This window comes from Pantoea sp. PNT03 (genome assembly GCF_014852515.1).
GTDB lineage: Bacteria > Pseudomonadota > Gammaproteobacteria > Enterobacterales > Enterobacteriaceae > Pantoea > Pantoea leporis.
In genome coordinates, this window is record NZ_JACVBT010000006.1 from 230,687 (window position 1) to 287,485 (window position 56,799).

General features: G+C 55.9%; 53 protein-coding genes and 4 tRNA genes (2 of these 57 only partly in view). 41 read left to right on the forward strand and 16 right to left on the reverse strand.

The features are described 5' to 3' along the window. The 11 genes from rfbA to IB226_RS20780 all read left to right on the forward strand — a co-directional run. Window positions 1–210, forward strand: the 3' end of a protein-coding gene (gene rfbA, locus IB226_RS20730) for a glucose-1-phosphate thymidylyltransferase RfbA (protein WP_101763770.1). It extends 672 nt beyond the left edge of the window; the window shows 210 of its 882 coding nt (coding positions 673–882); its start codon lies beyond the left edge, outside the window; its stop codon occupies window positions 208–210. Then, a complete protein-coding gene (gene rffC, locus IB226_RS20735; protein ID WP_192236881.1) occupies window positions 188–886 on the forward strand; it encodes a dTDP-4-amino-4,6-dideoxy-D-galactose acyltransferase in 699 nt (232 codons plus the stop codon). Before rfbA ends, rffC begins: the two co-directional genes overlap by 23 nt. Then, window positions 883–2,013 (forward strand): dTDP-4-amino-4,6-dideoxygalactose transaminase, encoded by a 1,131-nt coding sequence (gene rffA, locus IB226_RS20740; protein ID WP_192236882.1) that lies wholly within the window; start codon window positions 883–885, stop codon window positions 2,011–2,013. The genes rffC and rffA overlap by 4 nt, the downstream gene beginning before the upstream one ends. Beyond that, window positions 2,013–3,266: a lipid III flippase WzxE gene (wzxE, locus tag IB226_RS20745; RefSeq protein ID WP_192236883.1), complete on the forward strand. Its 1,254-nt coding sequence runs from the start codon at window positions 2,013–2,015 to the stop codon at window positions 3,264–3,266. Before rffA ends, wzxE begins: the two co-directional genes overlap by 1 nt. Then, a complete protein-coding gene (locus tag IB226_RS20750) occupies window positions 3,263–4,333 on the forward strand; it encodes a TDP-N-acetylfucosamine:lipid II N-acetylfucosaminyltransferase (RefSeq protein WP_192236884.1) in 1,071 nt (356 codons plus the stop codon). Before wzxE ends, IB226_RS20750 begins: the two co-directional genes overlap by 4 nt. Further along, window positions 4,330–5,673, forward strand: a complete 1,344-nt coding sequence (wzyE, locus tag IB226_RS20755) for an ECA oligosaccharide polymerase (RefSeq protein ID WP_192236885.1) — start codon at window positions 4,330–4,332, stop codon at window positions 5,671–5,673. Before IB226_RS20750 ends, wzyE begins: the two co-directional genes overlap by 4 nt. Before the next feature lie 28 nt (window positions 5,674–5,701). After that, the gene (wecG, locus tag IB226_RS20760; RefSeq protein ID WP_192236886.1) at window positions 5,702–6,436 is read left to right on the forward strand and encodes a lipopolysaccharide N-acetylmannosaminouronosyltransferase; all 735 of its coding nucleotides are present in this window, start codon (window positions 5,702–5,704) and stop codon (window positions 6,434–6,436) included. 159 nt (window positions 6,437–6,595) lie between these two features. Continuing rightward, window positions 6,596–6,672, forward strand: a tRNA-Arg gene (locus tag IB226_RS20765). A gap of 90 nt (window positions 6,673–6,762) precedes the next feature. Further along, a tRNA-His gene (locus IB226_RS20770) sits at window positions 6,763–6,838 on the forward strand. A gap of 16 nt (window positions 6,839–6,854) precedes the next feature. Then, window positions 6,855–6,941 (forward strand) — tRNA-Leu (locus tag IB226_RS20775). A 37-nt stretch (window positions 6,942–6,978) separates the two neighbouring features. Next, a tRNA-Pro gene (locus IB226_RS20780) sits at window positions 6,979–7,055 on the forward strand. 565 nt (window positions 7,056–7,620) lie between these two features. Here the strand turns inward: IB226_RS20780 and IB226_RS20785 are convergent. The 6 genes from IB226_RS20785 to hemC all read right to left on the reverse strand — a co-directional run bounded on the left by IB226_RS20785 (window position 7,621) and on the right by hemC (window position 12,554). Next, the gene (locus tag IB226_RS20785; RefSeq protein WP_101763763.1) at window positions 7,621–7,998 is read right to left on the reverse strand and encodes a MarR family transcriptional regulator; all 378 of its coding nucleotides are present in this window, start codon (window positions 7,996–7,998) and stop codon (window positions 7,621–7,623) included. Then, window positions 7,995–8,363, reverse strand: coding sequence for a DUF6516 family protein (locus tag IB226_RS20790; protein ID WP_101763762.1), 369 nt, complete (start codon window positions 8,361–8,363; stop codon window positions 7,995–7,997). The genes IB226_RS20785 and IB226_RS20790 overlap by 4 nt, the downstream gene beginning before the upstream one ends. A 159-nt stretch (window positions 8,364–8,522) precedes the next feature. Next, the gene (hemY, locus tag IB226_RS20795; RefSeq protein WP_192236887.1) at window positions 8,523–9,719 is read right to left on the reverse strand and encodes a protoheme IX biogenesis protein HemY; all 1,197 of its coding nucleotides are present in this window, start codon (window positions 9,717–9,719) and stop codon (window positions 8,523–8,525) included. A gap of 2 nt (window positions 9,720–9,721) precedes the next feature. Beyond that, window positions 9,722–10,852, reverse strand: coding sequence for a uroporphyrinogen-III C-methyltransferase (hemX, locus tag IB226_RS20800; protein WP_101763760.1), 1,131 nt, complete (start codon window positions 10,850–10,852; stop codon window positions 9,722–9,724). Window positions 10,853–10,875: 23 nt separating this feature from the next. Then, the gene (hemD, locus tag IB226_RS20805; RefSeq protein WP_192236888.1) at window positions 10,876–11,616 is read right to left on the reverse strand and encodes a uroporphyrinogen-III synthase; all 741 of its coding nucleotides are present in this window, start codon (window positions 11,614–11,616) and stop codon (window positions 10,876–10,878) included. Beyond that, the gene (gene hemC / locus IB226_RS20810; protein WP_192236889.1) at window positions 11,613–12,554 is read right to left on the reverse strand and encodes a hydroxymethylbilane synthase; all 942 of its coding nucleotides are present in this window, start codon (window positions 12,552–12,554) and stop codon (window positions 11,613–11,615) included. Before hemC ends, hemD begins: the two co-directional genes overlap by 4 nt. Window positions 12,555–12,870: 316 nt before the next feature. Here hemC and IB226_RS20815 point away from each other — a divergent pair, with 316 nt between their 5' ends. The 9 genes from IB226_RS20815 (at window position 12,871) to IB226_RS20855 (ending at window position 23,647) form a co-directional block, all read left to right on the forward strand. Then, window positions 12,871–15,432, forward strand: a complete 2,562-nt coding sequence (locus IB226_RS20815; protein WP_101763758.1) for a class I adenylate cyclase — start codon at window positions 12,871–12,873, stop codon at window positions 15,430–15,432. Between the two features lie 134 nt (window positions 15,433–15,566). Continuing rightward, window positions 15,567–15,770 (forward strand): lipoprotein, encoded by a 204-nt coding sequence (locus IB226_RS20820; protein WP_101763757.1) that lies wholly within the window; start codon window positions 15,567–15,569, stop codon window positions 15,768–15,770. A 29-nt stretch (window positions 15,771–15,799) separates the two neighbouring features. Further along, a complete protein-coding gene (gene dapF / locus IB226_RS20825; RefSeq protein ID WP_110867946.1) occupies window positions 15,800–16,624 on the forward strand; it encodes a diaminopimelate epimerase in 825 nt (274 codons plus the stop codon). After that, window positions 16,621–17,325, forward strand: coding sequence for a DUF484 domain-containing protein (locus IB226_RS20830; RefSeq protein ID WP_101763756.1), 705 nt, complete (start codon window positions 16,621–16,623; stop codon window positions 17,323–17,325). Before dapF ends, IB226_RS20830 begins: the two co-directional genes overlap by 4 nt. Beyond that, window positions 17,322–18,230 carry a tyrosine recombinase XerC gene (xerC, locus tag IB226_RS20835; RefSeq protein WP_192236890.1) on the forward strand — a complete coding sequence of 303 codons (909 nt, stop codon included), beginning with the start codon at window positions 17,322–17,324 and terminating at the stop codon, window positions 18,228–18,230. The genes IB226_RS20830 and xerC overlap by 4 nt, the downstream gene beginning before the upstream one ends. After that, a complete protein-coding gene (yigB, locus tag IB226_RS20840; RefSeq protein WP_192236891.1) occupies window positions 18,230–18,946 on the forward strand; it encodes a 5-amino-6-(5-phospho-D-ribitylamino)uracil phosphatase YigB in 717 nt (238 codons plus the stop codon). The genes xerC and yigB overlap by 1 nt, the downstream gene beginning before the upstream one ends. A 76-nt stretch (window positions 18,947–19,022) precedes the next feature. Then, the gene (gene uvrD, locus IB226_RS20845; protein WP_101763753.1) at window positions 19,023–21,185 is read left to right on the forward strand and encodes a DNA helicase II; all 2,163 of its coding nucleotides are present in this window, start codon (window positions 19,023–19,025) and stop codon (window positions 21,183–21,185) included. Window positions 21,186–21,495: 310 nt separating this feature from the next. Next, window positions 21,496–22,449 (forward strand): magnesium/cobalt transporter CorA, encoded by a 954-nt coding sequence (gene corA / locus IB226_RS20850; protein ID WP_008105777.1) that lies wholly within the window; start codon window positions 21,496–21,498, stop codon window positions 22,447–22,449. Between the two features lie 145 nt (window positions 22,450–22,594). Then, window positions 22,595–23,647 carry an AbrB family transcriptional regulator gene (locus IB226_RS20855; RefSeq protein WP_101763752.1) on the forward strand — a complete coding sequence of 351 codons (1,053 nt, stop codon included), beginning with the start codon at window positions 22,595–22,597 and terminating at the stop codon, window positions 23,645–23,647. On the opposite strand, the gene rarD is transcribed toward IB226_RS20855, so the two are convergent. Then, complete coding sequence (gene rarD, locus IB226_RS20860; RefSeq protein WP_192236906.1) at window positions 23,618–24,517, reverse strand: EamA family transporter RarD; 900 nt, start codon at window positions 24,515–24,517, stop codon at window positions 23,618–23,620. The genes IB226_RS20855 and rarD overlap by 30 nt on opposite strands. Window positions 24,518–24,539: 22 nt before the next feature. Next, window positions 24,540–25,010 carry a thioesterase family protein gene (locus tag IB226_RS20865; protein WP_101763750.1) on the reverse strand — a complete coding sequence of 157 codons (471 nt, stop codon included), beginning with the start codon at window positions 25,008–25,010 and terminating at the stop codon, window positions 24,540–24,542. A gap of 165 nt (window positions 25,011–25,175) precedes the next feature. Between IB226_RS20865 and pldA the strand changes: the two genes are divergently transcribed. From pldA to rhtC, 3 genes are read left to right on the forward strand one after another with little or no spacing between them, the layout of a single operon-like run. Then, on the forward strand, window positions 25,176–26,054 hold the full coding sequence (gene pldA / locus IB226_RS20870; RefSeq protein ID WP_101763749.1) for a phospholipase A: 879 nt from the start codon (window positions 25,176–25,178) through the stop codon (window positions 26,052–26,054). A 23-nt stretch (window positions 26,055–26,077) separates the two neighbouring features. After that, window positions 26,078–27,904 (forward strand): ATP-dependent DNA helicase RecQ, encoded by a 1,827-nt coding sequence (recQ, locus tag IB226_RS20875; RefSeq protein ID WP_101763748.1) that lies wholly within the window; start codon window positions 26,078–26,080, stop codon window positions 27,902–27,904. Between the two features lie 12 nt (window positions 27,905–27,916). Then, complete coding sequence (gene rhtC / locus IB226_RS20880) at window positions 27,917–28,540, forward strand: threonine export protein RhtC (protein ID WP_110867926.1); 624 nt, start codon at window positions 27,917–27,919, stop codon at window positions 28,538–28,540. A gap of 137 nt (window positions 28,541–28,677) precedes the next feature. Here rhtC and rhtB read toward each other — a convergent pair whose 3' ends face one another. Then, window positions 28,678–29,301, reverse strand: a complete 624-nt coding sequence (gene rhtB / locus IB226_RS20885; protein WP_101763746.1) for a homoserine/homoserine lactone efflux protein — start codon at window positions 29,299–29,301, stop codon at window positions 28,678–28,680. A gap of 105 nt (window positions 29,302–29,406) precedes the next feature. On the opposite strand from rhtB, the gene pldB reads away from it, so the two are divergent. Both pldB and yigL read left to right on the forward strand, forming a co-directional pair. Continuing rightward, entirely contained in the window at window positions 29,407–30,399 is a 993-nt protein-coding gene (gene pldB, locus IB226_RS20890; protein ID WP_101763745.1) for a lysophospholipase L2, read from the forward strand. A gap of 37 nt (window positions 30,400–30,436) precedes the next feature. Next, complete coding sequence (gene yigL, locus IB226_RS20895; protein WP_192236892.1) at window positions 30,437–31,237, forward strand: sugar/pyridoxal phosphate phosphatase YigL; 801 nt, start codon at window positions 30,437–30,439, stop codon at window positions 31,235–31,237. Window positions 31,238–31,270: 33 nt separating this feature from the next. On the opposite strand, the gene glpT is transcribed toward yigL, so the two are convergent. After that, entirely contained in the window at window positions 31,271–32,611 is a 1,341-nt protein-coding gene (gene glpT, locus IB226_RS20900; protein WP_110867929.1) for a glycerol-3-phosphate transporter, read from the reverse strand. 336 nt (window positions 32,612–32,947) lie between these two features. Here glpT and IB226_RS20905 point away from each other — a divergent pair, with 336 nt between their 5' ends. Next, entirely contained in the window at window positions 32,948–33,811 is an 864-nt protein-coding gene (locus IB226_RS20905) for a carboxylate/amino acid/amine transporter (protein ID WP_101763742.1), read from the forward strand. A 133-nt stretch (window positions 33,812–33,944) separates the two neighbouring features. Here IB226_RS20905 and IB226_RS20910 read toward each other — a convergent pair whose 3' ends face one another. Continuing rightward, complete coding sequence (locus IB226_RS20910) at window positions 33,945–34,424, reverse strand: DUF1456 family protein (protein ID WP_101763741.1); 480 nt, start codon at window positions 34,422–34,424, stop codon at window positions 33,945–33,947. A gap of 93 nt (window positions 34,425–34,517) precedes the next feature. Beyond that, entirely contained in the window at window positions 34,518–35,450 is a 933-nt protein-coding gene (gene metR, locus IB226_RS20915; protein WP_192236893.1) for an HTH-type transcriptional regulator MetR, read from the reverse strand. 135 nt (window positions 35,451–35,585) lie between these two features. Here metR and metE point away from each other — a divergent pair, with 135 nt between their 5' ends. Then, window positions 35,586–37,856 (forward strand): 5-methyltetrahydropteroyltriglutamate--homocysteine S-methyltransferase, encoded by a 2,271-nt coding sequence (metE, locus tag IB226_RS20920; protein WP_192236894.1) that lies wholly within the window; start codon window positions 35,586–35,588, stop codon window positions 37,854–37,856. A gap of 41 nt (window positions 37,857–37,897) precedes the next feature. On the opposite strand, the gene IB226_RS20925 is transcribed toward metE, so the two are convergent. After that, window positions 37,898–38,734, reverse strand: a complete 837-nt coding sequence (locus IB226_RS20925) for a dienelactone hydrolase family protein (protein ID WP_101763738.1) — start codon at window positions 38,732–38,734, stop codon at window positions 37,898–37,900. A gap of 301 nt (window positions 38,735–39,035) precedes the next feature. Between IB226_RS20925 and udp the strand changes: the two genes are divergently transcribed. The 10 genes from udp to tatD all read left to right on the forward strand — a co-directional run bounded on the left by udp (window position 39,036) and on the right by tatD (window position 48,485). Next, window positions 39,036–39,797, forward strand: coding sequence for a uridine phosphorylase (gene udp, locus IB226_RS20930; protein ID WP_008105797.1), 762 nt, complete (start codon window positions 39,036–39,038; stop codon window positions 39,795–39,797). A gap of 99 nt (window positions 39,798–39,896) precedes the next feature. Next, entirely contained in the window at window positions 39,897–41,168 is a 1,272-nt protein-coding gene (locus tag IB226_RS20935) for a tetratricopeptide repeat protein (RefSeq protein ID WP_192236895.1), read from the forward strand. Between the two features lie 202 nt (window positions 41,169–41,370). Further along, window positions 41,371–42,882 carry a DNA recombination protein RmuC gene (gene rmuC, locus IB226_RS20940; protein WP_101763736.1) on the forward strand — a complete coding sequence of 504 codons (1,512 nt, stop codon included), beginning with the start codon at window positions 41,371–41,373 and terminating at the stop codon, window positions 42,880–42,882. Window positions 42,883–42,957: 75 nt separating this feature from the next. Beyond that, window positions 42,958–43,716, forward strand: a complete 759-nt coding sequence (gene ubiE, locus IB226_RS20945; RefSeq protein ID WP_008105805.1) for a bifunctional demethylmenaquinone methyltransferase/2-methoxy-6-polyprenyl-1,4-benzoquinol methylase UbiE — start codon at window positions 42,958–42,960, stop codon at window positions 43,714–43,716. 6 nt (window positions 43,717–43,722) lie between these two features. Further along, window positions 43,723–44,328 (forward strand): SCP2 domain-containing protein, encoded by a 606-nt coding sequence (locus IB226_RS20950; RefSeq protein WP_192236896.1) that lies wholly within the window; start codon window positions 43,723–43,725, stop codon window positions 44,326–44,328. Continuing rightward, complete coding sequence (ubiB, locus tag IB226_RS20955) at window positions 44,325–45,962, forward strand: ubiquinone biosynthesis regulatory protein kinase UbiB (protein WP_101763734.1); 1,638 nt, start codon at window positions 44,325–44,327, stop codon at window positions 45,960–45,962. The genes IB226_RS20950 and ubiB overlap by 4 nt, the downstream gene beginning before the upstream one ends. 110 nt (window positions 45,963–46,072) lie before the next feature. Next, the gene (gene tatA / locus IB226_RS20960) at window positions 46,073–46,327 is read left to right on the forward strand and encodes a Sec-independent protein translocase subunit TatA (protein ID WP_008105810.1); all 255 of its coding nucleotides are present in this window, start codon (window positions 46,073–46,075) and stop codon (window positions 46,325–46,327) included. Window positions 46,328–46,329: 2 nt separating this feature from the next. Beyond that, a complete protein-coding gene (gene tatB / locus IB226_RS20965; protein ID WP_192236897.1) occupies window positions 46,330–46,857 on the forward strand; it encodes a Sec-independent protein translocase protein TatB in 528 nt (175 codons plus the stop codon). Between the two features lie 2 nt (window positions 46,858–46,859). Continuing rightward, window positions 46,860–47,618 (forward strand): Sec-independent protein translocase subunit TatC, encoded by a 759-nt coding sequence (gene tatC / locus IB226_RS20970; protein WP_101763732.1) that lies wholly within the window; start codon window positions 46,860–46,862, stop codon window positions 47,616–47,618. Between the two features lie 84 nt (window positions 47,619–47,702). Then, window positions 47,703–48,485, forward strand: a complete 783-nt coding sequence (gene tatD / locus IB226_RS20975) for a 3'-5' ssDNA/RNA exonuclease TatD (protein WP_192236898.1) — start codon at window positions 47,703–47,705, stop codon at window positions 48,483–48,485. Here the strand turns inward: tatD and rfaH are convergent. Continuing rightward, entirely contained in the window at window positions 48,482–48,970 is a 489-nt protein-coding gene (rfaH, locus tag IB226_RS20980) for a transcription/translation regulatory transformer protein RfaH (RefSeq protein ID WP_101763730.1), read from the reverse strand. The genes tatD and rfaH overlap by 4 nt on opposite strands. Window positions 48,971–49,179: 209 nt before the next feature. Between rfaH and pepE the strand changes: the two genes are divergently transcribed. The 3 genes from pepE to fre all read left to right on the forward strand — a co-directional run bounded on the left by pepE (window position 49,180) and on the right by fre (window position 52,210). After that, a complete protein-coding gene (gene pepE, locus IB226_RS20985; protein WP_192236899.1) occupies window positions 49,180–49,911 on the forward strand; it encodes a dipeptidase PepE in 732 nt (243 codons plus the stop codon). 73 nt (window positions 49,912–49,984) lie between these two features. Continuing rightward, the gene (gene ubiD / locus IB226_RS20990) at window positions 49,985–51,469 is read left to right on the forward strand and encodes a 4-hydroxy-3-polyprenylbenzoate decarboxylase (protein WP_192236900.1); all 1,485 of its coding nucleotides are present in this window, start codon (window positions 49,985–49,987) and stop codon (window positions 51,467–51,469) included. 39 nt (window positions 51,470–51,508) lie between these two features. After that, window positions 51,509–52,210 (forward strand): NAD(P)H-flavin reductase, encoded by a 702-nt coding sequence (fre, locus tag IB226_RS20995; RefSeq protein WP_101763727.1) that lies wholly within the window; start codon window positions 51,509–51,511, stop codon window positions 52,208–52,210. Window positions 52,211–52,328: 118 nt separating this feature from the next. Here the strand turns inward: fre and fadA are convergent, their stop codons facing one another. Together fadA and fadB are read right to left on the reverse strand one after the other, a co-directional pair. Continuing rightward, window positions 52,329–53,492, reverse strand: a complete 1,164-nt coding sequence (gene fadA, locus IB226_RS21000) for an acetyl-CoA C-acyltransferase FadA (protein ID WP_137386834.1) — start codon at window positions 53,490–53,492, stop codon at window positions 52,329–52,331. Between the two features lie 10 nt (window positions 53,493–53,502). Beyond that, window positions 53,503–55,686, reverse strand: coding sequence for a fatty acid oxidation complex subunit alpha FadB (fadB, locus tag IB226_RS21005; protein ID WP_192236901.1), 2,184 nt, complete (start codon window positions 55,684–55,686; stop codon window positions 53,503–53,505). Window positions 55,687–55,872: 186 nt separating this feature from the next. Between fadB and pepQ the strand changes: the two genes are divergently transcribed. Beyond that, window positions 55,873–56,799, forward strand: partial view of a Xaa-Pro dipeptidase gene (pepQ, locus tag IB226_RS21010; protein ID WP_101763928.1) — the 5' portion only. The gene runs 405 nt beyond the window's last position; the window shows 927 of its 1,332 coding nt (coding positions 1–927); it begins with the start codon at window positions 55,873–55,875; its stop codon lies beyond the right edge, outside the window.

Sequence of the window (56,799 nt, forward strand, 5' to 3'; positions counted from 1 at the left end):
GGCACGCACGACAGCCTGATTGAGGCGAGTATGTTTGTGCAGACGGTGGAAAAACGGCAGGGCTTTAAAATTGCCTGCCTGGAAGAGATTGCATGGCGTAACGGCTGGCTGAGCGATGCCCAGCTTTTAGCCGCGGCTCAGGCGCTAACCAAAACCGGCTACGGCCAGTATCTGCTGGATGTTCACAATGCCCGTCCGCGTCAATATTGATTCCCTTACGTGGGAAAATGAGTTCTTCGGTCAGAACAGCGCGCGCTTATCGCTGGATGGCGATTTGACGCTGGCCGAGGCCCTTCAGCAGCCGTATGCGCTGTGGCAAGTGAAGGTGCCCGCTGAACGCGTTGATGCCATCGATGCGCTGAGCCAGCATGGTTTTCAGTTAGTGGAAGGCGAAGCTGACCTTTCCCTCAGCATCAAACATACCGAGCGGCAAGTTGGCGTGCGCATTGCGCGGGAAGCACAAATCCCGGCACTGCGTGAAGCGGGTGCGCAGGCGTTTAGCCAAAGTCGCTTCCGCGCGCCGTGGTTTGCTGCGGCGGACAGCGGACGTTTCTACGCGCAGTGGATTGAAAATGCGGTGCGCGGCACCTTTGATAATCAATGTCTGGTGGCCTGCGATGAGCAGGGCGCGCTGCAAGGTTTCGTCTCGATGCGCGAAGTGGACGGCGACATGCGCATCGGTCTGCTGGCGGTATTGCCCGCCGCACAAGGTTGCGGCGTCGGCCAGCGCCTGCTGCTTGCTGCCGCCGACTGGGGCCGCGTGCGTCAGCTAACGCATCTGCGCGTGGCGACCCAGCTCAGCAATCTCACGGCGATGCGCCTCTATTTACGCAGCGGTGCGCGGCTGGAAAGCACCGCTTACTGGTTCTACAGGAAAGCCTCATGATCCCATTTAATGCGCCGCCGATTGTCGGCAGCGAAGTTGAATATATGCAGTCGGCGATGGCCAGCGGCAAGCTGTGCGGCGATGGCGGCTTCACTCGCCGCTGCCAGCAGTGGATGGAACAGCATTTCGGCAGCAAAAAAGTGCTGCTGACGCCATCCTGCACCGCGTCGCTGGAGATGGCGGCGCTGCTGATTGATCTGCAGCCTGGCGATGAAGTGATCATGCCGAGCTACACCTTCGTCTCCACCGCCAACGCCTTTGTGCTGCGCGGCGCGACCATTGTGTTTGTCGATGTGCGCCCCGATACGCTAAATATCGATGAAACGCTGATTGAAGCGGCGATCACGCCGAAAACCCGCGCCATCGTGCCAGTGCATTACGCGGGCGTGGCCTGCGAGATGGACAGCATCATGGCGCTGGCGGCGAAGCATAAACTCTATGTTATCGAGGATGCCGCGCAAGGCGTGATGTCGCAGTACAAAGGACGCGCGCTCGGCACCATTGGTCACATTAGCTGCTTTAGCTTTCACGAAACTAAAAATTACACCGCCGGCGGTGAAGGCGGCGCAACGCTGATCAATGACGCGAAGCTGGTGGATCGTGCCGAGATCATTCGTGAAAAAGGCACCAACCGCAGCCAGTTTTTCCGTGGTCAGGTAGATAAATATACCTGGCGCGATATTGGCTCCAGCTATTTGATGGCGGATTTGCAGGCGGCCTATTTGTGGGCGCAGCTGGAAGCGGCGGAGCAAATTAATCAGCAGCGTTTGCGTTTGTGGCAACGCTACTACGATGCGCTGCAGCCGCTGGCTGCTGCCGGCCGTATTGAGCTGCCGGTAGTGCCAAAAAATTGCCGCCACAATGCACATATGTTCTACATCAAGCTGCGCGACAGCGACGATCGTCAGGCGCTGATCAACTGGATGAAAGAGGCGGAAATCCTCACGGTGTTCCATTACATCCCGCTGCACTCGTCGCCAGCGGGTGAACGTTTTGGCCGCTTCCACGGTGATGATGCCTTTACCACGCGTGAAAGCGAGCGCCTGCTGCGCCTGCCACTGTTCTACAACTTATCGGATAACAACCAGCGTACGGTGATCAGTTCGCTGCTGAGTTTCTTTGCCTGATGTCATTAGCAAAAGCATCAGTCTGGACCGCTTCTTCCACGCTGGTAAAAATCGTTGCTGGCCTGCTGGTGGTGAAACTGTTAGCGATAAGCTTCGGACCCGAAGGGATCGGGCAAGCCGGTAACTTCCGCCAGTTGATTACTGTACTCGGCGTATTGGCGGGCGCGGGCATCTTCAACGGCGTCACTACGTTAGTCGCGCAACATCAGCAACAGCCACAACAACTGCGCGCGGTGACCGGCACGGCTTCGGCGATTGTGCTCGGTTTTTCAACGCTGCTGGCGCTGGTGTTTTTGCTGGCGGCAACGCCCATCAGCACGGCGCTTTTTGGTCATGCTGAATATGCCAACGTGGTGCGCATTGTCGCCTTTCTGCAGCTCGGTATTGCCTGGGCCAATCTGACGCTGGCGTTGCTGAAGGGCTTTCGCGATGCGCGCGGCAATGCGCTGGCGCTGATTGCCGGAAGTATCGTCGGCGTGCTGGGTTATGTGCTGTGCTGGTGGCTGGGCGGCTATGCTGGTGCGTTAGTGGGGTTGGCGCTGGTGCCGGCGCTGCTGGTGTTTCCGGCGTTGCTGATGCTACGTCGCCATCGCGATCGGCTGCCGCTGAGCTGGCTGATGCCAGGCTGGCATCCTGACCTGGCGCGCAATCTGGCGAAGTTTACGCTGATGGCGCTGATCACCTCATTCACCTTGCCGGTGGCGTGGGTGATGATGCGAAATCTGCTGGCCGAGCAGCAAGGTTGGGCGCAGGTCGGTTTATGGCAGGGCGTGACCAGTATTTCCGATGCCTACCTGCAATTTATCACCGCCACCTTTAGCGTCTGGCTGCTGCCCACGCTGGCGCGGCTGGAGCAGAAACCGCAAATCGCCCGTGAGATTGGGCGTGCGCTGCGCTTTGTGTTACCTGCCGTCGCAGCGGCCAGTTTCTGCGTATGGCTGCTGCGCGATGTCGCTATCTGGCTGCTGTTTTCGCCGCAGTTCAGCGCGATGCGTGACCTTTTCATCTGGCAGTTGTGCGGTGATGTGTTTAAAGTCGGCGCCTATGTTTTCGGATATCTGGTGATCGCCAAAGCGTCACTGCGCTTCTATATTCTGACGGAAATCAGCCAGTTTGCGCTGCTGACCGGTTTTTCCCATTGGCTGATTCCGCTGCACGGGACCGCCGGAGCCGCGCAGGCTTACATGGCAACCTACGTTCTCTATTTCGCCCTGTGTTGTGGCGCCTTCATGATTTATTGCCGGAAAAAATGACGACTTTTCACGTATTGGGATCGGATATCCCGCATCACAATCATACGGTGCTGCGCTTCTTTAATGACGTGATGAGCGCCGAGCTGCCTGGCGCTACGCCGCGTCAGTTTATGGTGGTATCCAGCGCGCCCGAAACGCTGCAAGCGTATGCTTCATTGCAGATTGAAACCTTTGCCAGCAAGCGTGCGCTGGCGCAAGCGGTGGTGACGCGTGCTGCCGATCGTTCGCAGCGCTTCTTCTTTCACGGCCAGTTTAATCCCAGCATTTGGTTGGCCTTGCTGAGCGGCAAACTGCGTCGTCAGCAGGCGTTCTGGCACGTATGGGGCGCGGATCTCTACGAAGAAGGGCGCGGCCTTAAGTATCAGCTGTTTTATCTGCTGCGCAGAATGGCGCAAGGGCGCGTGGCGCGCGTGTTTGCGACGCGCGGTGATTTGCACCATTTCCAGCAGCGTCATCCGCGCGTTCCCGCCTCGCTGCTCTATTTCCCGACGCGCATGCCGGATGTGGCGCTGCCTGCGCCAATGGAAAGCCCCGATTTCACTATTCTGCTCGGTAACTCCGGCGATCGCAGTAATCGTCACATTGCCGGTTTAGAGGCGATTCGAGCCCAGTTTGGTGAACAGGTGAAAATCGTCGTGCCGCTCGGTTATCCGCAGAATAATCACGCTTATATCGATGAGATTGCCGCCGCCGCACAGCGCCTGTTCCCGGCGGGGCAAGTGACGCTGCTGCGCGACAAGATCGACTTTGATGCCTATCTGACATTGCTTAGCCGCTGCCAGCTCGGCTATTTTATGTTCGAGCGCCAGCAAGGCATTGGTACGCTTTGCTTGCTGATTCAGGCCAATATTCCGTTTGTGCTGAACCGCAAAAATCCGTTCTGGCGCGATCTTAGCGAGCAAGGTTTGCCGGTGCTGTTTAGCGAAGATGCGCTGGATAGCACCAGCGTGGCCGAAGCGCAACGGCAATTAGCGCAGTGCGATCACTCTTCGATCGCCTTTTTTGCCCCCGGCTATCTGGCAGGCTGGCGCGACGCGCTAACCCTGAGTGAAAGGGAGAGAACATGAGCCTGATGCAGTTTAGTGGTCTGCTGGTGGTTTATCTGTGTTCGCTGGGTTTCATTCTGACCCTAACCTGGCGGGAATTTAAACGGGTGCGCTTCAACTTCCACCTGTTCTTCACCATTCTGTTTTTGTTGACCTTCTATTTCGGCTTCCCGCTGACCAGCGTGCTGGTATTCCGCTTTAACGTGGCGGTGGTGCCGCCGGAATATCTGCTGCAGGCGCTGCTGGCCGCTACCAGCTTTTATGCCATCTATTACGTTAGCTACAAGGTGCGGCTGCGGCCGGCCAATGCGCCTGCGCGCAAACCCTGGCTGCAGATGAACCGGGTTGAAACCCATCTGACCTGTCTGCTGCTGGCGCTGGTGGCAATTGGCACCGTGACGGTGTTCTTTATGCACAACGGCCTGCTGCTGTTCCGGCTTTCGGCTTACAACCAGATCTTCTCCAGCGAAGTGTCCGGCGTGGCGCTTAAACGCTTCTTCTACTTCTTTATTCCGGCGATGCTGATTCGCTACTTCCTCAAGCCAACCCAGCGTCAGTGGCTGTGGTTTTTGCTGGTGTCGGTGGCATTTGGCTTGCTGACCTACGCGCTGGTGGGCGGCACGCGCGCCAATATCATTATCGCGTTCGCGCTGTTCTTGTTTATTGGCATTACGCGCGGCTGGATCACGCTGTGGATGCTGGTTGGCGCCGGTGTGATGGCGATTGGCGGTATGTTCTGGCTGGCGTTGCGTCGCTATAACCTCGACGTGGTGGGCGATGAAGCGTTTTACACCTTCCTTTATCTAACACGCGACACCTTCTCGCCGTGGGAAAATCTGGCGCTGTTACTGCAAAACTACGACAAGATCGATTTTCAGGGGCTGGCACCGATTTGGCGCGATTTCTACGTGTTCATTCCCAGCTGGATGTGGCCGGGACGTCCAACAGCCATTCTCAACAGCGCTAACTACTTTACCTGGGAAGTGCTGAATAACCATTCCGGCTTGGCGATCTCGCCCACGCTGTTGGGTTCGCTGGTGGTGATGGGCGGCGTGTGGTTTATCCCAATCGGTGCGGTGGCTGTCGGACTGCTGATGAAAGGCTTCGATAACCTTTATCTTTATGGCCGCGATACCAGCAATCGTTACAGCGGGGCGATTTTGCAGAGTTTCTGCTTCGGCGCGGTGTTTAATATGATCGTGCTGGCGCGTGAAGGGCTGGATGCTTTCGGCTCGCGCGTGGTGTTCTTTTGTCTGATTTTTGCGGCCTGTATGTGGGCGGCTAAATTGCTTTACTGGCTGTTGGCGCGCGCGGGGTTGATTCGTCCGCGCAGCGAGCCGGTTTTACACAGCCCTTCTTAACCTTTGGGCACAACGGGAAATTCATACCATGGAAACCGATAAGCCGCGCTATAGCCTGCGCGGAGTCGATCTTCACGCCTTCAACGATATGGCGAGCTTTCTGCGCTTTCTGCTGCCCGAGGGTAAACCGCGTTGCGGCACGCTGGTGGCGATGAATGCCGAGAAAATGCTCACGCTGGAAGAAGATGCGCAGCTACGCGCACTGATCGCTGAGGCTGAGTTCAAATATCCGGATGGCATCAGTATCGTCCGTTCGCTACGTAAGAAGTATCCTCAGCTGCAGGTGAACCGCATTGCAGGCGCGGATTTATGGGAAGCGTTGATGGAGAGTGCAGGGCGTAGCGGCATTCCGGTGTTTCTGATTGGTGGACGTCAGGCGGTGCTGCAGGAAACCTGCGACAAGCTGCGCCGAGAGTGGAATGTGAATATCGTTGGCAGTCAGGATGGTTACTTTGCGCCTGAAGCGCGCGACGCGCTGTTTGCCCGCATCGCCGCGAGTGGTGCGCAGATTGTCACGGTGGCGCAAGGTTCGCCGCGCCAGGAGCTGTTGATGCGTGATTGCCGCGCCCATTGGCCGCATGCGCTCTATATGGGCGTTGGTGGCACTTACGATGTGTTTACTGGGCACGTTAAGCGCGCGCCCGTTTGGTGGCAAAAGTCCGGACTGGAATGGCTTTATCGCCTTATTCGTCAGCCTTCGCGTCTGCGTCGCCAATTAAAGCTGCTGAAATACTTACGCTACCACTGGCGGGGCGACCTCTGAAATTGCTGGTTTTTCCAGCGAAAATGAGAGGGTAAGCGCCTCAAACTGCTGTAATTATCGATGGAATGCACAAAGCGTAATCAAACGCGTTTTTTTTCTAAAAAAGGGCTGGACAGTATGAGGTCAAGCCCGTAGTATGCCCATCCGCAACGGCGCTACGCGCCCGTAGCTCAGCTGGATAGAGCGCTGCCCTCCGGAGGCAGAGGTCTCAGGTTCGAATCCTGTCGGGCGCGCCATTTAGTTTGTGCGCAAGAGCTTCGGTGGTTGGTTAGACCGCGTTATGCAGTGAATTAGTAAGCGAAACACGCTTACGCACCAGAATTATGGTGGCTATAGCTCAGTTGGTAGAGCCCTGGATTGTGATTCCAGTTGTCGTGGGTTCGAGTCCCATTAGCCACCCCAGATTTTGCTCGGTCACGCGATGGTGGCGGAATTGGTAGACGCGCTAGCTTCAGGTGTTAGTGTTCTTACGGACGTGAGGGTTCAAGTCCCTCCCTTCGCACCAGGCAAAATTACGCTGTAGCGTTAAAGAAGTAAAAAATCGGCGAGTAGCGCAGCTTGGTAGCGCAACTGGTTTGGGACCAGTGGGTCGGAGGTTCGAATCCTCTCTCGCCGACCATATTCGAAAAGCCTGCTTGAAAAAGCAGGCTTTTTTCGTTTGTATCCGCCATTCATATTCTCAACTCTTCCCATCATTTCCTTTGAGCGTAATTCCGCACATTGTCGCTATTTAGATACATATAAATCATTGATATATATGGACATGACAATTCCTTGCATAGCTTGTCGTTCTGCGGAGACAGCTTATTGAGTGATCGTCGCGTTTTACCGACAGTGGCTAACACCGGGATTGTGGCAGGGACTATATCCTGTTGATATTAATTAGCTTATTGCACGTGCTGCAACTTTGGCACGTCTTGTGCAATAATCTACCTGTAGATGCTCATTCCACCTCTTATGTTTGCTGATGCTACATAAACCTGGGAATGATGCAGAGCCCCTTACGGCATCCGTTGTCCAGCCTGGCAGTATTTGCGCACGCTTTACTGCAGTAAGAAGGACATTACGTTGAGTCGGATGCCATCAGTTGTCTTAACGACCTGATCTTACACCTGCTTATGGCAGGTGTTTTTTTGTCTGTAATATGGCGAAGGGTAGATTCGGCTTCGGAACGCAAGGTTCAGTTAAGCCGCTTCGGGTTTTGCGATGAGTTCACTGGTCACGCGTATATCGAACTCAGTGAAAAGTGCGGTAGGAATTTTTTTTTTGCCTATCTTTTTCAGGCTCACAAAGCCGTGACCTTCCAACGTTTTCAGCGTCGCAGACAGATTACTGACTCGACGTCCCGAAAGCTCCGCCAGCTCTGTAACGGTCTGAGGTTTGCGCTCGTGCATAAGCTTGAGAAGTAGGATGTTCTCATTGCTAAGCACCTGCGCAATCGCGTTAACGGACGCAAACCAAACTTTGGGTTCATCAGCCTCAGGTTTGTACTGCCCACTCGCAATGCTCATTATTCGATTACGCATATTCTCTGGAGAAATAATGCCGATGAGCGCTTTCATGATTTACCCTCTTTTTCACCAATGATTTTGTCTACATTTTCCAGAAAGTCTTCGAGCAGTTGGCTGGCCGAAACAAAGAAATAGGGCTGCCCAGAATCAACAGAGGTTTTATGCAGATGGTCATAAACCGTCCATTTACCTGAAAAACCTCTCTTCGGCGGCTTAATGGCATGAGCGTTATCTATGCCGAAGATGCGGGTGTTGTAATTGTTATGGAAGGTAAGATTGTACCTTATGCCATGCGGCCTGAACTTCGACGGTGCTTCTTTACGAACCTCAATTTTCCACCAATATCCGCTCTCATAAGTAAATCGATATCCATCCATGTCGATCAGCGTATTTAATCCGTAGTCTTCATCATCCATATACTTATGACCCAATCATAACAAATCAATGTTGCTGTGTAAAATTTCATCAGACCCACACGGTAATGATCGAAACAGATCAGGATATTGATTAGCGATAAATTGCAGGCAAAAAAAGCCGGGACAAGCCCGGCGTGCACAAAAGTAACAATCGTAAAATCAGGCGCTGGGATTGGTCTTCAGCGTAAGTAGCAGGCCTTCACGACGCATTTTGGCAGCGTCTTCCGGACGATGCAGGCGGTCGTAAACATCGGCCAGCCAGGCATAATCAAACGCATCCGGACGCTGCGCCAGCGCTTGCTGGAACGCTTCTGCTGCCTGCTGCCATTCCCCATGACGCATCAGCAGCTGACCCAGCGTGCTATGGAGCAGCGGCGTGGCGCCATGCTGTTTAATCTGCTGACGCAGCGCTTTTTCCAGAGATTGCGGATCGCCACTTTTAATACGCGGCATAAGTAATACCAGACGATCGTCATATTGACGTTTCAGACCTTCCAGCACGATGCTCTGTGCGGTATCCGGATCGTCACACTCAATCAAATGTTCTGCCATAGCCACCTGCAAGGCGGTTTCCTGACGCGTTTTGCGGCTCTGGTTTTGCCACCATTTCTTCAAACCGTCGCTGCCTTGATCGGCCATCGCCTGGTTCATCAGGCCCAGCCAGGCTTGCTGCTGCAAGGCATCGCGCTGTGCTTCATCATTGATCTGCACTTTCTGCATCGCAGGCAGAATGTCGAGCAATGCGCCCCATGCGCCGGTACGAATATAGGCTTGTTCTGCCAGACGCAACACTTCCGGATGGCGCGGCGCGACTTCCAGCAGGCGATCAACGCCATGGCGTGCCGCATGATCTTCGTTGCGCGCCAGTTGCAGACGTACGCGTGTGATTTCAACCGGAATCGTGTCATTCACCGACAGCTCAGAAGCGCGCTCCAGATGCTGATTAGCACGGATTTCGTCACCGCGTTGCTGTGCCGCTTCGGCAGCCAGCAAGTAGTTTGCCACTGGCTGATCGGCGTGGTCGGCATTTTTCGACAGCAGTTTTTCGGCCTGTTTAAAGTCACCTTCCGCCAGTTTCATCAGCGCGCTTTGCGTGTGACGCTGCGCGCTACGGCGCTTGCGGCCGGTGAACCAGCCGCGTGTGCGTGCGCCGGTACGGAATAGGCGACGCAGAATCCATTCCACCAACAAAATCACCAGCAGGCTGAGGATCAAGATGATCGCCAGGCCGGTTACGCTGGTTTCAATGTTCCAGTTGTCGGTTTGGATCAGCACGTAGCCCTGATGGCCGGCTACCATCGGTCCAACCACAATGCCCGCAATCAGCAGCAGGAAAAGCACCAATACTTTCAGCATGGTTAGCCTCCTTGTTGATCAGCAGCAACCGATGGCTGAGCCAGCAAATTACGTACGCGGGTTTGCATCAGTTTTTCCAGCAGCGGCTGGCTTTCCAGCGTATCCGGCACATCCATTGAAATGCTTTGCTGGCTCAATTCATCCAGCTGTGCAAGGAAGGCTTTGGTGGCGGCATCGTTGGTGTCATACCAGGCGCGAACCCAGGTTGATACCGCATCGATAGACTGTTTGTAGATCTCATCCTGATGACGCGGTACGGCCTGAGCCGCAATCAGCAGGCGCGAACGAATGTTTTCGCGCAGGTAAACGTCCTGATTCGGTGCCAGCAGCGGCTGTGCGGTGTTGTCGCGGCGGCGGATGGTGATGAAATCATCCATAAAGTTATGCCAGCTTTTCACCAGATTTTGACGCCACTCGTGCAGCGAACTTGAGAGTTCACCGCCATCAGCGTCCATAGGCGAATCATCGCTGTCGTTGTCGGCCAGGCGTAGATTATCGACGCCGTTCGACAGCTGATTAAGCTTGAGGATGGTGCCGTCATAATCAACCTGGCTGACGGCGGAGAGTGAACTGATGTCCTGCGTTAAGGCGCGACGCACGTTCATCACACTCGGATCGTTCATGTCGGCCAGGCTGGAATCAGCACTTTTCAATAACGCTGCCGCGGTGGTGACATCCTGATCGCTCCACAGTTTGCGGCCCGCCAGTTTGACGAGGTAGTCCGCTTGCGCCAGTAGCCAGGTACGCGTGTCGTTTCCAGAGATGGTAGCGACTTTATCGCGCAGGGTTTCCAGCTCTTTTGCGCTGTTATCCTGCTGCGTGCGCGCCTGCTGCAAGGCGCTGTTGGCGCTATCCAGCTGTTGCGTCAGCTGCTGTTTGTCGCTGCCCAGTTGCTGCTGCAAGGCGCTCAGCTGCTCACTGAGATTCTGGTTAGTTTGAGCCTGTAAATCGGCCTGGTGTTTCCCATTAAGGTAAAGTCCCGCCCCAATCGCCAGCGCAATCACAATCGCCACGGCACTCAGCACCTTGCCATCGCCTTTTTTATCGCGAGGTGGTTTGGTTGCTGGCGAGGGAGAATTGTCCGCTGGGGTGGTTTCTTCAACCATGGCGGAGGAGGCTTTTTGTTCCGTCATTATGGCTCATCCCATTGTTAAGTTCAGCGTAACGCGCGCAGCAGCGCATCGTTATCGGCACCATCGGCTACATCAATGTCCTGCCAGCCTAATTCAGCGGCTTGCGTAGCCAAACGTTCACTGACGACCACAAGCCGACAGTGCAGTAACCATTCCCGACGATCAATTGGCGGAAACAGAGAAAAGAGTTGTTGTAACATTTCGCCGCTGGTTACCACCAGCGTTGTAATGCCGCGATCGCGCCAGCGTCGGCCTTCAGTCGCGCCTTTGTAGTGCTTTTCACAGCGCTGATAACACTCGCAGTATTGCACCTCAACGCCGCGTTCAATCAGCGTTTCTGCCAGCAACTCGCGCCCCGGACTGCCGCGCAGAATCAGCGCGCGTTTGCCACTAACCTGCTGCAGACGGTTCAGGCGCACCAGCTCTTCGCTGGTCTCCCGCGCATGAGGATAGTCTACTTTGAGATTACTGACGGTATGCAGGGCTAAAGCGGTGCTGCGACCAATAGCATAATAGTTGAGGGCTTCAGGCCATGTTGTCGCGCTTTGCTGTAAAGCGGGCTCGGCGAAAGTAACGACCTGCTGCGACAGTAAAAACACCAGATCGCCTGGCTGTAACGCCGCAAGTTGGCTTGGCAAATGGATAAGATCGCGACCCGGCGTAAATTCAATCAGCGGGAAGCCCCATGCCAGCTTGCCCAGGCTGCGCAAACGCGAGACCAGTTCAGTGGCGGCCGGTTCCGGGCGGGTCACGAGGATGGTCATACTGGCGGTTGACCTTGATACACTTCACGCAGAATGTCGCGCGCGCCGCCATCCAACAGCTCTTCGGCCAGCGAAACCCCCATTCTTTCGGCGTGATCGCGTGGACCGCGACGCTCGCCGACCACCATTTGACTGCCGTCCGGTGAGCCAACTAATCCGCGCAGCCACAGCTGATCGTCTTCCAGCACCGCGAAGCTGCCGATAGGCACCTGACAACCGCCTTCCAGCCGCGTGTTCATTGCGCGTTCGGCGCGCACGCACACGGCGGTATCGTCGTGATTCAGCGCCTGTAGCAGCGTAATCAATTGCTCATCATCTGCGCGGCATTCAATGCCGACGGCGCCCTGACCCACGGCGGGCAGAGAGATTTCGGCAGGCATTGCCTGACGGATGCGATCTTCCAGACCTAAACGCTTCAAACCGGCCGCCGCCAGAATGATGGCGTCATATTCACCGGCATCGAGTTTGCCGAGACGCGTGCCGACGTTGCCGCGCAGTGAGCGAATCACTAAATCCGGACGACGGGCGCTAAGCTGGCACTGGCGACGCAGGCTGGACGTCCCAACAACCGCGCCTTGTGGCAGCTCATCAACACTGTTGTAACGATTGGAGACGAAAGCATCGCGCGGATCTTCACGCTCGCAAATGGTCACCAGACCGAGGCCTTCTGGAAAATCGATCGGCACATCTTTCATTGAGTGCACGGCGAGATCGGCGCGGCCTTCCAGCATTGCCAGCTCAAGCTCTTTAACGAACAGCCCTTTGCCGCCAACCTTTGCCAGTGGCGTATCAAGGATGACATCACCTTTGGTGACCATCGGCAGCAACTCAACTTGCAGACCCGGATGAGCCGCCATCAGACGCTGTTGGACATATTGTGCCTGCCACAAAGCAAGGGGACTTTGTCTGGTAGCAATTCTGAAAATTTTGTTTAACATGCTGTTAACCATTTTGATCGTTCATCGAATATCCTATCATTGATAGGGGAATGCTGTCAGTTTCAACGGATTGAAAAGGCCGCGATGTCAGACTGCGCCTGGATCTTGCGGGTCGCAGTTTTATGTCGAAGTCTGAAAAAAGCAGGGCTACGGTCGGAACATGCTAAACTGTTAAGTAGCGCAACTTTCTTTACGGTCAATCCTCCGGGTGTTAGATTGATCACGTTTCCAGCAATTATTTGCCCGATATCTTTATTATTAAGCGGCAGAATGCGGAAACAGGGTGCTTAACACTGGGACAATCAGGCGAAACGTCTTGTACCTCTACATTGAGACACTGAAACAGAGACTGGATGCGATTAACCAGCTGCGTGTAGATCGCGCACTGGCTGCCATGGGGCCTGCTTTCCAGCAAGTCTACAGTCTGCTGCCAACATTATTGCACTACCATCATCCGCTGATGCCGGGCTACCTCGAAGGTAGCGTTCCGCATGGCGTCTGCCTTTACACGCCCGATGAAAATCAATTCCAGCTGCTGCAGAACTTAGCGGGCGGACAACCACTCGATCTCACCGCCGCCGTCGCGGGCGAACGTCCAATTACCGGCATTTACTCAATGGGCAGCACCTCGTCGGTTGGGCAAAACAGCATTTCCGACCTCGACATCTGGGTATGCCACCAATCGTGGCTGGATAATGAAGAGCGCCTCAATCTGCAGCGTAAGTGTACGCTGTTGCAGAAATGGTGTGTGTCGATGGGTGTGGAAGTCAGCTTCTTCCTGATTGACGAGAACCGTTTCCGCCATAACGAAAGCGGTAGCCTCGGCGGTGAAGACTGCGGTTCTACCCAACATATTTTGCTGCTGGATGAGTTCTACCGTACCGCCGTGCGTATGGCGGGTAAACGCATCCTGTGGAACATGGTGCCTGGCGAAGAGGAGCACCATTACGACGATTACGTCATGTCGCTCTATTCACAAGGCGTACTGACGCCGAATGAGTGGCTGGATCTCGGCGGCCTTGGCACGCTGTCGGCGGAAGAGTATTTCGGTGCCAGCTTGTGGCAGCTGTATAAAAGTATCGACTCGCCGTATAAAGCGGTGCTGAAAACCCTGCTGCTGGAAGCCTACAGCTGGGAATATCCCGACACGCAGCTCTTATCGATGGACATCAAGCAGCGCCTGCACGACGGCGAAATTGTCTCCTTCGGTCTCGATCCTTACTGCATGATGCTGGAGCGCGTGACGCGCTATCTCACCAGCGTTGATGACATGGCGCGCCTCGATTTAGTGCGTCGATGTTTTTATTTAAAAGTGTGTGAAAAGCTCTCGAGCGAAGATCACCATCATCAGCGCACCGGCTGGCGGCGCGAGATCTTATCGCAGCTGGTTAAAGAGTGGGGCTGGGATGAAGAGAAGTTAGCGGTACTGGATAACCGCGCGCAGTGGAAAATCGAACGGGTACGCGAAGCGCACAACGAGCTGCTGGATGCGATGATGCAGAGCTATCGCAACCTGATTCGCTTTGCGCGTCGCAACAATTTAAGCGTCAGCGCCAGCCCGCAGGATATCGGCGTGCTGACACGTAAACTGTATGCCGCGTTCGAGGCGCTGCCGGGTAAAGTCACTTTAGTGAACCCGCAGATTTCGCCCGATCTCTCGGAAGAGAATCTTACCTTTATTCATGTCCCGGCGGGCCGCGCTAATCGCGCCGGTTGGTATCTGTATAACCAATCGCCGGACATGAGTTCCATCATCAGCCATCAGCCGCTGGAATATAATCGCTATCTGAACAAGCTGGTGGCGTGGGCGTGGTTTAACGGTTTGCTGACCAGTAAAACGCGTCTGCATATGAAGGGCAACGATCTGTGCGATCTGCCGCGTCTGCAGGAACTGGTTAACGATGTGTCGAGCCACTTCCCGCTGCGCGTGCCAGCACCGACGCCGAAAGCGCTCTACAGCCCGTGCGAAATTCGTCACTTAGCGATTATCGTTAACCTGGAACACGATCCTACCTCCGCATTCCGCAATCAGGTGGTGCATTTCGATTTCCGTAAGCTGGATGTGTTCAGCTTCGGTCAGCAGCAGCAATGTTTGATTGGCAGCATCGATCTGCTCTATCGCAACTCGTGGAATGAAGTGCGTACGCTGCACTTCAATGGCGAGCAGGCGATGATTGAGGCGCTGAAAACCATTCTCGGCAAAATGCATCAGGATGCTGCGCCGCCGGATACGGTGGAAGTATTCTGCTACAGCCAGCATCTGCGCGGTTTAATTCGTACTCGCGTGCAGCAGCTGGTTTCGGAATGCATTGAGCTGCGTCTGTCGAGCACGCGTCAGGAACCGGGCCGCTTTAAAGCGTTACGCATGGCGGGCCAAACCTGGGGCTTGTTCTTCGAACGCATGAGCGTGTCGGTGCAGAAGCTGGAAAACGCCGTCGAATTTTATGGCGCGATTTCTAACAACAAGCTGCATGGTTTGTCGATTAAAGTGGAATCGAACCAGACGCCGTTGCCGCCGGTGGTGAACGGCTACGCCAGCGAAGGCATCATTCAGTTCTTCTTTGAAGATACTAATGACGATCGCGGCTTCAACATCTATATCCTCGACGAAACCAATCGCGTTGAGGTTTATCACCATTGCGAAGGCAGTAAAGAGGAGCTGGTGCGCGACGTGAGTCGATTCTATTCCTCGTCGCATGACCGTTTTACCTACGGTTCCAGCTTTATCAACTTTAACCTGCCGCAGTTCTACCAGATTGTGAACACTGGCGAACGTTTCCAGGTGATTCCTTTCCGCAGCCAAACGCTGACGCAGCTCTGCGCCACCCAGCCTGACAACGACAACGGCGACTTCCAGCCGCGCTATCAAATGCATTGATCCCGCCCGCGTTCGCGCGGCGGGATGCGCTGTTACTCTGACCTGCCGCAGGAAATGCGGCTATTTCCTGTTGCTTTTACAACGTCAACTGCGATGATAAGCAACCATGGCTTTAGGACAGAAGAGCAGACAGAATGATACGAGTGATGAGTCAGCTGGGTATGGCGCTGGCACTGGTCAGCCTGGTAGGCTGTGGCCTAAAAGGACCGCTGTATTTCCCGCCGAAAGATCAGCCAAACAAGCCGAAACAGCAGGTCACCGCGCAGCAGCAAAAAGCGGCTCAGGATGCTGATGTCGGTGGTTTGGTCACCAGCAAGCCTGGTTCGCAGGCCAACTAAACTCTATGAGTAATCCGGCGGAGCAGAAAATGCAGTTCTCAAAAATGCACGGTCTCGGCAACGACTTTATGGTTGTGGATGCTGTGACGCAAAACGTCTTTTTTTCGCCGGAACTGATTCGCCGCCTGGCGGACAGAAATCTGGGGATCGGTTTTGATCAGCTACTGATCGTTGAACCGCCTTACGATCCGGATCTCGATTTCCATTACCGCATTTTCAACGCCGATGGCAGTGAAGTCGCGCAGTGCGGCAACGGCGCACGCTGCTTTGCCCGCTTTGTGCGTCTGAAAGGTTTGACCAATAAAAGCGACATTCGTGTCAGCACGCAAACCGGCCGCATGGTGCTCAGCGTCACCAATGATGAGCTGGTGCGCGTCAATATGGGTCAACCCAACTTCGAACCGCAAAGCGTGCCGCTCCGCGCGAATAAAGCAGAGAACCTTTATTTGCAGCGGGTGGCCGAGCAAACCGTGATGTTTGGTGCGGTATCGATGGGCAATCCGCACTGCGTGATTCAGGTAGAAAGCGTGAAAACCGCGCCGGTGGAAACGCTGGGCCCAGAGCTGGAAAGCCACGAGCGATTCCCGGAGCGCGTCAATGTCGGCTTTATGGAAGTGGTCAATCGTGAACACATCCGTCTGCGCGTGTATGAACGTGGCGCAGGCGAAACCCAGGCATGCGGCAGCGGCGCCTGCGCGGCGGTTGCCTGCGGCGTTCAGCAGGGCATTCTGGCGGAAAATGTCCGCGTCGATTTGCCGGGCGGAACGCTGCACATTGCCTGGAAAGGGGAAGGGCAACCGCTGTTTATGACCGGTCCAGCCACACACGTCTACGATGGGTTTATTCATCTATGAAAAATGTCGAAGAGCAAACCGAAAGCGAGGTTTTGCTGGACGATCAATCGGTAAGCGCATTTCTGCGTCAAAACCCCGATTTTTTTATTCGCAATGCGCGCCAGGTTGAACAGATGATGGTGCCGCATCCGGTACGCGGCAGCGTTTCGCTGGTGGAGTGGCATATGGCGCGGCAGCGCAACCACATCCAGCAGTTAGAAGAGGAGATCACGCTGCTGATGGAGCAGGCTACCGCCAACCATCAGCTGTTTGATCGCCTGCTGGCGCTACAAGGTCATCTCGCCGCCGCCGACAGCTTGCAAGAGATGCTAACGCGTCTGCACCGCTGGGCGCGCGAACTGGGTCTGGCCGGCGCACACGTACGCGTGTTCAATGACAAGTGGCACATCGGCGCACCCTCTGATTTCACCCAGCTCGGCTTGTCACGTCAGGCATTCGAACCGCTGCGCATTCAGCGCTTCGGCAATGAACATCACTATCTCGGCAGCCTGAACGGTCCGGAATTGCTACTGCTGTTGCCGCAGGCCAAAGCAATTGGCTCGGTAGCGATGTCGCTGATGGGCGAACGCGGCGAGCTGGGCATATTAATGTTCACCAGCCGCGATAATCAGCATTATCAGGCGGGCATGGGCACGCTGCTGCTGCAGCATCTGGCGCAAATGTTGCCGGATCTGCTGTCACGCTGGATTGAACGCGCATGAGTCACGTCAGTCCGCTGCTGCCGGCCGTGGATGACTTTCTGCGTTATCTCAAGGTCGAACGCCAGCTGAGTCCGCTGACGCAAAAGAATTACCAACGGCAATTGCAGGCGATTATGGCAATGGCCGATGAGATGAAGCTGACGAGCTGGTCGCAGCTGGAACCGGCGCAGGTGCGCAGCCTGGCGGCACGCAGCCGGCGGGGCGGTTTAGGCGCCAGCAGTCTGGCGCTGCGTATGTCGGCGCTGCGCAGTTTTCTCGACTGGCAAGTGCATCAGGGCATGCTGAGCGCCAATCCCGCCAAAGGCATCGCCACGCCGCGTAATGCGCGCCATCTGCCGAAAAACATGGATGTCGACGAAGTTAACCAACTGCTGGAGATCGATCTTAACGATCCGCTGGCGGTACGCGACCGCGCGATGCTGGAAACCATGTACGGCGGCGGTTTGCGTCTGTCTGAGCTGGTGAATATGGATTGTCGCCACATGGATTTGGAGGCAGGTGAAGTGCGGGTGCTGGGTAAAGGCAGCAAAGAGCGCCGCGTACCGATTGGCGGCACGGCGGTTACCTGGATTCAGCACTGGTTACCGCTGCGTGCTAGCTTTGCGCCGCAGGATGATGCGGTGTTTGTCTCCAGCCGCGGCAGCCGGATTTCGACGCGCAACGTGCAGAAGCGTTTTGCCGAATGGGGCATCAAGCAAGGCGTTGCCAGCCATATTCATCCGCATAAACTGCGCCACTCTTTTGCCACGCATTTGCTGGAATCAAGCGGCGATCTGCGCGCGGTACAGGAACTGCTCGGTCACGCCAATCTGGCGACCACGCAAATCTACACCCATCTGGATTTCCAGCATCTGGCGACGGTTTACGATGCGGCCCATCCGCGTGCCAAACGAGGAAAGTCTTAATGAAGTTTTATCGTCCGCTCGGCCCAATCAAAGCAATCACCTTTGATCTCGACGACACGCTGTATGACAACCATCCCGTCATCCGCAAAACCACTGCCGAATCGCACGCTGCGCTGCAGGCGTATCATCCGGCGCTGCGAGAATTCACCCCGGCGGATTATCAGGCGCTGCGCAATGAGTTGCTGGCGCGCGAGCCGGAAATTTATCACGACGTGTCTGAATGGCGTCGTCGCTCGGTGGAGCTGGCACTGCTCAATGTCGGCTTATCCAAAGCGGAAGCCACCGCCGGTGCCAGCGACGTGATGAGCGTCTTCCATCAGTGGCGTAGTGAAGTCGATATGCCGGAAGAGACGCATCAAACGCTGACGTGGCTGGGCGAGCGCGTGCCGCTGGTGGCGATCACCAACGGCAATGCCTGTCCGGAAAAGCTCGGCATCCATCATCACTTCCAGTTCGCGCTGCGTGCCGGTCCGCACGGTCGCGCCAAGCCGTGGCAGGATATGTATCATCTGGCCGCTGAGCGTTTGAACATCGTACCGCAGCACATTCTGCACGTCGGCGACGATCTCACCACCGATGTTGCCGGTTCGCTGCGTGCCGGCATGCAAGCCTGCTGGATCAATCTGCGAGAAGGCAATCTGATGAAGATCGACGATGCGCGTTTGCTGCCGCATGTTGAAATTGATCGGTTGGCATCTCTGACCTCGCTGCTATAATCCACACATGTAAATATATACAGCTCTATCCGCAGCAGTGTGGATTTGAGTTCATTTTCTTTCGCGAACGGTGCTTATGGACGTTTCTGATCTGCTTGACGGCTTGAATGACAAACAGCGCGAGGCGGTCGCCGCACCGCGCAGCAACCTGCTGGTGCTGGCCGGAGCAGGCAGTGGCAAAACCCGTGTGCTGGTGCATCGCATCGCCTGGCTGCTGTCGGTAGAGAACTGCTCGCCGTATTCGATTATGGCGGTGACCTTTACCAATAAAGCGGCGGCGGAAATGCGCCATCGTATCGATCAACTGATCGGCACCAGCCAGGGCGGCATGTGGATTGGCACTTTCCACGGCCTGGCGCACCGTTTACTGCGCGCGCATCACCTTGATGCCGGTTTGCCGCAGGATTTCCAGATCCTCGACAGCGACGATCAGCTGCGTCTGCTGAAGCGCCTGATCAAAGCGATGAACCTTGATGAGAAACAGTGGCCTGCGCGTCAGGGCATGTGGTACATCAACGGCAAAAAAGATGAAGGCCTGCGGCCAAAACACATCGAAAGCTACGGCAATCCGGTTGAGCAAACCTGGCTGCGCATCTATCAGGCGTATCAGGAAGCCTGCGATCGCGCCGGATTAGTGGATTTCGCCGAGCTGCTGCTGCGCGCCCACGAACTCTGGCTGAACAAGCCGCATATCCTGAACCATTACCGCGAGCGTTTCAGCAACGTGCTGGTGGATGAGTTCCAGGATACCAACAATATTCAGTACGCATGGATTCGCATGCTGGCGGGTGATAGCGGCCGCGTGATTATCGTCGGCGATGACGATCAGTCGATTTACGGCTGGCGCGGTGCGCAGGTGGAGAACATCCAGCGCTTCCTGCAGGATTTTCCCGGCGCGGAAACCATTCGCCTGGAGCAGAACTATCGCTCGACCAACAACATTCTGAAAGCGGCGAACACGCTGATCGCCAACAACAATGGCCGCCTCGGTAAGGAACTGTGGACCGACGGCAGCGATGGCGAAAAGATCTCGCTCTACTGCGCCTTCAACGAGCTGGATGAAGCGCGCTTTGTGGTCAATCGCATCAAAAGCTGGCACGAGAACGGCAATGCGCTGCAGGATTGCGCCATTCTCTACCGCAGCAACGCCCAATCGCGCGTGCTGGAAGAGGCGCTGTTGCAAGGCAGCATGCCGTATCGCATTTATGGCGGCATGCGCTTCTTCGAGCGTCAGGAGATTAAAGATGCGCTGGCCTATCTGCGTTTAATGGCCAATCGCAATGACGATGCAGCCTTTGAGCGTGTGGTGAACACGCCGGTGCGCGGCGTCGGCGATCGTACCCTCGATGTGGTGCGCCAGACCGCGCGCGATCAGCAACTCACCTTGTGGCAGGCCACGCGCGAGCTGTTGCAGAACAAAGCCTTAGCAGGACGCGCCGCGTCGGCGTTACAACGCTTCTGCGAGTTGGTCGATTCACTGGCCAGCGAAACCGCCGAGATGCCGCTGCATGTGCAAACCGATCGCGTAATTAAAGACTCCGGTTTATGGGTGATGTACGAGCAGGAGAAGGGCGAGAAAGGCCAGGCGCGTATAGAAAACCTTGAGGAACTGGTCACGGCAACGCGCCAGTTCAGCTATCAGGACGAAGACGAAGATTTGATGCCGCTGCAGGCGTTCTTGTCGCATGCGGCGCTGGAGGCAGGCGAAGGCCAGGCCGACAAATGGCAGGACGCGGTGCAGCTGATGACCATGCACTCGGCGAAAGGGCTGGAGTTCAGCCAGGTATTTATCGTCGGCATGGAAGAGGGCATGTTCCCGAGCCAGATGTCGCTGGATGAAGGCGGTCGTCTGGAAGAGGAGCGCCGTCTGGCTTACGTTGGCGTGACGCGTGCCATGGTCAAGCTGACGCTCACCTATGCTGAAAGCCGTCGTCTTTATGGTAAGGAAGTGTATCACCGTCCATCACGCTTCATCGGCGAGCTGCCGGAAGAGTGCGTGGAAGAGGTGCGTTTGCGCGCCAGCGTCAGCCGTCCGGTGAGCCATCAGCGCATGGGCACGCCCATCGCGCAAAATGACAGCGGCTTCACGCTCGGCCAGCGCGTGCGTCATGCCAAGTTCGGTGAAGGCACCATCATCAACCTCGAAGGCAGCGGTGAACACAGCCGTTTGCAAGTGGCGTTTCAGGGCCAGGGCATCAAGTGGCTGGTGGCGGCTTACGCCCGTCTGGAAACGGTGTAGCGCGGTTGCGCTACCTTGACGACTTTTTCGTCTCAGCGTAACATGCGCGCACTATTATCATGAGAGGACAATGCCTTGGACGCGCCCAGTCGATGCTGGCTCAATCATCTGTTTAACAGGAACTCCTAAGGTTACCTCTTTTAGCTGGTAGCCTTAGCGGTTAACAGCGACCTCCCTTTTTTACTCTCGTCGCGTGAGTTAGCACTGATTTACCCTTGAAGCGAAAGTTTCCGTGTTCAGGCTTCGCCGTGCCCGTAATTTACAGTGGTCACCGCCTTGTCCCATTCCAAAAAAATGGGGAGTTATTGCTATGCTGAGCGCATTTAAACTCGATCGTAATCGCCTGACGCGCATCGAGCTGGAAGAAGATAACGACAAACTCAACACGTCTGTTTGGGTCGATCTGATCGAACCTGACGACAGCGAACGCGATCGCGTGCAATGCGAGCTCGGCCAGAGCCTGGCGACGCGTCCGGAGCTGGAAGACATCGAAGCCTCGGCGCGTTTCTTCGAAGACGAAGACGGCCTGCACATTCACTCCTTCTTCTTCTTTGAAGATGCCGAAGACCACGCTGGCAACTCCACCGTGGCATTCACCATCCGCGAAGATCGCCTGTATACGCTGCGCGAACGCGAACTGCCAGCTTTCCGTCTCTATCGCATGCGTGCGCGCAACCAGATGCTGACCGATGGCAACGCCTATGAGCTGCTGCTGGATCTGTTTGAGACCAAAATCGAACAGCTGGCGGATGAGATCGAGAACATCTATAGCGCGCTGGAGAAACTCAGCCGCGTGATCATGGAAGGCCAGCAGGGCGAAGAGTACGATCAGGCGCTGTCACGTCTGGCGGAGCTGGAAGATATCGGCTGGAAAGTGCGGTTGTGTCTGATGGATACCCAGCGCGCCCTCAACTTCCTGGTGCGCAAAGCGCGTCTGCCGGGCAACCAGCTGGAGCAGGCGCGTGAAATCCTGCGCGATATCGAATCGCTGTTGCCGCATAACGAATCGCTGTTCCAGAAGGTCAACTTCCTGATGCAGGCGGCAATGGGCTTCATCAATATTGAGCAGAACCGCATCATCAAGATCTTCTCAGTGGTTTCGGTGGTATTCCTGCCGCCCACGCTGGTGGCATCCAGCTACGGCATGAACTTCGAGTTTATGCCGGAGCTGAAATGGAGCTTTGGTTATCCGGGCGCGATTAGCCTGATGATTCTCGCTGGCCTGGCGCCGTACCTCTATTTCAAACGCAAGAACTGGTTGTAACCGTTCTTAAGTCCAGGTCGTCATGAATGACGACCCTACAAAACCGCTCATGACAAATGTAGGGGCGCCATTTATGGCGACCTGGTAGATAAACTTAAATTTTCTGCGTAACCTGTTGGCTCTGCTCACTATCTGATTCTCTCCTATGGCGCGCTTCTCATTGCGACTTCAGTGGACACTGCTGCTGATTGCTTCGTTAGTGCTGGGGATTATCCTCCAGCTGTTCCATCTTCCTGCGGCCTTGCTGCTTGGCCCGATGATCGTCGGCACCTTTATGGGCTTGTCCGGCGCGACTGTTCGCATCGATAAACGTTTCTTCGTGCTGGCACAAGCGGTGCTCGGCTGCATGATTGGCCAGAGCTTATCGCCGGGCATTCTCACACCGCTGATCCAGGATTGGCCGGTGGTGTTGGCGGTGCTGGTGCTGACGTTGGCGGCCAGCGGCCTGTCCGGCTTTCTTCTGGTACGCTTCAGTAGTTTGCCCGGCCCAACCGGCGCATGGGGATCGTCGCCCGGCGGCGCTTCGGCGATGGTGGCGATGGCCGGTGATTTCGGGGCGGATGTGCGGCTGGTGGCGTTTATGCAGTATCTGCGCGTGCTGTTTGTCGCCACCGCTGCGGCGGTGGTGGCGCGCATTGGCCTCGGCACCCACGGCGGTGCAGCTGATCTGGTATGGTTTCCCGCGCTGCACAGCAGCTTTCTGCTGACGCTGCTGGTGATGGTCGCCGGTGCGTGGCTCGGCCAGAGGCTGCGAATTCCTTCTGGTGCCTTGCTGCTACCCGCGCTGATCGGTGCGGTATTGCACGGCACCGATGTGGCGACTTTGCAGGTTCCGGAATGGCTGCTGGCGCTAGCCTATGCACTGATTGGCTGGAGCGTGGGATTGCGTTTCACCCGACCGATTTTCAAACTTGCGCTGCGAACGCTGCCGCAAATGTTGCTGTCGATTTTTGGTTTGATGCTGTTGTGCGGCGGATTAGCCTGGATGCTAACGCGCGTGCTACACGTCGATCTGATGACCGCCTATCTGGCAACCAGCCCGGGCGGGCTGGATACCGTGGCGATTATTGCGGCCGGCACGCGGGTCGATATGGCTTTTGTCATGGCGCTGCAGACGCTGCGTCTGTTCACCATTCTGCTTACCGGTCCGGCGCTGGCGCGTTTTATTTCACGCTACGCGCATGCGCGCCCGAGCTGAGAACGCAACCGCATCAATAATGAACACGGCGAGCGCCAGCCAGATAAAGCCGAAGGTCACCATTTTATCCGGCGTCAGGCGCTCGCCGTAGAACAGCACCGCCAGCAGGAACATCAGCGTCGGACCCAGATACTGGAAGAAACCGACGGTCGATAAGCGCAGACGCGCGCAGGCGGCTGCAAAAAACATCAGCGGAATGGTGGTGATAATGCCCGCCGCGACCAGCTTGAGATTGAGGCTCATGGCGTTGGCGCTGAGATGGCTGGTGGCGCTGTCGGCAAAACCAAACAGGTAAATCGCCGCCAGCGGGAATAGCCATAGCGTTTCGATCAACATGCCACTTTGCGCATCGACCTGAATTTTTTTGCGCACCAAACCGTACAAAGCAAAACTCAACGCCAGGCCAAGGCCGATAATCGGCAGCGATCCAAACTGCCACAGCTGCACCAGCACGCCGGTGGTCGCCAGCAGTACCGCCAGCCACTGCAAGCGGCGGAAGCGTTCGCGCAGGAACAGCATGCCAAACACCACATTAATCAGCGGGTTGATAAAGTAGCCGAGGCTGGCTTCCAGCATGTGCTGATTGTTCACTGCCCAGATAAACAGCAGCCAGTTGCCGCCAATGGTGATGGCGGTCAGCGCCAGCAGCAGCACCTTTTTCGGCTGAGCCAGTACGCTACGTACCTGCGCCCAGCTGCGCGTCAATGTGATCAACAACAGCATAAACAGTGCGGACCAAATCACGCGATGCGTCATGATCTCGGTAGCGGGCACCTCTTTGACCAGTTTGAAGTAGGCGGGGGCAATGCCCCAAATGAAGTAAGCGCCGAGCGCATAGCCAATACCCTGGCGAGTTTGTTGCGAATCCATCATGTCATTCCAAAAATACTGATTAGCCAATCATGTAGGTGGCGGTAGCGGTGGCGATGTAATCGCCTTGCTGGTTATGTAACTCCACGCGCGCCACAGCGACTTTGTTGCCGCCGCGCAGCAGGCTGCTGGTGGCGACAAAGCGCTCGCCACGGCCAGGGCGCAGATAATCCACGCGCATATCGATGGTGCCCATGCGCGACAGGCGCTGACGCAGCTCTTCCTCGGTAATGCTCTCCTGACGCGTCAGCGCATAGCTGACACACACCAGCCCGGCCGCGACATCGAGCACTGAAGCGATCACGCCGCCGTGCAGAATCTGCTGCGCTGCGTTGCCGACCAGCATGGTTTTATTGGCGAAGCCGAGTTCGGCGTAATCCGCTTCCAGTCGATCCAGCTCTAATCCGAGCGCCTGATTGAAGGGCATGTGATAAACAAAGATTTCGCCAATCAGACGACGCGCTTCCTGCTGTGTCAGCAACGGGGATGACATAATGCCTGCCTTAAAATGTTAACGAGTTGTGTATATTATGCCGCGTTCGAGCCGCTTTCCAGTTTCGGAAATCGGCGCTGATCAACCGCAGGTTTTGCGTGTAGAATGGCCTGCTTTTTGAACCGTCACTTGACGATTACGACACGCAGTTCTCTGGAGAATTCTATGCGTAAGCATTACGCCTTGCTGGCCGCGGCGCTGATCCTTCCTGGCCTGGCGCAGGCTGAAGAAGCCACGATAAAAGAGGTTCATGATGCACCGGCAGTGAAGGGCAGCATTATCGCTAACCTGCTGGAGAAACACGATAACCCGTTCGTGCTTTATCCTTACGAAAACAACTATCTGCTCTACACCTACACCAGCGACATGAACAAAGAGGCGATCTCTTCGTACAACTGGGCAGACAAAGCTAAAAATGATGAAGTAAAATTCCAGCTCAGCCTCGCGTTTCCGCTGTGGCGCGGCATTTTAGGCGATAACTCGGTGCTGGCGGCGTCCTATACTCAGCGCTCGTGGTGGCAGCTCTCGAACCGTGGGGCGTCATCACCGTTCCGTGAAACCGATTATGAGCCACAAATTTTCCTCGGCTGGGCCACCGATTACACTTTCGCAGGCTGGACCTTACGCGATGTGGAAACCGGCTTAGTGCATCAGTCGAACGGCCGCAGCGAGCCGACCTCACGCAGCTGGAACCGCGTTTACGCGCGCTTCATGGCGCAGAACGGCAATCTGCTCGCAGAGATCAAACCCTGGTATCGTCTGCCTGAAAGTGAAAGCAATGACGATAACCCGGACATCACCAAATACATGGGTTACTACCGCGCCAAGCTCGGCTACATGATGGGCGAGAACATTTTCAGCGTGGAAGGTAACTACAACTGGAACAGCGGCTTTGGCGGTGCAACCTTCGCCTGGAGCTACCCGATCTCTGAACACGTGCGCTTTTACACGCAGGTCTTCAGCGGTTATGGTGAATCATTGATCGACTATAACCATCGCCAGACGCGCTTCGGCGTGGGCGTGACGCTCAACGATCTGTTCTAACCCGCAACAAAGACAGGATTACCGTGGCAACATCGGCAGTGCTTAATCAGGAAATGCTGGCGCAGCAGGTATTACAAGATACCTTCGGCTATCAGCAGTTCCGCCCAGGTCAGCAAAACATCATCGAAACCGCCCTGTCAGGACGCGATTGTCTGGTGGTGATGCCGACTGGCGGCGGCAAATCGCTGTGCTATCAAATCCCGGCGCTGGTGCGCGAAGGGCTGACGCTGGTGGTTTCACCGCTGATTTCACTGATGAAAGATCAGGTCGATCAGCTGCTGGCCAACGGCGTGGCTGCAGCGTGCCTCAACTCGACGCAGACGCGTGAGCAGCAGCAGCAGGTGTTTGCGGATTGTCGTACCGGCAAGCTCAAGCTGCTATATATCGCGCCTGAACGTCTGATGATGGACAATTTCCTCGACAGCCTGCACCAGTGGAATCCGGTGATGCTGGCGGTGGATGAAGCGCACTGTATTTCGCAGTGGGGCCACGATTTCCGTCCGGAATATGGCTCTATCGGCCAGCTGCGTCAGCACTTCCCTGATTTGCCGGTCATGGCATTGACCGCCACCGCCGATGAAACCACGCGTAACGATATCGTCCATCTGCTGCAGATGGACGATCCGCTGATTCAAATCAGCAGCTTTGACCGCCCCAATATTCGCTACACGCTGGTGGAGAAATTCAAACCCACCGAGCAACTTCTGCGTTATGTGCAGGATCAGCGCGGCAAAAGCGGCATCATTTACTGTAACAGCCGCGCCAAAGTGGAAGACACCGCCGCGCGCCTGCAGAGCCGTGGTTTGAGCGTTGGCGCGTATCACGCCGGCATTGATAGCGCGCAGCGTGCCAGCGTGCAGGAAGCTTTTCAGCGTGACGATCTGCAAATCGTGGTCGCCACCGTGGCGTTCGGGATGGGCATTAACAAACCCAACGTGCGCTTTGTGGTGCACTTCGATATTCCGCGCAACATCGAATCCTATTATCAGGAAACCGGCCGCGCCGGGCGCGATGGCCTGCCTGCCGAAGCGATGATGCTTTACGATCCGGCCGACATGGCGTGGCTGCGTAAATGTCTGGAAGAGAAAGTGCCCGGCCCGTTGCAGGATATAGAACGCCACAAACTCAACGCGATGGGCGCGTTTGCTGAAGCGCAAACCTGTCGTCGTCTGGTGTTGCTGAACTATTTCGGCGAAGGTCGCCAGCAACAATGCGATAACTGCGATATCTGCCTCGATCCGCCGCGTCGCTACGACGGTTTGCTGGAGGCGCAAAAGGCGCTGTCGAGCATCTATCGTACCGGCCAACGCTTTGGGATGGGCTATATTGTTGAAGTTTTGCGCGGCGCCAGTAATCAGCGTATTCGCGACAACGGCCACGACAAACTGCCGGTGTACGGCCTGGGCCGCGAGCACAGCCACGAACACTGGATCAGCGTGCTGCGTCAGCTGATTCACCTCGGGATGGTAACGCAAAACATCGCCATGCATTCTGCGCTGCAACTCACCGAAGCGGCGCGTCCGGTATTACGTGCGGAAGTGCCGCTGATGCTGGCGGTGCCGCGTATCGTGACGGTGAAAACGCGCGGCAGCAGTTCGCCGAAAGTGCACAGCGGCAATTATGATCGCCAGCTGTTTGCCAAGCTGCGTAAGCTGCGCAAAGCGATTGCCGATGAAGAGAATATTCCGCCGTACGTGGTGTTTAACGATGCCACGCTGATTGAAATGGCAGAACAAATGCCGATTAGCGCGTCAGAAATGCTCAGCGTGAACGGCGTCGGTCATCGCAAACTGGAGCGTTTTGGTAAACCGTTCCTGGTGATGATCAAAGAACATGTAGATGAAGGTTAAAGGAAAAAATTCATGCTGATGTTATTCGCCACCGTCGCGCTGGTGCATCTGGTTGCGCTGATGAGTCCCGGCCCGGACTTCTTCTTTGTGTCGCAAACGGCGGCGAGCCGCTCGCGCAAAGAGGCGATGATGGGCGTTCTGGGCATTACGCTGGGTATTGTGATCTGGGCCGGAGTGGCGCTGATGGGCCTGCATCTGATCCTGGAAAAAATGGCCTGGCTGCATGAAATCATTATGGTCGGCGGCGGATTGTATCTGCTGTGGATGGGCTGGCAGCTGATGCGCTCAGCGCGTCAACGTCATAAGCAGCCACAATCGGAAGCGCCGGTGGTTGAGCTGCCGAAAAAGGGCATGAGCTTCCTGAAAGGTTTCCTGACTAACCTGTCGAACCCAAAAGCGATCATCTACTTCGGTAGCGTATTCTCATTGTTTGTTGGCAACGACGTTGGCGCGATGGAGCGCTGGGGGTTGTTCCTGCTGATTATCGGAGAGACGTTCGCGTGGTTTACGCTGGTGGCGGCGATTTTCGCTATGCCGTGGATGCGTGATAAGTATCAGCGAATGGCGAAGTGGGTGGATGGTATGGCGGGCGTGTTGTTCGCCGGTTTTGGCATTCACCTCATCATTTCACGTTAAGCCTGGTTTACTTGCCATTTCGGTACCGGGCAGTGCTCGCCCTCCTCACGTACGACGTGTACGCTCCGGGGGCTGCGCGCTGGCCGGCACCGAACTGGCTGCGCCACCGACGGCTTTGACGTGGGTGCGATTTTCTTTTACGCCATTCTGCGTGCGCTGGCTAGCAGCGCGCCTACTGCCATAAACAATCCACCAAAGGTGCGGTTCAGCAGCTTCATCTGCTTCGGTCCTTTAATCCAGCCGGCGATACGCGTTGCCAGCGTGGCGTAACCAATCATTACGATGATATCGACCACAATGGTGGTCACGCCCAGCACCAGATATTGCATGAGCTGCGGCTGGTGCGGCTGAATAAACTGCGGGAACAGCGCAGCGAGAAACACGATGCTTTTCGGGTTGGTGAGGTTTACCAACACGGCACGCTTAAACAGGCGGCGACGCGGCATGGCTTTGGCAACGGCGTCGAGGTCGATGCCACCCGCCGAGCGCCACTGCTGAATGCCCAGCCATACCAGATAGGCTGCGCCGGCCCACTTCAGGACTTCAAACGCCAGAATCGATTGGGAAAACAGCGCACCCAAACCGGCGCCGACCAGCACAATATGAATGGCCAGACCCAGCTGCAAGCCGGTAATCGATGCCGCTGCGCCGCGATAGCCGTGACTGATGCCGGTGCTCATAGTGTTGATCGCGCCGGAACCAGGTGAAAGGCTAAGGATGGTTGTGGTCAGCAGATAGGTTAACCACCATTCAATGGTCATGTGTGACATTCCCTGAAGTTAGCGAAGTGTGACACAATACGACAGAAAATCGCCGCACGCTACGCAGCACAGGCGCGCAAATCACGTTTTTTTTCAGGGGGACGGATGCAGCAGCATAAACAGAGTTGGCTCGGACGTGAGCGAGGCTTTTCGGCCTTTGCCACCGGTCCGCTGCTCGACTTCTGGCGTCGCCGTGAAGAGTGTGAATTTACCGGCGTCGGCAACCTGAAGATTCGCTACGTCCGTTTCACCTCACCGCAACATCGCCGTGTCATTCTGGTCGTGCCTGGCCGCATTGAAAGCTACATCAAGTATCCCGAACTGGCTTACGACCTGTTCATGTGCGGCTACGATGTGGTGATTCTCGACCATCGCGGTCAGGGACGCTCTGAACGTCTGCTGGAAGATTCGCATCGCGGCCATGTGGTGGAATTTGGCGACTACGTTGACGATCTGGAAACGCTGTATCTGAAAGAGATCGTGAGTCCACATTATCAGCAGCGCTACGTGCTGGCCCACTCGATGGGCGGCGCGATTTTAGCGCTGTTTCTGGCGCGTCAGCCGCAGGCGTTTCATGCTGCGGTGTTCTCCGCGCCGATGTTTGGCATTGTGCTGCCACTGCCCGACTGGATGGCGCACCGCATTCTGGACTGGACCGAGAAACTGCCGGCGCTGCGTGAAGGTTACGCGCTGGGCACCGGGCGCTGGCGCGCCAATCCGTTTGGCATCAACCGCCTGACGCATAGCCGCGAACGCTATCGCCGTAATCTGCGTTTTTACGCCGACGATCCGGCAATTCGCGTCGGTGGCCCCACTTATCACTGGGTGCGCGAAGGCGTGCAGGCCGGGCGGGACATCTTCAATCAGGTAGCGAACATCACCACGCCGACCTTGCTGCTGCAGGCCAGTGAAGATGATGTGGTGGATAACCGCTCACAAAATCTATTTTGTACGGCGATGGCCGCAGCAGGACATCCCTGCGCGGGCAACGCGCCGTATGTGATCAAAGGAGCGCGTCATGAGATCTTGTTTGAAACAGACGCGATGCGTGCCGAAGCGCTAAACGCGGTGGTCGATTTCTTTGAACGCCACGCTTAATCAATTTTACTTTCCGATATCAACACCCGAGGTTTACATGTATCACATCGTCGCATCCGACCTGGATGGCACGCTGCTCTCTCCGGACCACCGCCTGACGCCGTTCGCGCGCACCACGCTGCAGGAACTGGTGGCGCGTGATATCCACTTTGTCTTTGCCACCGGCCGTCACTACATCGACGTCGGACAGATGCGCGATAAGCTCGGCATTCCGGCTTACATGATCACGTCTAATGGCGCACGCGTGCACAATGCCGCAGGTGAACTGGTGTTCAGCCACAATCTTGACGGCGACATCGCCAGCGATCTCTATGGCCTGCAATATCATGACGAGCATATCCTGACGCACGTCTATCGCGACGATGAGTGGTTCATGAGCCGTCATCGTCCGGATGAGCAGGACTATTTCCGTGAATCGGTGTTTAACTATCAGGTTTACCAGCCGGGCATGCTGCCGACTGATGGCATCAGCAAAGTGTTCTTCACCTGCGAAGATCCGGAGCGGTTGATTCCCATGGAGCAGGCGATTGAAGCGCGCTGGGGCGATCGCGTGAATGTCAGCTTCTCGCTGCCAACGTGTCTGGAAGTGATGGCGGGCGGCGTTTCCAAAGGTCACGCGCTGGAAGCGGTAGCGAAACAGCTCGGCCACTCGCTGAAAGCGTGCATCGCCTTTGGCGACGGCATGAATGATGTGGAGATGCTCAGCATGTCGGGTAAAGGCTGCATCATGCGCAATGCGCAGCAGCGTTTGAAAGATACCTTGCCGACGCTGGAAGTGATTGGCAGCAACGCGGATGACGCCGTGCCGCACACGCTGCGTAAACTGTTCCTCGCCTAGAAAAAAGGGCCGGTCACCACCGGCCCTTTTTAGTTATGCCAATTGTTTCTTGTGTTTGTGTTCACTGACCATGGTGAGCAGCAGCAGAATCACCGCCAGCACCGATCCGCCAATCATCACAATGAATCCGCCGTCCCAGCCGAAATAATCCACGGTGTAACCGACAATCGCACTCGCCGCAACCGATCCGCCGAGATAGCCAAACAGCCCGGTAAAGCCGGCTGCCGTTCCGGCCGCTTTTTTCGGTGCCAGTTCCAGCGCGTGCAAGCCAATCAGCATCACAGGACCGTAAATCAGGAAGCCGATCACAATCATGCACAGCATGTCGATGCCTGGATTGCCTGGAGGATTCAGCCAGTACACCACGGTGGCGATGGTCACCAGTGTCATAAAGAACACGCCGGTTGCGCCACGGTTGCCGCGGAACACTTTGTCCGACATCCAGCCGCACAGCAGCGTGCCGGGAATACCGGCATATTCGTAAAAGAAGTAGGCCCACGAGGATTTATCCAGCGTGAAGTGCTTCACCTCTTTCAGGTAGGTCGGCGACCAGTCGAGAATGCCGTAACGCAGCAGGTATACAAACACGTTCGCCAGTGCGATGTACCACAGCAGCTTGTTGGGCAGAATGTACTGCATGAAAATCTGCTTCGCCGTCAGCTCCTGCTCGTGATCCTCGTTGTAATCCGGCGGATAATCATTTTTCCACGCTTCAATCGGCGGTAAACCGCAAGATTGTGGTGTGTCACGCATCAAGGCGAAGGCAATAATCGCGATGAGGATGGCGCCAAACGCCGGCATATACAGCGCGGCTTTCCAGTCGTTAAACCACGCCATGCCGAGCAGGAACAGCAGCGGAGGAATACCGCCACCGACGTTATGCGCGCAGTTCCAAACCGACACAATTCCGCCGCGCTCTTTCTGCGACCACCAGTGCACCATGGTGCGCCCGCACGGCGGCCAGCCCATGCCCTGGAACCAGCCGCACAGGAACAGCAGCACAAACATCACCATGATGCTGGAGGTGGCCCACGGCACGAATCCCATCACCAGCATCACCGCTGCGGCAAGGATCAATCCGGCGGGCAAAAACACGCGCGGATTCGAGCGGTCTGAGACCGAGCCCATAATGAATTTCGAGAAGCCGTAAGCGATTGAAATGCCCGATAGCGCAAAGCCGAGATCCCCGCGCGAGAAGCCTTGCTCCACCAGATAAGGCATTGCCAGCGCAAAGTTTTTACGCACCAAATAGTAGGCGGCATAGCCAAAAAATATTCCCAGGAAAATCTGCCAGCGCAGACGACGATAAAGCGGATCAACACGATCATCGGCCACTTGTGGGCGATGCGGTGCAGGTTTGAAAATACTCAACATGAGTGTGGCCCTCCAGGGCGCGATATAGTTATGAGTTCCCAGCAGGTTGGGGCAAAAACAGGCAGTAAAAATGGCAAAGCGAAGTTTCCATTTCGCGCAAAGGATAGTGATGGTCACGCGCTGTTACTGTGACATGTGACACATATGTTACAGTTTTATGACAATTGAGAGCGAAAAAAACCAGGAAATGTTGTATTTCGCGCATTTTTACCCGAGCGTAAAAATGTGAAATGAAAATTATTCGTCGTTATTTTATCCACTTGTAAACCAGATAGTTCACCCCGATTTCGACAGTTTGTTTACACTAGCGCCACTGTCCATTTTGAGATCGTTACCGTGCCGTTACTGATCGTTACCACCATTCTGTGGGCCTTTTCCTTCAGTTTGATCGGGGAATACCTCGCAGGTCAGGTGGATTCCTGGTTCTCTGTTTTGATGCGTCTGGCGCTCGCCGCCATCGTTTTCCTGCCGTTCCTGCGCTGGCGCGGTTACCGTGCTTCCACCATCCTGCTGTATATGCTGGTGGGCATGCTGCAGCTTGGCATCATGTATTTATTAAGCTTTGAGGCTTATCTGTATCTCAGCGTGACCGAGTTCCTGCTGTTCACCGTGATGACGCCGCTGTATGTCACGCTGATCTACGATTTGCTCAGCCGACGTCCGCTGCGTATCGGCTATGCCTTCAGCGCGCTACTGGCGGTAATCGGTGCGGCGATTATTCGTTACGACAAAGTCAGCGACCATTTCTGGTTCGGCTTGCTGCTGGTACAGGCGGCAAACATCTGCTTCGCCATCGGCATGGTGGGCTACAAACGCCTGCAGGAAACTCGCCCGATGCCGCAGCACACCGCATTTTCGTGGTTCTATCTGGGCGCGGTGATGATCGCGGTGATCGCCTGGAGCTTGTGGGGCAATCCGAACAAACTGCCGACCACGTCGCTGCAGTGGGGCATTCTGGTGTGGCTAGGCGTGGCGGCTTCAGGTTTGGGCTATTTCATGTGGAACTATGGCGCTACGCAGGTGGATGCTGGCACGCTGGGTATTATGAACAACATGCATGTGCCAGCGGGCTTGCTGGTGAATCTGGCGATCTGGCAGGAGAAACCGCATTGGCCAAGTTTTCTCGCCGGTGCCGCCGTGATTTTCGCATCCCTTTATGTGCACAAACGCTGGGTATTAGGTAAGAAAAGCAACGCATAGGCTAAAAGGGAAGGGATAGCGCGGCAGTGGAGCAAAGCATCCGAGCCATGGATGGCGAGGCTGATCCACAAGGAAGTGGTTTCCCTTTGCGATCTGCCGCGCTATCCCTGACCCGGCTCGAACAAAGAAGCGATTAACCCTTCTTAGCCGGCCCCGGACGATGAATCATCGTCAACCCTTTCAAGAAATTACGCAGAATCTGATCGCCGCATTCGCGGAAATTCTTATGATCTGGGTTGCGGAAAATCGCGCCAACCTCAGCCTGTGAAATCTTGAAGTTCGCTTTCAGCAGCACATCAGGAATATCGGTGGTCTTCAGCTCAAAGGCGATACGCAATTTCTTCATGAAAATGTTGTTATTCATGCGGCGCTCAATCGAAGGCGCGGGCGCATCTTCACTCTTACCGCGACGGTAAAAAATCAGACCGTTAAGGAAATAGCCCATCAATACATCTGGCAGCTTGCGAAACGCGGCATCGTCATCTTTCTTCATCCACGCCTGCACGTCTTCCAGCGGCACTTCACTTCCTGCCAGGGCAAAAATCTCCACCACTTTGCTATCGCTCAAATCCAGCATGTAGCGCACGCTGCGCAGAACATCGTTACTCATCATGGTGAAACTCTCTTGGTCGCGGGTTGAGGCGGCGCATTATAGAGCAGGCGGGGCAGGGATAACAGCGCGGGCGACTTTCGCCGCCCAACAACATCAGGATGAGGTGGTTTGAAGTGAGCCGGGACGCGCGGCATCGCGCACAAAGGGCAGATGTTCACAGGCGTGCTGACGGGCAAACCGCACAAAGGCTTCCATTACCGGTTGACGCTGCTCGCCTTCGCGTACGGCGGCATACAAGCGGCTCCACAAACCATTTCCTAAGGTTTTGGTCACCACCAACCCCTGCTGCTCAAAATTCTCTACCACCCAATGCGGTAGCGCGGCGATGCCCATACGCGCCGACACCATCTGAATCAGCAGCAGCGTGTTATCGACGCTCTTCAAGGCTGGACTGACGCCCGCAGGCTGCAGGAAATGGCGCCACACATCCAAACGCTGACGCTGCACCGGATAGATCATCAGCACTTCATCGGCCATATCTTCCGGGGCAATGTGCTCAAGCTGCGCCAAAGGATGATCCGGTGCCATTACCAAACGCACTTCAAAATCGAACATCGGTGAATAAAACAATCCACTGCGCGGCAAAATATCGGAGGTCAACACCACATCCAGCTCGCCCTGTTGCAACGCGGGTTGCGGATCAAAGGTCACGCCGGATTTGAAATCCATCACCACCTGCGGCCAGCTCTGGCGGAAATTATTTAGCGCGGGCGTCAGCCACTGAATACAGCTGTGACACTCAATGGCGATACGCAACGTGGCCTGATGCGGCTCATGACACGCCTGCAAAGCCTGCTGAATCTGCGGTAAAACCTGCTCAGCCAACTGCAGCAAAATCTCTCCCTGCGGCGTAAAACGCAGCGGCTGGCTTTTACGCACAAACAGGCGAAAACCCAGCCGCTGCTCCAGATCGCTGAACTGGTGGGATAACGCCGATTGCGTCTGATGAAGCTGGGAGGCGGCGGCAGCTAACGAGCCGGTATTCCGTAACGCCTGCAGCGTCCGCAGGTGTTTGAGTTCGATCATGAGAATCCTTCACATCGAGATTGAACAAATTGCGCTTGAGGAACATACAGTACCCGCAGATTATGGCGGTGTAAACATCTGGACGGCTAAACATCTCTGCCCCCTATTCAGTTAAGAATATCTGGAGAACAGAAAATGACCATTCTGAACCACACTCTCGGTTTCCCTCGCGTTGGATTGCGTCGTGAATTGAAAAAAGCACAGGAAAGCTATTGGGCAGGTAAAAGCTCACAGGAAGAGCTACTGGCGGTGGGGCGTGAATTGCGCGCCCGTCACTGGCAACAGCAGAAAGAGGCGGGCGTGGATCTGCTGCCAGTCGGCGATTTCGCCTGGTACGATCACGTGCTCACCACCAGCCTGCTGCTGGGTAACGTGCCAGCTCGTCACCAAAATCAGGATGGCTCGGTCGATCTCGACACGCTGTTCCGCCTTGGCCGTGGCCGCGCACCAAGCGGTGAACCGGCGGCAGCGGCGGAAATGACCAAATGGTTCAACACCAATTATCACTACATGGTGCCGGAATTCACTCAAGGGCAGCAGTTCAAACTGACCTGGACTCAGTTGCTGGATGAGGTTGATGAAGCGCTGGCGCTCGGGCACAAGATTAAACCGGTGCTGCTGGGTCCGGTTACCTATTTGTGGCTGGGTAAAGTGAAAGGTACGTCGTTCGAGCGCCTGTCACTGCTCAAAGACATTCTGCCGGTTTACCAACAGGTGCTGGCTGAACTGAAAAAACGCGGCATCGAATGGGTACAAATCGATGAGCCAGCACTGGCGCTGGAACTGCCGCAAGCGTGGCGCGATGCCTTCAAACCGGCTTACGACGCGCTGCAGGGCGAAAGCAAATTGCTGCTCACCACCTATTTCGACAGCATCGGTCAGAATCTCGACGTGATCAAAGCGCTGCCGGTGCAAGGTCTGCATGTTGACCTGGTCCACGGCAAAGACGACATCCAACAGGTGAACCAGCAGATTCCCGCGGATTGGCTGCTCTCCGTCGGCGTAATCAATGGCCGTAACGTCTGGCGTGCCGATCTCAGCAGCTGGTTTACGCGCCTGCAGCCGCTGGTGGGGCAGCGTCAACAATTGTGGATTGGATCATCCTGCTCACTGCTGCACAGCCCAATCGACCTCAGCGTGGAAACGCGCCTCGATGAGGAAGTGAAAAGCTGGTTCGCCTTTGCTCTGCAGAAGTGCACTGAGCTTGCACTGCTGAGTCATGCACTGAACAACAACGATGCCGCTTCGCTGGTTGAGTGGAGCGCACCGATTCGTGCGCGTGCCAACTCCACGCGCGTTCACAATGCCGCAGTCGGCGAGCGTCTGGCGAAAATTCAGGCCAGAGACGTTGAACGTGCCAGCAGCTACTCCGAGCGTGCCAAAGCGCAGCGTCACCGCTTTAATCTGCCAGCGTGGCCGACCACCACCATAGGTTCATTCCCGCAAACCACCGAAATTCGCGGCCTGCGCCTCGACTTTAAAAAAGGCAACATTGATGGTGGAAACTACCGCACTGGCATCGCCGAGCACATCAAACAGGCAATTGTGGAGCAGGAACGGTTGGGCCTCGACGTGCTGGTGCATGGCGAAGCAGAACGTAACGACATGGTGGAATACTTCGGCGAAAACCTCGACGGCTTCGTGTTCACCCAAAACGGCTGGGTACAGAGCTACGGCTCGCGCTGCGTTAAACCGCCGATCATCATCGGCGACGTAAGCCGTCCGCAAGCTATCACCGTTGAGTGGGCGAAGTACGCGCAGTCGCTGACCGATAAACCGGTGAAAGGCATGCTGACCGGTCCAGTGACGATTCTCTGCTGGTCGTTCCCGCGTGAAGATGTAAGCCGGGAAACCATCGCCAAACAGATTGCGCTGGCGCTGCGTGACGAAGTGGAAGATCTGGAAAAAGCCGGTATTGGCATTATTCAGATTGATGAACCGGCACTGCGCGAAGGCCTGCCGCTGCATCAGTCCGATTGGGCGGCGTACCTGGCCTGGGCGGTGGATGCGTTCCGTCTCAATGCCGCCGTGGCGCAGAATGAAACCCAGATCCATACCCACATGTGTTACTGCGAGTTCAATGACATCATGGACTCGATTGCCGCGCTGGATGCGGACGTTATCACCATCGAAACCTCACGTTCCGATATGGATCTGCTGGATACCTTTAAGGAGTTCGACTATCCCAACGAAATCGGTCCGGGCGTGTATGACATTCACTCACCAAACGTGCCGAGCGTGGAGTGGATGGAAGAGTTGCTGCGTAAAGCGGCGCAGAGCATCCCGGCAGAGCGTCTGTGGGTTAACCCGGATTGTGGCCTAAAAACGCGTGGCTGGGCGGAAACCCGTCAGGCGCTGGCGAACATGGTAAAAGCGGCGCAAAACCTGCGGGGTGAAACGGCTTAGTCGCTGTAAATGAGATTGGGGCGCAAATGCGCCCCTTATTATTACGCGTTTGGCGCTACGCCATACTGCGTGAACCACGCCAGCATGCGTTGCCAGCCATCTTTGGCGGAATCGGCGTGATAACTGGCACGATAATCCGCATTGAAAGCATGTCCTGCATCCGGATACACCACGATTTCCGCCTTGGAATTGGCGGCATGCAGCGCCTGACGCATCTTATCAATGCTCTCCAGCGGGATGCTCTCATCCTGACCACCGTAAAGGCCCAGCACCGGTGCGTTGAGATCCACCGCGATATCGATCGGATGCTTCTGCTGCTTCAGCGTCTTCTCACCGTCTAAGCGTCCATACCACGCCACCGCTGCACGCACCTGCGGATTGTGCGCGGCAAACAGCCAGCTAATACGTCCGCCCCAGCAGAAACCGGTAATCGCCAGGCGACGGATATCACCATCGTGGCGCGTGGCCCAGTTGGCCACATGATCGAGATCGGACAACACTTGCGAATCCGGAACTTTACTCACCAGCTCTTTAAACAGCGTGGGAATGTCGTGGTAATCGTTGGGATCGCCCTCGCGGAAATAGAGTTCCGGAGCGATGGCCAGATAACCTTCCAGCGCCAGACGGCGGCAGACATCGCGGATATGCTCGTGCACCCCGAAAATCTCCTGCACTACCAACACCACCGGCAAGGTGCCTTGATACTCTTTTGGTCGGGCGTAATAGGCAGGCAGGTTTTCGCCCTGGCTCGCAACTGAGGTCTCGCCAGCATGAATCGCGTCGCTGCCGGTAATAATGGTGCTGCTTGCGGTGGGCTGAACGGCCGGTGCAAAGCCGCCGGGTGCCGTTTTTTGTGCCATATTGTCTTCGGTTTTCATTGTTCTCTCCGTGCTAGCAAATGCGCAATCACGTAACTATAGCCTGGCGAAGTGAAGCAAGGCTGGCGTAGGGTACAGAGGGATTTTTTCACGTGTGCTGCTTCTCTATTAACATTGCCACCAACACTTACACAGCACCGCTTGTAGCAATTCAGAATTGCACAGCGTGAATGTGTGATTTATGTCACATAATGTTTTTCTGATAATGTAAGTTTCATTATCGATGGTGAATTGAGTCACATATTTATGCCGCCTGCTCACGTAGAGTGGCGCGCTCATCCCCAATTATCAGGAGTCTGTTATGGCCCAGTCTGACGTTTTCCACCTTGGCATTACTAAAGCTGATTTGAAAGGAGCCACGTTGGCCATCGTGCCTGGCGATCCTGAGCGCGTAAAGAAAATCGCCGCGTTGATGGACAATCCACAGCATCTGGCTTCACACCGTGAATTCACTACCTATCTGGCTGAAGTGGATGGCAAACCGGTTGTGGTGTGCTCCACTGGTATCGGCGGACCTTCTACCTCAATTGCGGTTGAAGAGCTGGCGCAACTGGGTGTGCGCACCTTCCTGCGCGTTGGCACCACCGGCGCTATCCAGCCGCATATTAATGTGGGCGATGTGCTGGTCACTACCGCTTCGGTACGCCTCGACGGTGCCAGCCTGCACTTTGCGCCGATGGAGTTCCCGGCCGTGGCTGATTTCACCTGCACCACCGCGCTGGTGGCAGCGGCAGAAGCGTGCGGCGCGAAAACCCACATTGGTATTACCGCCTCATCTGACACCTTCTATCCAGGCCAGGAACGCTACGACACTTTCTCCGGTCGCGTGGTGAATCGCTTCCAGGGCTCAATGGAAGAGTGGCAGCAAATGGGCGTCCTCAACTATGAGATGGAATCCGCTACACTGTTAACCATGTGCGCCAGTCAGGGACTGCGTGCCGGCATGGTGGCTGGCGTCATCGTTAACCGTACGCAAAAAGAGATCCCGGATGCCGCGACCATGAAGCAGACCGAAAGTGATGCGGTGAAAATTGTGGTTGAAGCCGCGCGTCGCTTAATTTAGTGCGCCAGTCAGGGATGAATTCGAGACCAGGCTTATAAGGAATCCCGCAACTTCCTGATTAGAATGCGCGCAATTTCAGCAGCTACTGAGAAATTTCTTATGCGCAAAATGGTTTCTGTCTCACGTCCCAATTTCATGAATAATCCCGCTACTGCACAATCACGCATTGAAGGTGCAGCAGCGAGATTTCGCCAGGCGATGGCGGCGAATAATTATCCTCTTGCGCGTCAATGCTGTGAAGAAGTGCTGCGCGTCTTGCCCCATCATATGCAGGTGCTCAGCGACTACGCGCTCACCCTGATGCGCGTTGGCGAATACAAAAAATCTTATAAAATTTACCAGAAGATCTACCAGGCTCCGGCCGCGCAGCGTGCACAGGCATCGGAAACCTGGCTGGATGGATTAACCGAAGTGTGCGGCTGGTTGAATAAAGAAGATGAAGCGGCACGTTACGGCCTCGAATCGCTGCAAAAATCTGATGTGACTTTCAGTAAAGGGGCGAAAGTCGCCTTCCCTTCTGAGACACCACCGCCGATCAACCGCAGTAATCCGGCAGAAAATATCATCTCCTTTAGCCTGTATGGCAGTCAGCCACGCTACTGCGAAACCTTGATTAAAAACATCGAAGTGGCGCGCGAGCTTTATCCCGACTGGATCTGCCGCATCTATCTCGACGACAGCGTGCCGCAGCACGTCTGGCAGCGCCTGACGCAGCCAAACACCCAACTGGTGGATATGTCGCATGAGAAAACTATCTTCCCAACGCTGTGGCGTTTCCTGGTGATGGACGATGACAGCGTCAAACGCTACATCGTGCGTGATGCGGATTCGTTGCTGTCCGAGCGCGAAGTCGTGGCGGTAGAAGCCTGGCTGACTTCGCCTTACTGGTTCCATCATATGCGCGATTACTTCTCGCATACCGAGCTGCTGCTGGCGGGCATGTGGGGCGGCTGCCACGGCGTGTTCCACAGCGTTGAGCAGCAGATGCGTGACTTTATCGCGCAATATGAAGGCAGCGAACGATTTACCGATCAGTACTTCCTCAAAGTGGCGCTGTGGCCGACGGTACGTGAGAGCATCTTGAATCATGACGATATTTTCCGCTTCCATCATGCACAACCGTGGCCGGCGCATCAGCCGATTCGCTGGCAAACCGACAGCTTCCACGTCGGTAGTAACGCCGGTTTTGCCAGCATGGCGGGCCAGGTCGAAAACGCTGAGAACGGCTGGCAGCAGGTTGAGATCACCTACGACGGGAAAAGCTGGACCTATCCGGCCAAAATCCAGGGTGAAACCGAATGGGTGTTGCCGATGCCCTTCTTCCTGATTGATGCGTGGAAAGCGGGCGATCTCACCGTAAAAGCCCTCTAATTAGAGAACGTTTTCCCTAAATAATTCGAGTCGCAGGAAGGCGGCAAGCGAGCGAATCCCCGGGAGCTTACATCAGTAAGTGACTGGGGTGAGAACGTGCAGCCAACGCATCTGCGGCTTGAAGTATGAAGGGAAAAAAATCTGGACATTCATACAGTAGAGCTCTACCTTTTCCCTCAGCAAGTCGATCCGCGGGGGGATTATGGATCAGCAACTTATCATTAGCGGCGCGCTGGCGCTGGCCGGTTTGGGCATTGGCTGGATCATTGCTCAACTGCGCGCCGGTCATCAGCATGCCAGCTTCACCACCGAGCGTCGCCTGCTGGAAGAGGCGCAGCAGCGTCAGCAGCAGCAGCTCGAACAGTTACAGCAGCAAATCCAACAACGCGAACAGGAGATGCGCCAGCTACACGGTGCACTGAGCGGTGCGCAGGAACGTTTGCAGCAGCTTGATTACTGGCGCGGCGAAAGTGAACAACTCAGCCGTGAACTGCGAAATCAGCTGGAAGTGAACAGCGCGCAGGAAGCCGAACTGCGCGAAGTGACCATTCGTCTTGAAGAGACGCGCTACGGTGCAGAAGAGAAGCAGCGACTACTGACCAACAGCGAACAGCGCCTCAGCGCGCAGTTTGAAAATCTCGCCAATCGCATCTTCGAAAACAGCGGGCGGCGCGTCGATGAACAAAACCGTCAAAGCCTGAATAGTCTGATTGGTCCGCTGCGCGAACAGCTGGACGGTTTCCGCCGTCAGGTCACCGACAGCTTTGGCCTGGAAGCGCGTGAACGTCACACGCTGACCCACGAAATTCGCCAGCTACAGCAACTCAACGCACAGATGGCGCAGGAAGCGGTCAATCTTACTAAAGCGCTAAAAGGCGACAATAAAATTCAGGGAAACTGGGGCGAAGTGGTATTGGCCCGCGTGCTGGAAGCATCGGGCCTGCGTGAAGGCTACGAATACCAAACGCAGGTTAGCGTGCAGCTGGAACAGCAGGGCAGGATGCAACCGGATGTGATCGTGCGTTTGCCGCAGGGTAAAGATGTGGTGATTGACGCCAAAATGACGCTGGTGGCCTACGAGCGCTACTTCAATGCCGACGATGAAGCCACGCGTGAGCAGGCGATTCAGGAACACATTAGTGCCATGCGCGGACACATTCGCCTGCTGAGCCGTAAAGATTACCAACAATTGCCCGGTTTACGCTCTCTGGATTATGTGTTGATGTTTATCCCGGTGGAACCGGCGTTTCTGCTGGCGATTGATCGTCAGCCCGAGCTGATCAGCGAAGCGTTACAGCAGAACATCATGCTGGTTAGTCCCACCACGTTGCTGGTGGCGCTGCGTACTATCAATAATCTCTGGCGTTATGAGCATCAAAGCCGCAACGCACAGCGCATCGCCGACCGGGCAACGCGGCTGTACGACAAAATGCGGCTGTTTGTCGATGACATGAGTGGCATCGGGCACAATCTCGACAAAGCGCAGCAAAGTTATCATCAGGCGATGAAAAAGCTGTCTGAAGGGCGCGGCAATCTGATCGCACAAAGTGAAGCGTTCCGTTCGCTTGGCGTGGAGATCAAACGTCCGATTAATCCGCAACTGGTTGAACAAGCGCAGCCGGAAGAAGCGGATGAAGATTGGGCAGACGATCGCACCGAGGATGAAAACGTTGCAGAACCAACAACAGACTCGCTGCGCCGCATCAACGAATAGCACGGTGGTCGCGTGCTCGTGTAGCGCGACTCTGATACACTTCGGCAAGAATTGTTTGTGGAACAGGTAAAACCGATGGCAGATGAATCACAGCAGGAAACTACCCATTTTGGCTTCCAGACCGTCGCGAAAAGCGAAAAGGCCGATAAAGTTGCGGACGTGTTTCACTCCGTCGCGGCAAAATATGACCTGATGAACGATTTGATGTCGTTTGGCATCCATCGTGTCTGGAAGCGTTTTACCATTGACAGCAGCGGCGTGCGCCGCGGTCAGCGCGTGTTGGATCTGGCGGGTGGTACCGGCGATCTCACGGCAAAATTCTCACGTCTGGTGGGCGAAACCGGCCAGGTTGTGCTGGCAGACATCAACAGCTCGATGCTGAAGATGGGCCGCGAAAAGCTGCGTAATCTCGGCGTGTCGGGCAATGTCAGCTATGTGCAGGCGAATGCCGAAGCGCTGCCGTTCCCGGATAACTACTTCGATTGCATCACCATCTCATTCGGCTTGCGTAACGTGACCGAAAAAGAGAAAGCGCTGGCATCAATGTTCCGCGTGCTGAAGCCAGGCGGACGTCTGCTGGTGCTGGAGTTCTCGAAGCCGTTGCTGGAGCCGCTCAGCAAAGCTTACGATACCTATTCATTCCACATTCTGCCGCGTATTGGTCAGTTGGTGGCGCAAGACGCTGAAAGCTATCGCTATCTGGCGGAGTCGATTCGTATGCATCCCGATCAGGAAACCCTGAAAGCGATGATGAACGATGCGGGCTTTGAAAATACCACCTACTTCAACATGACTGGCGGTATTGTCGCGCTGCATCGCGGATTTAAATTCTAATCCATCATGACTTTAACTCCTCTCATCACCGGCGGTCTTGAGACCGCCCTGAACCGTGTTCTGTATCGCGATCGCAGCCTGAAAGCCGCACGCCAGCGTTTGGCTGGCAAGGTATTGATGCTGCGTCTGCAAGAGCTCGATTTTCCCTTGGTGCTGGTATTTAGCGAATCGCAACTCGATGTGCTCAGTGATTGGCAAGACAGCAGCGACTGCACGGTGAGTTTGCGTGTCAGTACTTTGCCGAAACTGCGCGATCGCCAGCAGCTCACCAGCCTGATTCGTAGCGGTGAACTGGAGGTGGACGGCGACTTGCAGGTGGTACAGCAATTCTCCGCACTGATGGATCTCGCCGAGCTGGATCCGGCGGAATATCTTGCACCGTGGATTGGCGATATCGCTGCGCAAGGCGTAAGCCAGGCCGCACAGCAGGCGCTGAAGTTCGTGCAGCAGCAGTTCATCCGCCGCCAGGATTATCTTGGTCAGGTGCTGACGGAAGAGTGGCGCGTTGCGCCGGGCGCACTGGAACTGGCATGGTTTTGCGAGGAAGTGGAAGCGATAGAACGTTCGCTCAATGCGTTTGAAACGCGTTTGGCACAGCTGGAGGCGAAATGACGCTGGGAGAAATTCGGCGCTTATACTTCATCATCAAGATCTTTCTGACTTACGGCCTTGATGAACTGATTCCCCGCATGCGCTTCACGCTGCTTTTACGCTTGTGGCGGCGTTGCATCTTCTGGATCCCTAACCAGCATAAAGACGCTTCCGCCGGCGTGCGCATCCGTTTAGCGATGGAGCAGTTGGGGCCGGTGTGGATCAAATTCGGTCAAATGCTCTCGACGCGTCGCGATCTGTTCCCACCGGCGATTGCCGATGAACTGGCGGTGCTGCAGGACCGAGTTGCGCCATTTGATGGCGTGAAAGCCAAGCAGCAGATTGAAAAGTCGATTGGCGGCCCGGTGGAAACCTGGTTTGAAGACTTCGATATCAAACCGCTGGCCTCGGCTTCTATCGCGCAGGTGCATACCGCGACGCTGAAATCCAATGGCCGCGCGGTGGTAATTAAAGTGATTCGTCCCGACATCCTGCCGGTGATCAGAGCCGATATGCGACTGATTTACCGTCTGGCGCGGTGGGTGCCGCGTTTGTTGCCGGATGGTCGTCGTCTGCGTCCGGTGGAAGTGGTGCGCGATTACGAAAAGACCTTAATTGATGAACTGAATCTGCTGCGTGAAGCGGCGAACGCCATCCAGCTGCGTCGTAATTTTGACCAAAGCCGCATGCTGTATGTGCCGGAAGTGTTCTCTGATTATTGCAGCGAATCGATGATGGTGATGGAGCGCATTTACGGCATTCCGATCTCAGATATCGCCACGCTGGAGCAGCACGGCGTTAACATGAAACTGCTGGCCGAGCGCGGTGTGCAAGTATTCTTCACCCAGGTGTTCCGTGACAGCTTCTTCCACGCCGACATGCATCCCGGCAATATCTTCGTCAGCTACGATCACCCGGAAGATCCGCAATACATCGGCATCGACTGCGGTATCGTCGGTTCGCTGAACAAAGAAGATAAGCGCTATCTGGCCGAGAACTTCATCGCCTTCTTTAACCGCGATTACCGCAAAGTGGCCGAGCTGCATGTGGATTCTGGCTGGGTACCGGCCGATACCAACGTCGAAGACTTTGAGTTTGCCATTCGTACCGTGTGTGAGCCGATTTTCGAAAAGCCGCTGGCAGAGATTTCGTTTGGCCACGTGCTGCTGAACCTGTTCAACACCGCGCGTCGCTTTAATATGGAAGTGCAGCCGCAGCTGGTGCTGTTGCAGAAGACGCTGCTGTATATCGAAGGAATTGGCCGCCAACTCTATCCGCAGCTTGACCTGTGGAAAACGGCCAAGCCGTTCCTTGAAGATTGGATCAAAGATCAAATTGGTATCCCGGCGATTTTGCGGGCGGTGAAAGAGAAAGCGCCATACTGGGCGGAAAAACTGCCAGAGTTACCGGAGCTATTTTACGACAGCATGCGCCAGCACAAATTATTGAAGCACAGCGTCGATAAACTCGTCACCGATTTAAACGTACAGCGAACACGCAATCATCAGGCGCGCTATCTGTTTGGTGTAGGCGCTACACTGTTATTAAGTGGCACCGCCGTGCTGTTAAGTCGACCGGATTGGGATTTCTTCCCGGCGCTATTAATGGCCGCTGGCATCGTCACCTGGCTTATTGGCTGGCGCAAGACAAACTGATTGTCTGCCTGGTGCAAATCGCGTAATGTCGCAAGCTAAAGCCCGAAATCATATGGGCTTTCTGTGCGTTACAGTCAACAGTTTTTCACAGAATATTAGAGGCATATCTCATGGGCGGTATCAGTATTTGGCAATTGTTAATCATTGCCGTCATTGTTGTTCTTCTGTTCGGTACCAACAAGCTTCGCAACCTGGGTTCGGATTTAGGATCTTCCATTCGTGGCTTCAAAAAAGCCATGGGCGATGAAGACGATAAAAAGGATCAACCGAAAGAGCAGGACGCTGACTTCAACGCCAAAACTCTGGCAGACAAACAGCAAACCACGGCGACTAAAGACGACGCCCGGAACGACAAGCAGGTATAACTGTGTTCGACATTGGTTTTAGTGAACTGGTATTAGTGTTCGTGATCGGGCTGATTGTGCTTGGCCCGCAGCGGTTACCGGTTGCGGTGAAAACCGTCGTCGGCTGGATCAGAGCCATCCGCTCGCTGGCCGCGAATGTACAAAACGAACTGGCGCAAGAGTTGAAACTGCAGGAATTGCAGGACAGCCTGAAAAAGGTGGAAGAAGCGGGCCGTGGCACGTTGTCACCCGAGCTGAAAGAGTCGATGGAAGAACTGCGTAAAACCGCCGACTCCATGAAGCGTTCGGTGCAGCAGAGTATCGATCTCGAAAAAGAGGAAGATGAAGCCAACACTATTCATCAAACTCCGCCAGCCGCCGTGCAGCCTGTGACTTCACCTGCGGCCACGCCCGCAGCAGCAGAGCATCAAACCAGTGCGCCTGCACAGACTCCGCAGCCTACTGACGAAATCTCTGCCGCAGAAATCCCTCCCGTCGCCAGTGCTCCTGAAAGCACCGCGAAGACTTCTCTCGTAAAAGATGAACGATAAACATGGCCGTTGAAGATACCCAACCGCTCATTAGTCATTTGATTGAGCTGCGCAAGCGTTTGTTGAATTGCATCATCGCTGTTTTAGTCATCTTTCTGTGTCTGGTCTATTTTGCGAATGATATTTACCATCTGGTCGCGTCGCCGCTGATCAGCCAGATGCCAGCCGGGGCGAGCATGATCGCTACCGACGTCGCATCGCCATTCTTCACGCCGATCAAGCTGACCATCATCGTTTCGGTGTTTCTGGCCGTGCCGGTGATTTTGTATCAGGTGTGGGCCTTTGTGGCGCCCGCGCTCTATCGCCACGAACGCAAACTGGTGATGCCGCTGCTGTTCTCCAGTACGCTGCTGTTTTACGTCGGCGTGGCGTTTGCTTACTTCATCGTGTTCCCGCTGGCGTTTGGCTTCTTCGCCAAAACCGCGCCGCAAGGCGTGACCATCGCAACGGATATCACCAACTACCTCGACTTCGTCATGACGATTTTCATGGCCTTCGGCGTGGCGTTTGAGGTGCCGATTGCGATTGTGCTGCTGTGCTGGACCGGCATAACTTCACCAGAAGATCTGAAAAAGAAACGTCCTTATATGTTGGTTGGCGCGTTCGTGGTTGGGATGTTGCTCACACCGCCGGATGTTTTCTCGCAAACTTTGCTCGCTATTCCGATGTACTGCCTGTTTGAAGTCGGCGTATTCTTCTCCCGCTACTATGTGGGTAAAGGACGTCAGTCTTCGGATGAGGAACACAACACCGAATCCTGATGTCCTTAATGCAGGGCATCCCGCAGCGCGCGGGAAGATGAATCTAAACCGCCCCGTTGGGCGGTTTTTTATTGGGGAGAAGACATGTTTGATATCGGTGTAAACCTGACCAGCACGCAATTCGCAAAAGATCGCGAGCAGGTGGTAAAACGTGCGCGCGAAGCAGGCGTCACCGGCCTGTTAATTACCGGCACCAACGCGCTGGAGAGCCAGCAGGCGCGGCAGCTGGCGGCATTGCACGCGGGCTATTGCTGGTCAACCGCCGGCGTCCATCCGCACCATGCCAGTGAATGGTCGGCGGAAACCGCGAATACCTTGCGTCGCCTGGCCGAAAGTGAGCAGGTGGTCGCGATTGGCGAATGTGGCCTGGATTTCAATCGCAATCTTTCGGCCCACGATCAGCAGGAATACGCTTTCGATGCGCAGCTGGCGTTGGCCGCTGAGCTACAGCTGCCGGTGTTTTTGCATTGCCGTGAAGCGCACGATCGTTTTGTTGCGGTAGTTGAGCCGTGGCTACCGAAGCTGGTTGGTGCAGTCGTGCACTGCTTTACTGGTACGCGTGACGAGCTGCAAGCGTGTCTGGCGCTGGGATTGTCGGTGGGCATTACCGGTTGGGTATGCGACGAGCGTCGCGGCATGGAACTGCGTGAATTGCTGCCGCTGATTCCGGCTGAGCGCCTGTTACTGGAAACCGACGCACCGTATTTACTGCCGCGCGATATGCATCCGCGTCCCACTTCGCGCCGCAATGAGCCATGTTTCCTGCCGCATATTGTGCAGCAGGTGGCGAAATGGCGTGACGAGGAGGCGGAAGCGCTGGGCGCGCAGGTTAATCTCAACGCGCGTCAGCTGTTTAAACTCGCTTAGAGTTTACGGAACTGTTTGTTATCCACGCTGCGCATCACCTGTTTGTTCAGCATGTTGAGCAGCAGAACGGAGCGCGTTTCACCATCCGGCTCGGCAAAAATGGCGCGCAATCCTTCGAACGTGCCATCGGTGATGATCACTTCATCACCGCTTTGTGGGGTTTCCGCATCGAGCACGATCTGCGGCACGTCGGTTTGCAGCGCTTCGATCACATCATTTGATACGGTGGCCGGCATGGTGCCAAAGCGCACGAAGTGGCTGACGCCGCGCGTGCTGCTGATGGTGGTGGTGTGAATCGCTTCGGGATCGAATTCGATAAACAGATAGTTGGGAAACAGCGGCTCACTCACGGTGGTGCGTTTACCGCGCACAATCTTCTCCAGAGCGATCATCGGGCTGAGGCAATTGACCTCTTGCCGCTCAAGATGCTCTTTCGCGCGCAACAGTTGTCCACGTTTGCAATAGAGTAAGTACCAGGATTCCATAACCGCTCCCAAATAATGGACGCTAAGAATATCAAATCAGTTGTCAGAGTTATAGCGCATCGGCGGGTGGAAACCGGGCGCTGAAAACAATTTCACTACGATTTATCCGATTGATGCGGCTTATTTACGCTTTCTTGCAAGAAAATTGACGGCCGGCGACCATCTGTATCAGACTCCCTCCCCATCTTTCGATTGAAAAGGAGTGGCTGATGGAACTGTTCCTGTTGAGTAACGGTAAAGTGGCTGACGATGCGCCGCTGTTAAGTTACGCCCACCCGCAGCTGCATGCGATGATCGCCCAGCGCGGCATCACTTCGGCGGTGCTGGTACCGTACGCGATTATTCGTGGCGATCACGCGCAGCGCGCGCAGGAGTTATCCGCGTCGTTAGGCATTGACGTGCGCACCGTGCACGAGTTTGCATCGCCCGTTGCGGCGATTGAACAAGCTGAGCTGATTCTGGTGAGCGGCGGAAATACCTGGTTCCTCAATCAAATGCTGCACGAGCACGGCTTGATCGTCGCTATCCAACGCGCGGTGCGCGAGCGTGATGTGCCGTACGTCGGCTGGAGCGCCGGTTGCAATGTGGCAACGCCTTCCATTCGCACCACCAATGATATGCCGGTGCGCAGCAGCGTAGTGTTGCCCGCGCTGGGTTTGTTCCCGGTGCAGATCAATCCGCATTATCTTGATGCGCACGTCAGCGGCCATATGGGCGAAACGCGTGATGAACGACTGGCCGAGTTCTGTGCCGTTAACCCGCATGAATCGGTGATTGCGCTGCGTGAAGCCAGCTTCCTGTACGTGAGCGAAAATCGCCTGCGTTACTACAGCGCACGCGGTGAAGACTTCAAAGTGTTCCGTCACGGCGAGCCGATTACTGCTTATCACGATGTATTGGCGATTCAGTCGCTGGTGCCGTTTTCCTGTCAGCCTGCCTGACGTAAAACCTCAACATGTCAGCGTAAAACGCCTCTATAATGGCGTTTCACTCTGGCCGGAAAGCTAAAGCCGCATGAAATATCAGGATTTACGAGACTTCCTCGCATTGCTGGAACAGCGTGGCGAGTTAAAGCGCATCACTCAGGAGATCGATCCTGAGTTAGAGATGACGGAAATTGCCGACCGCACGCTGCGCGCTGGCGGCCCGGCGCTGCTGTTCGAAAACCCGAAAGGGTACGACATGCCGGTGCTGTGTAATCTGTTTGGCACACCCAAACGCGTGGCGATGGGCATGGGCCAGGAAGAGGTCAGTGCGCTGCGTGAAGTGGGCAAGCTGCTGGCGTTCCTGAAAGAGCCGGAGCCGCCAAAAGGCTTCCGCGATCTGTTCGATAAGATGCCGCAGTTCAAGCAAGTGCTGAACATGCCAACCAAGCGCCTGCGCAATGCGCCGTGCCAGGAAGAGATTTTCAGCGGCGATGACGTCGATCTGTCGCGCATTCCGGTGATGAAATGCTGGCCGGGCGATGCTGCGCCGCTGATTACGTGGGGATTGACCGTCACGCGCGGCCCGCATAAAGAGCGACAAAATCTGGGTATCTATCGTCAGCAGGTGATCGGCAAGAACCGCGTGATTATGCGCTGGCTGTCGCATCGCGGCGGCGCGCTGGATTTCCAGGAGTGGTGTAAAGCGCATCCGGGCGAACGTTTCCCGGTGTCGGTGGCGCTGGGCGCCGATCCTGCCACTATTCTCGGCGCGGTAACGCCGGTGCCGGATACACTCTCCGAATACGCCTTTGCCGGTTTGCTGCGCGGTAACAAAACCGAAGTGGTGAAGTGCGTTTCGAACGAACTCGAAGTGCCGGCCAGCGCGGAAATCGTGCTGGAAGGTTATATCGAGCCGGGCGATGTCGCGCCGGAAGGTCCGTACGGCGACCACACAGGCTACTACAATGAAGTAGATAGCTTCCCGGTGTTTACCGTGACGCACGTAACGCAACGTCGCAACCCGATTTATCATTCAACCTACACCGGACGTCCACCGGATGAACCGGCGGTGCTGGGCGTGGCGCTCAATGAAGTGCTGGTGCCGATTCTGATCAAGCAGTTCCCGGAGATCGTTGATTTCTATCTGCCACCGGAGGGCTGCTCTTATCGCCTCGCGGTAGTAACGATCAAGAAACAGTACGCGGGTCACGCCAAGCGCGTGATGTTCGGCGTGTGGTCGTTCCTGCGTCAGTTCATGTACACCAAGGTCGTGATTGTGTGCGATGACGACGTCAACGCGCGCGACTGGAATGATGTGATTTGGGCGATTACCACACGCATGGATCCGGCGCGCGATACGGTGCTGGTTGAGAACACGCCCATCGATTATCTCGACTTTGCCTCGCCGGTTTCCGGCTTAGGCTCGAAGATGGGACTTGATGCGACCAATAAGTGGCCGGGTGAAACCACGCGCGAGTGGGGCACGCCGATTGTGAAAGATCCGGCGGTGACCGCGCGCATTGACGCCATTTGGGATGAGTTAGCTATCTTTGCCGAGCCGCCGCAGCGCTAACGGCGGCAGACCAATTAGACCCGAAGAAAAAGGGAACGCATGACAACGTTAAGCTGCAAAGTGACTTCGGTTGAAGCGATTACGGACACGGTTTACCGCGTTCGTTTAATTCCGGCGGCGGATTTTAACTTCCGCGCCGGACAGTATTTGATGGTGGTGATGGATGAGCGCGATAAGCGCCCGTTTTCACTGGCTTCTACGCCAATGGAAAAGGACATCATTGAGCTGCACATCGGCGCGTCGGATCTCAATCTCTACGCGATGGCGGTGATGGACCGCATCAAGAACGATCGCCAGATTACGGTTGATATGCCGCACGGCGATGCCTGGCTGCGTGAAGATAGCGAGCGTCCGATCATTCTGATCGCGGGCGGTACCGGCTTCTCCTATGCGCGTTCTATTCTGCTGACCGCGCTGGCACAGCAACCCGATCGCGAGATTGCGATTTACTGGGGCGGCCGTGAGCTGATGCATCTGTACGATCTGGATGAGCTGAATGCGCTGGCGGTGAAGCATCCGAACCTGAAAGTGATCCCGGTGGTTGAACAACCGGCGGATGACTGGACCGGACGCAGCGGCACGGTGCTGACGGCAGTGATGCAGGATTTCGCGTCGCTCAGCGAGCACGATATCTATATTGCCGGTCGTTTTGAGATGGCGAAGATTGCGCGTGAGCGTTTCTGCGCCGAGCGCGGTGCGCTGGAAGCGCAGATGTTTGGCGATGCGTTTGCGTTTATCTAAGGTCAATAGAACGCGATAAATCGCGTCGCTACGATAATGTGCACGGATTCGTCGCGGCGCAATTTATTGCGCAAAAAAGCCCGCCCGAAAGGGCGGGAACACGTGCAACATTAACGTATTAAACTCGTTCGAACACCGTGGCGATGCCCTGGCCTAAGCCAATGCACATGGTCGCCAGACCAAATTGCGCATCGCGACGTTCCATCAGGTTCAGCAGCGTAGTACTGATACGCGCACCGGAACATCCCAGCGGATGACCGAGCGCAATCGCGCCGCCATTCAAATTCACTTTCTCATCCAGCTGTTCCAGCAAGCCCATGTCTTTAATGCATGGCAGCGCCTGTGCGGCAAAAGCCTCGTTGAACTCGAACAGGTCGATATCCTGCACGCTTAATCCCGCGCGCTTGAGCGCCAGCTTGCTGGCGGGAACCGGGCCGTAACCCATAATCGACGGATCGCAGCCCACCACCGCCATGCTGCGAATGCGCGCGCGCGCTGTCAGACCGAGTTCGCGTGCGCGGCTTTCACTCATGATCAACATCGCGGCTGCGCCGTCGGAAAGCGCGGATGAGCTGCCTGCGGTCACGGTGCCGTTGACCGGGTCGAATGCCGGTCGCAGCGCAGCCAATCCTTCAAGGCTGGTCTCTTCGCGGATCACTTCGTCGCTCTCAAAGCGCTTCAACACGCCGTCGGCGTCGTGGCCGTAGGTCGCCACAATTTCACGCTTGAAGTCGCCGCGCTGGGTTGCTGCCCAGGCGCGCTGGTGCGAACGCAGCGCAAAAGCATCCTGCTGCTCACGCGTAATGTGATGCATGCGCGCCAGCATCTCGGCGGTTAACCCCATCATGCCCGCCGCTTTCGCCACCGTGCGACCCAGGCCCGGATGGAAATCCACGCCGTGGCTCATCGGCACGTGGCCCATATGTTCTACGCCGCCAATCAGGCAGCTGTGCGCATCGCCAACCATGATCGCGCGTGCCGCGTCGTGCAGCGCCTGCATCGACGAACCGCACAGGCGGTTGACGGTGCTGGCAGGTACGCGATGCGGGATCTCCGCCAGCAGCGCGGCGTTACGTGCAATGTTGAAGCCTTGCTCCAGCGTCTGCTGCACGCAGCCCCAGATAATGTCGTCCAGCGTGGCGGGATCAACCGCCGGGTTGCGGCTCAGCAGCTCGCGCATCAAATGCGCCGAGAGATCTTCCGCCCGTACCTGACGAAACGCGCCGCCTTTGGAGCGGCCCATCGGCGTGCGGACCGCATCAACAATTACCACTTTTTCCATTTTCATTACCTCAGGCACTTTGCAGCGCCGCTTCGTCAATCGGTTGCACCGCGGGATACCAGCTCTGATGCTGATGGGCTTTTTGCAACAGCAGCTCCGGCAGCGCATACAGCGGGCCGAGCGCGGTATAACGTTTGGCCTGATCGACCACGTTGCTGTTGCCCAGCGTATCCATGTAGCGGAACGCGCCGCCACGGAACGGCGGGAAGCCTAAACCGTACACCAGCGCCATATCAGCTTCGGCCGGTGAAGCGATGATCTTCTCTTCGAGGCAGCGCACCACTTCGTTGAGCATCGGCAGCATCATGCGGTTGGCGATCTCGTCATCGCTGAACACGCGCGTCGGCTGGCAAATCGGTTCCAGCAGCGCATCGACAGCCGCATCGGCTCTCTTCTGCGCTTTGCCTTTTTTATCCTGCTCCCAGCGGTAAAAGCCCTGACCGTTTTTCTGGCCGTAACGTTTGGCGTCAAACAGCACGTCGATCGCGTCGCGATAATCTTTCTGCATGCGAGACGGGAAACCTTGCGCCATCACCTGCTGAGCGTGATGCGCGGTATCAATGCCGACCACATCCAGCAGCCACGCGGGGCCCATCGGCCAGCCGAACTGTTTTTCCATCACTTTATCGATCTGACGGAAATCCGCGCCGTCGCGCAGCAGCAGGCTGAAGGCGGCGAAGTAGGGGAACAGCACGCGATTCACAAAGAAGCCGGGACAGTCATTCACCACAATCGGCGTCTTGCCCATTTTGCTCGCCCAGGCCACCACTTTACTGAGGGTCGCTTCTGAGGTTTTCTCACCGCGAATCACTTCAACCAGCGGCATACGCGGTACCGGATTGAAGAAGTGCATGCCGCAGAAGTTTTCCGGACGTTTCAGGGCTTGCGCCAGCAGGCTGATCGGAATGGTTGAGGTGTTGGAGGCGAGAATGGCGTCCTCGCGCAGATGCTGTTCGGTCTCTGCCAGCACTTTGGCTTTGATCTGCGGATTCTCTACTACCGCTTCTACCACCACGTCGGTGCGTTCGAATCCGGCGTAATCCAGCGTGGGCTGAATGGTGGTGAGTACGCTCGCCAGTTTCGCGCCGTCAATTTTGCCGCGCTCCAGCTGTTTGTTCAGCAGCTTGCTGGCTTCGGTCATGCCCAGCGTTAACGCCTGCGGATTGATATCTTTCATCATCACCGGCACACCTTTCCATGCCGATTGATAAGCAATGCCGCCGCCCATAATGCCTGCGCCTAATACTGCCGCTTGCTGCGGCGCACCGGCTGCACTGCTGTGCTTCTTCGCCAGGCCTTTGACGTACTGATCGTTAAGGAAGATACCGACCAACGCGCGTGCCACATCGTTTTGCGCCAGCGGCACAAACGCGGCGGTTTCCAGCTTCAGCGCATCATCACGTCCGAGGCTGGCGGCAGCTTCAATGGTTTTCACGGCGGTAATCGGTGCCGGATAGTGTTTGCCCGCGGTTTGCAGCACCATGCTTTTGGCGATGGTGAAGCTCATGGCGGCTTCAATCGGGCTGAGTTTCAGCGGTGCCAGTTTCGGCGCGCGGCGAGCCTGCCAGTTGCCCTGTACGATGGCGTCCTGCAACACGGTCAGCGCAGCGGCATGTAGTTTGTCGCTGCTGACCACCGCATCCACCAAACCGAGTTTCAGGGCGCTGCTGCCATCAACATCTTTACCGGCGGCGATAATCTCCATCGCGCTATCGGCGCCAAGCAGGCGCGGCAAGCGCACGCTGCCGCCGAAGCCCGGCATAATGCCCAGTTTGGTTTCCGGCAGGCCGATGCGTGCGGTCGGCGTGGCAATGCGGAAGTCGGTCGCCAGTATGCATTCACAGCCGCCGCCCAGCGCATAGCCGTCGATGGCGGCCACGGTGGGCACCGGCAAATCTTCTAAACGATTGAAGATGCTGTTGGCAAACGCCAGCCATTGGCTCAGCTTCTCTTCTGGCGCATCAAACAGCGACAGGAATTCTGTGATGTCGGCACCAACGATAAATGCCGGTTTGGCCGACGAGAGCAACAGGCCGCGCAGCGCGGGTTGCTGTTCCAATACGCTTAATGCCTCGCCCAACGAGGCAACGGTTTTGGTATCGAGTTTGTTCACCGAACCGGGCGCATCGAAAACCAGCTCGGCGATGCCGTCGTCAAGCCAGTGAACTGAAAGGGTATCGCCTTGGTAGAGCATGTCCGTCTCCTGAAACCGCGAAAGTTGATCTGGTCATACCAGATGAGTTGGAGTGTGGGTGTGATGTTAATTATTTGCAAACCAGAGTTTGATTATTTGATACAACGATCACAGCGCGCGCAGCACGGCATCACTAACACGGCTGTGCTACACTGCGGCCACTTTCGCGACATCGGAGACAAGTCCATGGATTCACTGAAAACCCTGTATCACGCGCACATCAATACGCTGCAGCAGCGAGCGCAGCAGGTGCTGGCTCGCTTTAAGCTTGATGCCATGCTGATTCATTCCGGCGAACTGTTGACCGTTTTTCTCGACGATCACGACTATCCGTTTAAAGTGAATCCCCAGTTCAAAGCGTGGGTGCCGGTGACGCAGGTGCCAAACTGCTGGTTATGGATTGATGGCGTGAATAAACCCAAGCTGTGGTTCTATTCGCCGGTTGATTACTGGCACAACGTTGAGCCGCTGCCAAACAGCTTCTGGACTAACGACGTGGAGGTGATTGGCCTGAAGAGTGCCGATGAGATCGCGCAGCTGCTGCCAGCACAGCGCGAGAAAGTGGCCTATATCGGTCCGGTGCCGTCACGCGCTTCCCAGCTCGGTATTAACAGCGAGCAGGTGAACCCGAAAGGCGTGATCGATTTCCTGCATTATCATCGCAGTATCAAAACCGACTATGAACTGGCGTGTATGCGCGAAGCGCAGAAGCTGGCGGTGGCGGGCCATCGCGCTGCCAAAGAGGCGTTCTTCTCTGGCATGAGCGAGTTCGATATCAATATCGCCTATCTGACCGCAACCGGCCATCGCGATACCGATGTGCCATATGGCAACATCATCGCGCTCAATGAACATGCCGCGGTGCTGCACTACACCAAACTGGATCATCAGCCGCCGGCCAAACGCCACAGCTTCCTGATTGACGCCGGTGCGGAATACCTCGGTTACGCCGCTGACCTGACGCGCAGCTACGCGGCGCAGAGCAAATCGCGCTATGCCGACATGGTTGCGGCGATGAACAAGGAAGAGCTGGCGCTGATCGCCACCTTGAAAGCCGGCGTGCGCTATACCGATTATCATCTGCAGATGCATCAGCGCATTGCGCGTCTGCTG

What these genes read in the sequence shown, in the direction of transcription:
- rffC (WP_192236881.1), top strand. Translation starts at nt 188, where the DNA reads ATGCCCGTCCGCGTCAATATTGATTCCCTTACGTGGGAAAATGAGTTC.
- rffA (WP_192236882.1), top strand. Translation starts at nt 883, where the DNA reads ATGATCCCATTTAATGCGCCGCCGATTGTCGGCAGCGAAGTTGAATAT.
- wzxE (WP_192236883.1), top strand. Translation starts at nt 2,013, where the DNA reads ATGTCATTAGCAAAAGCATCAGTCTGGACCGCTTCTTCCACGCTGGTA.
- IB226_RS20750 (WP_192236884.1), top strand. Translation starts at nt 3,263, where the DNA reads ATGACGACTTTTCACGTATTGGGATCGGATATCCCGCATCACAATCAT.
- wzyE (WP_192236885.1), top strand. Translation starts at nt 4,330, where the DNA reads ATGAGCCTGATGCAGTTTAGTGGTCTGCTGGTGGTTTATCTGTGTTCG.
- wecG (WP_192236886.1), top strand. Translation starts at nt 5,702, where the DNA reads ATGGAAACCGATAAGCCGCGCTATAGCCTGCGCGGAGTCGATCTTCAC.
- IB226_RS20785 (WP_101763763.1), bottom strand. Translation starts at nt 7,998, where the DNA reads ATGAAAGCGCTCATCGGCATTATTTCTCCAGAGAATATGCGTAATCGA.
- IB226_RS20790 (WP_101763762.1), bottom strand. Translation starts at nt 8,363, where the DNA reads ATGGATGATGAAGACTACGGATTAAATACGCTGATCGACATGGATGGA.
- hemY (WP_192236887.1), bottom strand. Translation starts at nt 9,719, where the DNA reads ATGCTGAAAGTATTGGTGCTTTTCCTGCTGCTGATTGCGGGCATTGTG.
- hemX (WP_101763760.1), bottom strand. Translation starts at nt 10,852, where the DNA reads ATGACGGAACAAAAAGCCTCCTCCGCCATGGTTGAAGAAACCACCCCA.
- hemD (WP_192236888.1), bottom strand. Translation starts at nt 11,616, where the DNA reads ATGACCATCCTCGTGACCCGCCCGGAACCGGCCGCCACTGAACTGGTC.
- hemC (WP_192236889.1), bottom strand. Translation starts at nt 12,554, where the DNA reads ATGTTAAACAAAATTTTCAGAATTGCTACCAGACAAAGTCCCCTTGCT.
- IB226_RS20820 (WP_101763757.1), top strand. Translation starts at nt 15,567, where the DNA reads ATGATACGAGTGATGAGTCAGCTGGGTATGGCGCTGGCACTGGTCAGC.
- dapF (WP_110867946.1), top strand. Translation starts at nt 15,800, where the DNA reads ATGCAGTTCTCAAAAATGCACGGTCTCGGCAACGACTTTATGGTTGTG.
- IB226_RS20830 (WP_101763756.1), top strand. Translation starts at nt 16,621, where the DNA reads ATGAAAAATGTCGAAGAGCAAACCGAAAGCGAGGTTTTGCTGGACGAT.
- xerC (WP_192236890.1), top strand. Translation starts at nt 17,322, where the DNA reads ATGAGTCACGTCAGTCCGCTGCTGCCGGCCGTGGATGACTTTCTGCGT.
- yigB (WP_192236891.1), top strand. Translation starts at nt 18,230, where the DNA reads ATGAAGTTTTATCGTCCGCTCGGCCCAATCAAAGCAATCACCTTTGAT.
- uvrD (WP_101763753.1), top strand. Translation starts at nt 19,023, where the DNA reads ATGGACGTTTCTGATCTGCTTGACGGCTTGAATGACAAACAGCGCGAG.
- corA (WP_008105777.1), top strand. Translation starts at nt 21,496, where the DNA reads ATGCTGAGCGCATTTAAACTCGATCGTAATCGCCTGACGCGCATCGAG.
- IB226_RS20855 (WP_101763752.1), top strand. Translation starts at nt 22,595, where the DNA reads ATGGCGCGCTTCTCATTGCGACTTCAGTGGACACTGCTGCTGATTGCT.
- rarD (WP_192236906.1), bottom strand. Translation starts at nt 24,517, where the DNA reads ATGGATTCGCAACAAACTCGCCAGGGTATTGGCTATGCGCTCGGCGCT.
- IB226_RS20865 (WP_101763750.1), bottom strand. Translation starts at nt 25,010, where the DNA reads ATGTCATCCCCGTTGCTGACACAGCAGGAAGCGCGTCGTCTGATTGGC.
- pldA (WP_101763749.1), top strand. Translation starts at nt 25,176, where the DNA reads ATGCGTAAGCATTACGCCTTGCTGGCCGCGGCGCTGATCCTTCCTGGC.
- rhtC (WP_110867926.1), top strand. Translation starts at nt 27,917, where the DNA reads ATGCTGATGTTATTCGCCACCGTCGCGCTGGTGCATCTGGTTGCGCTG.
- rhtB (WP_101763746.1), bottom strand. Translation starts at nt 29,301, where the DNA reads ATGACCATTGAATGGTGGTTAACCTATCTGCTGACCACAACCATCCTT.
- pldB (WP_101763745.1), top strand. Translation starts at nt 29,407, where the DNA reads ATGCAGCAGCATAAACAGAGTTGGCTCGGACGTGAGCGAGGCTTTTCG.
- yigL (WP_192236892.1), top strand. Translation starts at nt 30,437, where the DNA reads ATGTATCACATCGTCGCATCCGACCTGGATGGCACGCTGCTCTCTCCG.
- glpT (WP_110867929.1), bottom strand. Translation starts at nt 32,611, where the DNA reads ATGTTGAGTATTTTCAAACCTGCACCGCATCGCCCACAAGTGGCCGAT.
- IB226_RS20910 (WP_101763741.1), bottom strand. Translation starts at nt 34,424, where the DNA reads ATGATGAGTAACGATGTTCTGCGCAGCGTGCGCTACATGCTGGATTTG.
- metR (WP_192236893.1), bottom strand. Translation starts at nt 35,450, where the DNA reads ATGATCGAACTCAAACACCTGCGGACGCTGCAGGCGTTACGGAATACC.
- metE (WP_192236894.1), top strand. Translation starts at nt 35,586, where the DNA reads ATGACCATTCTGAACCACACTCTCGGTTTCCCTCGCGTTGGATTGCGT.
- IB226_RS20925 (WP_101763738.1), bottom strand. Translation starts at nt 38,734, where the DNA reads ATGAAAACCGAAGACAATATGGCACAAAAAACGGCACCCGGCGGCTTT.
- udp (WP_008105797.1), top strand. Translation starts at nt 39,036, where the DNA reads ATGGCCCAGTCTGACGTTTTCCACCTTGGCATTACTAAAGCTGATTTG.
- IB226_RS20935 (WP_192236895.1), top strand. Translation starts at nt 39,897, where the DNA reads ATGCGCAAAATGGTTTCTGTCTCACGTCCCAATTTCATGAATAATCCC.
- rmuC (WP_101763736.1), top strand. Translation starts at nt 41,371, where the DNA reads ATGGATCAGCAACTTATCATTAGCGGCGCGCTGGCGCTGGCCGGTTTG.
- ubiE (WP_008105805.1), top strand. Translation starts at nt 42,958, where the DNA reads ATGGCAGATGAATCACAGCAGGAAACTACCCATTTTGGCTTCCAGACC.
- IB226_RS20950 (WP_192236896.1), top strand. Translation starts at nt 43,723, where the DNA reads ATGACTTTAACTCCTCTCATCACCGGCGGTCTTGAGACCGCCCTGAAC.
- ubiB (WP_101763734.1), top strand. Translation starts at nt 44,325, where the DNA reads ATGACGCTGGGAGAAATTCGGCGCTTATACTTCATCATCAAGATCTTT.
- tatA (WP_008105810.1), top strand. Translation starts at nt 46,073, where the DNA reads ATGGGCGGTATCAGTATTTGGCAATTGTTAATCATTGCCGTCATTGTT.
- tatC (WP_101763732.1), top strand. Translation starts at nt 46,860, where the DNA reads ATGGCCGTTGAAGATACCCAACCGCTCATTAGTCATTTGATTGAGCTG.
- tatD (WP_192236898.1), top strand. Translation starts at nt 47,703, where the DNA reads ATGTTTGATATCGGTGTAAACCTGACCAGCACGCAATTCGCAAAAGAT.
- rfaH (WP_101763730.1), bottom strand. Translation starts at nt 48,970, where the DNA reads ATGGAATCCTGGTACTTACTCTATTGCAAACGTGGACAACTGTTGCGC.
- pepE (WP_192236899.1), top strand. Translation starts at nt 49,180, where the DNA reads ATGGAACTGTTCCTGTTGAGTAACGGTAAAGTGGCTGACGATGCGCCG.
- ubiD (WP_192236900.1), top strand. Translation starts at nt 49,985, where the DNA reads ATGAAATATCAGGATTTACGAGACTTCCTCGCATTGCTGGAACAGCGT.
- fre (WP_101763727.1), top strand. Translation starts at nt 51,509, where the DNA reads ATGACAACGTTAAGCTGCAAAGTGACTTCGGTTGAAGCGATTACGGAC.
- fadA (WP_137386834.1), bottom strand. Translation starts at nt 53,492, where the DNA reads ATGGAAAAAGTGGTAATTGTTGATGCGGTCCGCACGCCGATGGGCCGC.
- fadB (WP_192236901.1), bottom strand. Translation starts at nt 55,686, where the DNA reads ATGCTCTACCAAGGCGATACCCTTTCAGTTCACTGGCTTGACGACGGC.